Genomic DNA, 55570 nt, shown 5'->3' with positions numbered 1-55570 from the left:
TGGAAGGCGTCATGGCGCCGCCGTTCTGGCGTTCTGCATTGCGTGGTAACGGCCTGGCCGATGATGTACCTGTGGACCGTTGGCAGATCTGCCGTTTTACCCCCCCGAGCCATGTACTGATCGAGGTTGGCGTGGCGCATGCGGGCAATGGCGGTTATGACGCCGCGCCAGAGCATAAGGCCGGCAGTATCGTGGTCGATTTCATTACGCCGGAAACCGATACCTCAATCTGGTACTTCTGGGGCATGGCGCGCAATTTCAAACCGCAAGATGCCGAGTTGACCGAGACCATTCGTATCGGCCAGGGCAAGATTTTCTCTGAAGATCTAGACATGCTGGAACGCCAGCAGCGCAACCTGCTGGCGCATCCCGAGCGTGCTCTGCTCAAACTCAATATTGATGCCGGTGGTGTGCAGTCACGTCGCATCATTGAGCGCATTATTGCGGCTGAAAAACAGGCTGACGATTCGGTTATTGCCCGGAGTGCATCGTGATGGATGTGCTTATCACGGCCATGCGCCTTGTAGCCCAAGACATCGTAAGCGTTGAAATGGTCAACGCTTACGGTAGTGAGTTGCCGGCTTTCGCTGCCGGATCGCATATCGATGTGCATTTACCCAACGGGCTGATCCGTCAGTACTCGCTGTTTAATAACCCTGAAGAGCGCAGCCGTTACTGCATTGGTGTGCTCAAAGATGCTGCTTCGCGGGGCGGCTCAAAGGTTGTGCACGAAGCACTTCGCGTCGGTCAGATGTTGCGCATCAGCGAGCCACGCAACCTGTTTGCCTTGGATGAAGGTGCTCCACGTAGCCTACTGTTTGCCGGTGGTATTGGTATCACTCCGATTCTCAGCATGGCCCAACGGTTATCTCAGCTCGGCGCAGATTTCGAACTGCACTATTCCAGTCGTTCTTCGCTGCGAGCTGCCTTCGTCAGGCGCCTGCAGCAGGCTGATTTTGCCGCTAATGTGCATTTCCATTTTGATGATGCCGGCGAGCAGCAACGACTGGATATTGCTGCTGTGCTGACTCAGCAATGCGCCCACACCCACTTGTATGTGTGTGGGCCAACCGGCTACATGGACTTTGTACTCGAAAGTGCTCGTGCTCTGGGTTGGTCGGAGGAGCGGCTGCACCGCGAATACTTCAGTGCAGCTGCGACTACAAGAGCTGATGACGGAAGCTTTGAAGTCCGCTTAAACAGCAGTGGCCAAGTGTTCCAGATACCAGCGGATAAAACCGTGGTGCAAGTGCTAGATGAGGCCGGGGTAATCATTCCAGTGTCATGCGAGCAGGGCATATGCGGTACATGCCTTACGCGCGTAATCGATGGCGAGCCGGATCATCGTGACGCCTTTATGACTGCTGCAGAGCGCGCGAGTAACGATCAATTCACTCCGTGTTGTTCGCGTGCGAAGAGTGTTTGCTTGGTATTAGATCTTTAACGATTAGCTTCCACGGCGCTGGAAAGTAGCGGTGCCAGTGATACCTGGCCGCTTTCTGATACAGCGCACGCCGATTAGCTCTCCCACCGGTAAGGACTACGCAGGGGGGGGAGAGCTATAGCGTCGGACGTATAGTGGTGCGGATTATGACCAGCCACTTTCCGGCCGAGTTGACTTCACCTCTGGAGTTTTTCGGCGTAAGCCAGAGCGCATTGGTATCGCAGAAGCCACCACGGCGATTGCCATGCTGATAGGCATGACCCGTGAAGGTGAACTCAAACTGCATCTCAAGGCCGCCAAGAACAACGGCGTGACCTGTGAGGAAATCAAGGAGGTATTGATGCCGCGCGCGATCCACTGTGGCATTCCGGCCGCCAACGCTGCATTTCATTTGTACGAGCAGGTATGGGCCGAAATGGGCGCGGTGCCGCTAACTCTATTAATGACGCCTTTGTGCCAGCGACCGTGAGAAGTACCAACGACGGACTCGAGCTGGAGCGGGGCTATGGGTTATTTACTTTAAAGTCGCTCTCTGAGTTCAGTCACGCGTGCGCACATGCAGTAAGTTTGCAACGCAGAAGCCTCGCAGCTCGCAAGTTTATCTCTCAGTGCCTCTAGTTAAGCGTGCATTCCGTTAACAATTGGTATGACTCGCGCAATCCTTCTTGGCTATAGCTTGCGTCGGTATGACAAATGCGCCCCGATACATCCTAGGCAGGATTTTCATCTTCTGATTGGCAGATCAACAATTGCATAAGAATAAGAAAAAACCATCACCTAAAAGCGCTAAGCCGGTCGATGCTTCTGCTGCTGCAGAATCGAGTCGCTTGCGCCAGAACTTGTTCTTGTTGGTGACGTTAGGGCTCTTGTTTGCCACTGGCGTAGCCTATTTTAGCCTGGGCGGCGTGGTGCTTACGCCGACGGCTATCAGTAGCGTTGCTCCGTCCAATCCATCCAGTTCCCCGATAGCCGCAACCGATAAGCACGTCCTCGGCTATGTGGGTGGAGAAACCTGCGCCGTTTGTCACCGCCAGCAGCACGATTTGTGGAAAGGGTCGCACCATGACATGGCTATGCAGATAGCCACGGATAAAAGCGTGCTGGGCAGCTTCAATCATACGGCCTTCACCTACAACGGCATTACCAGCGTCTTCTTTACCCGGGATGGCAAATTCTTCATCAATACTGACGGCCCAGACGGCAAGCTAGCCGACTTCGAAGTCAAGTACACCTTCGGTTTTACTCCGCTACAGCAATACCTGATCGAACTTCCCGGCGGCCGCCTGCAAGCATTCGGTATTGCTTGGGACTCCCGGCCGATAGGGCAGGGAGGTCAACGTTGGTTCCACCTCTACCCGGATCAGAAGCTCAAGGCCGGCGACAACCTGCACTGGACCGGCATCGATCAGAACTGGAACTACCAGTGCGCCGATTGCCACTCCACCAATCTGCAAAAGAACTTTGACGCCGCCAGCAATACCTTTCACACCCAATGGTCGGAGATCAACGTTTCCTGCGAGGCGTGCCACGGCCCTGGCTCTAACCATGTGTCCTGGGCTAAGCAAGAACCTTACACGGAAGTTTTCAGCGGGCCAGGCAAGGGGTTACCACGAAGACTTGATGAGCGCCGCGGTATTAGCTGGTTGAGCCAGCTGAAAACTGGCAATGCCACTCGCAGTGAACCACGCAAAGGTACTGCCGAGATCGAAACCTGCGCCGCCTGCCACTCACGCCGAGGTCAGAATAGCGATACCTTTGTGCATGGTCAGCGCCTGTCCGATAATTATCGCCCCGTACTGCTCGATGATGGCTTGTATTGGCCTGATGGTCAGCAGCGTGACGAAGTGTTTACTCATGCGTCTTTCCTACAGAGCAAGATGCTCGCCAAGGGGGTGACCTGTAGCGACTGCCACGAGCCGCACTCGCTCAAATTGCGCGCTGAAGGTAACGGTGTCTGCGCCCAGTGCCACCTGCCGAGTAAATACGACGGCCCGCAACACAGCTTTCATGTCAGTAATTCAAAGGGCTCGCAATGCATCAGTTGCCACATGCCGACGACTACGTATATGCAGGTCGACCCGCGTAGCGATCACTCGTTGCGTATTCCACGTCCCGACCTGTCGGTCGCTCTAGGTACGCCCAACGCCTGTAATAGTTGCCACACCGACAAAAAGCCGCAATGGGCCGCCGAAAAAGTACAGCAGTGGTACCCACACCCCGCTACGGGCCATCAGCACTATGCCGAGGCCTTTGCGGCCGCGAGCCAGGGAGCGCCATCTGCTCACCAAGCGTTGGTGGCAGTTGCGGCTGATAAGAATCAGCCAGCTATTGCTCGCGCCACGGCACTGTCGCGCCTGACTGAACGTCGTGACCAGCAAACCTTCAATCTGCTGGTCGATGGTCTCTATTCGGACAATGATCAGGTTCGCCTAGCCGCGGTCGAAGCTGTCGCCCGTATCTTTCCCATGATGAGTTCGCAGGTCTTGCCTCCGCTGCTTAATGATCCGGTACGCGGCGTACGCATGGGTGCCGCTCGCGCCTTGGCTGGAGCAGCAGAGCAGCAGCTCAAACCAGAGCTCCGAGCATCATTTAATAAGGCTCTGGATGAGTACATTGCGGCGCAGCAGTTCAATGCCGACCGTCCAGAGTCGCTCACCAACCTTGGCTCGCTATATGCCGAAAGCGGTGATGTGTCCCAGGCTGAAGTCTACTTGCGCCGGGCCATAGCGCTCGCCCCGTTTCCTGCTGCAGTGCTCAATCTGGCTAGCCTCTACCAAAGCCAAGGTCAGGAGCTGAAATCGGAGAAAGTCCTGCGAGAGGGGCTGGCTCGTAGCCCGCAAGAAGCCACCTTGTACCATGCTCTCGGGCTGGCGTTGGCGCGCCAGAAGCGCTTGCCGGAAGCCGTCAGCGCGCTAGCCAAAGCCAGCCAGCTTGCGTCAACGAACCTGCGTTATCGTTATGTCTATGCGGTGGCGCTCAACAGTTCTGGGCAAGCCGAGACTGCCATCAACGTACTCGAGGCCACGTACAAAGACTTTCCGCTAGATCAGAACGTTCTTATCGGACTAATCACCTTCAACCGCGATATTGGTCGGCTCGCAGACGCCAAGCGCTGGGCCGAAATACTACTGGTGCTTAGGCCCAATGAGCGGGGGCTGCAGCAGTTGCGTGATGAGCTGGATTAGGGCACTGCCTCCTGTCAACGACAGCTTCCGGCCGAGGCTGTGTAAAAACGTTTTCAAGGGCAGTAAAAACCAAAAAACGTGCTGAAAAATGCGGTTCTACGCAAAATCCATATCTGCTGACCTACCGATAAATTTCAGATTTCTCTTAGACGAGCGCACTTCAATTTTGGCTCAGCGTTTTTACACACTCTGGGCTGATTATGTTGTAAAAGTTAGTCCTGGTGCCTAGCCGCAGCGTTGGGGCTTTAACTTGGAGTCCGAATAATGTGGCAGAGGTTTCAGTGCGCTCAGATTTGACCTGGCGCCGCAAATAAAAAGAGGCGTCAGTCATTATTTGGGCAGTTCACCATGGGCGCGACGCCAAGCGGCGGGAAGGATAAGGTGGGGCGTACAGGGGGCATTTGCTGGTTGATTGGCAGAGCCATGCCACGTACGTATTGGGAGCGATGCCTGGCAGTTTGCTACCTGTGAAGTATGGCGCTTTGTGAGTATTAAGTTGATGTGTTGCTGCATTTTTTGCGGATAGGTTGGGGTATGCACGATTTCATCGTTATGCTCTGCGCCACAAACAAGCCAGTGGGTGAGCAATGTTCCAGCCTGTACGCGCATTAAGATTTCTGCCGTTTGCCGTCTTATGTCTGCTTAGTGCTTGTTCAGGTGGGCCGCAGCTATTGCCCGAAACGGCGCGTTTACCTGAGCGCGTGGAGCTGGTTGATGTGCCGTTCTTCCAGCTCAGTGATGCTCCGGGCGGGCCTTCGGCGTTGGCGGCGTTGCTCAATCATCACCGGGTGATCACTAGCCCAGGGTTGGTGGATGAGCGTATGCAGCAGTTGGCAAAAGGGCAGAGCGCGCAAGCCGGGCTTGAGGCAGTGGCGCGCTCTTATGATTTGCTGGTTTATCCCTTGCCCGGTAATTTGGATGCGCTGATGCAGCAGGTATCCGCAGGACATCCGGTGCTGGTGATGCAGGATCGGTTGTTTGGTGGGCCGGGCTCGCAGTTTGCAGTGTTGGTGGGCTATGACCAGCGCGAACGCATACTGATATTGAGGTCGGGCAACTCCCGTCGTTGGCACACCAGTTTTGCTAGTTTCGACGACGCTTGGGGTGAGGCGGGGCGTTGGGCTGTACTGATTCAGCCGACTAATCAGCTGCCGGCGCAGCCTGTTGAGCGCGTCTGGTTACAGGCTGCCCGGAATCTGCAGGCGCAGGGTCAAACGCAAGCAGCGCAGCGTGCGTTGCGCACGGCACGCAAGGTTTGGCCGGATGCGGTGCTGTAAAGGGCAGTGGCAATGTACTTGAGCCAGAACGTAAAACGGCACCCATAGGGTGCCGTTTTGGTTTGCGGGTTCGGTTTTAGATGCCCAGCTTGTCGCGCAAGGTGTAGTACCAAGCTCCCAGGGCGCTGAATGGCACCTGAAACAAGCGGCCACCCGGGAAAGGGTAGTGCGGCAAGTCAGCAAATGCGTCAAAGCGTTCAGCCTGGCCGCGCAGCGCTTCTGCTAGGACCTTGCCCGCCAGGTGCGTATAGGTCACGCCGTGGCCGCTGCAGCCTTGCGAATAGTAGATGTTGTCGCCCAGTCGGCCGACTTGTGGTAGGCGCGACAAGGTCAGCAGGAAGTTACCCGTCCACGCATAATCAATTTTCACGTCTTTTAACTGTGGGAAGGCCTTGAGCATTTTCGGGCGAATGATTGCTTCGATGTTCGCTGGGTCACGGGCACCATAGACCACGCCACCACCAAAGATCAGGCGGTTATCGCCGCTGAGTCGGTAGTAATCGAGCAAGTAGTTGCAGTCTTCAACGCAGTAGTCCTGCGGTAGCAAGCTTTTCGCCAGCTCGGCGGACAACGGCTCAGTGGTAATGACCTGAGTACCGCATGGCATCGACTTGGCCGACAGTTCGGGAATCAGGTTACCCAGGTAGGCGTTACCAGCCACCACCACGAACTTGGCTTTGATTCGGCCATTGGGGGTGTGCACAACGGGATTGGCACCGCGCTCAATACGGATAGCCGGGGACTGCTCGTAAATTACCCCACCTAGCGATTCGACCGCAGCGGCCTCGCCCAGGGCTAGGTTGAGTGGGTGAATATGGCCTCCACTCATGTCCAGCATGCCACCCGCATAAATGTCGGTGCCGACAACTTCTTGTATACGCTTGGCATCCATCAGTTCCAGCTGGGTATGGCCGTAGCGCTCCCAGAGCTTTTTCTGCGATTCCAGGTGCTTCATGTGCTTAGGTGTATTGGCGGCAAATACACCACCATCTTTGAGGTCGCACTGAATGTTGTACTTGGCGATGCGCTCGCGAATGATCCGGCCACCTTCGAAGGCCATGTCGCCCAATAGTTGCGCTTGTTTGGGAGCAACGCTGCGCTCGATGACATCAATGTCACGGCTGTAACTATTGACGATCTGCCCGCCGTTGCGCCCGGATGCGCCGAAGCCGACTTTAGCCGCTTCAACAATGCTGACCTTGAAACCGTTTTCCAGGAGGGCAATAGCGGTAGATAGGCCGGTGTACCCTGCGCCGATGATGCACACGTCAGTTTCGACTTCGCCATTCAATTCTGGGCGGGCTGGCACCGGATTGGCGGAGGCCGCGTAATAGGATTGTGGATAAGCTGTGTGCGCCATTTTGCAACCTCTGTTCTTTATTTTTTACGATTGGTTGGATGCTACCTGAGTTGAAAATACTCGGCTAGTGGCCTGTGCGAAATATAAAACGCACGATAGAACAGTAAAAAATTCAGTTATTCAGGCAGTTAGCGAAAAAACCTATTGACACTTTTTTGCGTGGCCGTAGAATGCGCACCCATCGTAGGCACGTAGCTCAGTTGGTTAGAGCACCACCTTGACATGGTGGGGGTCGTTGGTTCGAGTCCAATCGTGCCTACCAGATTTGGTAGAAAAGGGTCGCTTAGGCGGCCCTTTTTTTTGGGGTTCTTGTCAGTAAGCCAGGCTTTCTGTAAGCATCCGTGCGGTTAGTTGTTGTTTAAACCTCCAGTGACTGCGGTTCGGTTTTGGTTTGGCTCACAAGCTTCTGCTTCTGTATGGCAGGTACACCGCCGAATCGCTTACTGGCTCATCCCAACCCATGTGGCCTTTGGTAGAGGTCACCACTAGGAGAGGAGGCGCCATGCCCATCATTACTCTTCCCGACGGCAGTCAGCGTTCGTTCGATCACCCAGTATCCGTACTTGAGGTGGCGCAATCTATTGGTGCAGGCCTGGCTAAGGCCACGGTAGCCGGTAAAGTTAATGGCATATTGGTTGATGCCTGCGACTTGATTGGTAGCGATGCAACGCTGCAAATCATTACGCCTAAAGACCAGGAAGGGCTCGAAATTATTCGCCACTCCTGTGCGCATTTGATTGGTCATGCGGTTAAGCAGTTGTTCCCTACTGCCAAGATGGTGATCGGTCCGGTCATTGATGAGGGTTTTTACTACGACATCGCTTCTGAGCGCCCCTTCACGCTAGAGGATGTGGCCGCTATCGAACAGCGCATGCAGCAGCTGATCGAGAAGGATTACGACGTCATCAAGAAGATGACGCCGCGCGCCGAGGTCATTGATGTGTTTGCTGCTCGTGGCGAGGACTACAAGCTACGTCTGGTTGAAGACATGCCAGATACGCAGGCTATGGGCCTGTACTACCACGAAGAATACGTCGACATGTGCCGTGGCCCGCACGTGCCGAATACCCGTTTCCTCAAGGCATTCAAGCTGACCAAGCTGTCTGGTGCCTACTGGCGCGGCGACGCGAAGAATGAGCAGCTGCAGCGTGTGTATGGCACTGCCTGGGCTGACAAGAAGCAGTTGGCGGCCTATATCCAGCGTATTGAAGAGGCCGAGAAGCGCGATCACCGCAAGATCGGTAAGCGCCTTGATCTGTTCCATACCCAGGAAGAAGCGCCAGGCATGGTGTTTTGGCACCCTAATGGCTGGACCATTTACCAGGTGCTCGAGCAGTACATGCGCGGCGTGCAGCGCGAGAATGGCTATCTGGAAATCAAGACGCCGCAGATTGTTGACCGTGTGCTCTGGGAGAAATCCGGGCACTGGGGTAACTACGCCGACAATATGTTCACCACAGAGTCGGAAAGCCGCGACTACGCCATCAAGCCGATGAACTGCCCGTGCCACGTGCAGGTTTTCAACCAGGGGCTGAAAAGCTACCGTGAGTTGCCGCTGCGTTTGGCGGAGTTTGGCTCCTGTCACCGCAATGAAGCCTCAGGCGCGTTGCATGGCATCATGCGTGTGCGTGGTTTCACTCAAGATGATGCGCACATCTTCTGTACCGAAGAGCAGGTCAAGAAGGAGGCGGCAGACTTCATCAAGCTGACGCTGCAGGTTTATGCTGATTTCGGTTTCAGTGACGTAAAGATGAAGCTCTCTACGCGCCCAGCTAAGCGTGTAGGTGATGATGCGTTCTGGGATCGTGCCGAGGAGGCCTTGGCCAATGCGCTGAACGAGGCGGGGCTGCCTTGGGAGTATCTCCCTGGCGAAGGCGCGTTTTACGGTCCTAAGATCGAATTCACCCTGCTTGATTGCCTGGGCCGTGCCTGGCAGTGCGGAACGCTGCAGTACGATCCGAACATGCCGCAGCGTTTGGACGCGAGCTACGTTTCCGAGGATAACAGCCGCAAAGTGCCGGTTATGTTGCACCGGGCAATTCTCGGTTCGTTCGAGCGCTTTATCGGTATTTTGATCGAGCACTACGAGGGTGCGTTCCCTGCGTGGCTGGCGCCGACCCAGGCTGTGGTGATGAATATCACTGATAAACAGGCTGATTTTTCCATTGAAGTGGAAAAAATGCTCAATCAAAGCGGTTTTCGTGCCAAGTCTGACTTGAGGAACGAGAAGATAGGCTTTAAAATCCGCGAGCATACTTTGCTCAAGGTTCCTTATCTCTTGGTTATTGGAGATCGGGAGGTTGAGACGAAAACTGTCGCTGTGCGCACTCGTGAAGGTGCTGATCTGGGCTCTATGTCCGTCACTCAATTCGCTGAACTTCTTGCGCAGGCGGTTTCCCGGCGTGGTCGCCAAGATTTGGAGTAATCATTATTAAGCGTGAAATGAGACAAGATAAACGAGCTGCACCGAAAGCACCGATCAACGAGAATATCTCGGCACGCGAGGTTCGGCTAATTGGCGCTGAAGGTGAGCAGCTTGGGATTGTGTCAATTGAAGACGCGCTTCTTAAGGCCGAAGAGGCCAAGCTGGATCTGGTAGAGATTTCTGCCGATGCAGTGCCTCCTGTTTGTAAGCTAATGGACTACGGCAAATCAATCTTCGAAAAGAAGAAACAGATTGCTGCTGCAAAGAAAAACCAGAAGCAGATTCAGGTTAAAGAAATCAAGTTTCGTCCAGGGACGGAGGAAGGGGATTACCAGGTAAAACTACGCAACCTGGTACGTTTCCTTAGTGATGGGGACAGGGCCAAGGTATCGCTTCGATTCCGCGGCCGTGAGATGGCGCATCAGGAGCTGGGCATGGAGTTGTTGAAGCGAGTTGAAGGTGACTTGCTTGAATACGGCACCGTTGAACAGCATCCAAAGATGGAAGGACGCCAGCTGATAATGGTCATCGCCCCCAAAAAGAAGAAGTAACCACCAGGGCACGGCAGGCCTTGCGGTTATGTTTATCAACTGAATGCGGAGTATCCGAACATGCCAAAGATGAAAACTAAGAGTGGTGCAGCCAAGCGTTTTCTCAAAACCGCTAACGGCTTCAAGCACAAGCACGCTTTCAAGAGCCACATCCTGACCAAGATGTCCACTAAGCGTAAGCGTCATCTGCGCGGTAGCACCATGGTGCACCCGTCTGACGTGGCAAAAGTGGCGCGCATGCTGCGCGTTCGTTAATCGGTCAAGATAGAGGAAATTACTCATGGCTCGTGTTAAGCGCGGCGTTATCGCTCGCAAGCGTCACAAAAAAATTCTGAAACTCGCTAAAGGCTACTACGGCGCACGCTCACGCGTATTCCGCGTTGCCAAGCAAGCGGTGATCAAGGCAGGCCAGTACGCCTACCGTGACCGTCGTCAGAAAAAACGTCAGTTCCGCGCTCTGTGGATCGCTCGTATCAACGCTGGTGCACGTGTTAACGGTCTGTCTTACAGCCGTTTCATTGCTGGCCTGAAAAAAGCGTCCATTGAGATCGACCGTAAGGTACTGGCTGATCTGGCAGTGAACGAAAAAGCGGCGTTTGCTGCGATTGTCGAGAAAGCGAAAGCCGTACTGGCTTAAGTCCCCGACAATCACCGGGCTCGCCCGGTGCTAAACGTCACCAATAGGGGAAGAGCCTTTAAGCTCTTCCCCTATTTCGTATCTGGAGTCTGTAAATGGAAAATCTGGATGTGCTGGTCTCGCAAGCGCTTGAGGCCGTTAGCCACACCGACGATGTGAATGCCCTGGAGCAACTGCGGGTTCACTATCTGGGCAAGAAAGGCGAATTGACTCAGGTAATGAAGACCCTGGGCAATCTATCGGCAGAAGAGCGCCCGCAAGCCGGTGCGTTGATCAATGCCGCCAAGGATCAGGTTCAGGATGCTCTGAACAGCCGTAAGGCAACTCTGGAACAGGCCGCGCTGAGCGCTAAGCTCGCCGCCGAAAAAATTGATGTGACCCTGCCAGGCCGCGGTCAGGCCTCGGGTGGTCTGCATCCGGTAACCCGCACTTTGGAGCGTGTTGAGCAATTTTTCACCCGTATTGGCTACGGCATTGCCGAAGGCCCGGAAGTGGAAAACGACTACCACAACTTCGAGGCGCTCAATATCCCCGGTCATCACCCGGCGCGGGCGATGCACGATACGTTCTATTTCAACGCGAACATGTTGCTGCGTACCCATACCTCGCCGGTACAGGTGCGCACCATGGAATCCCAGCAGCCGCCAATCCGCATCGTTTGCCCTGGTCGAGTCTATCGCTGCGATTCTGATATCACCCACTCACCAATGTTCCACCAGGTAGAAGGCCTGCTGGTCGATGAGGGTGTGAGCTTTGCTGACCTCAAAGGCACCATCGAGGAATTCCTCCGGGTGTTCTTTGAGAAGCCTCTGGGCGTTCGTTTCCGTCCTTCGTTTTTCCCGTTCACCGAGCCATCGGCCGAAGTCGATATGCAGTGCGTGATGTGCAGTGGCAAAGGCTGCCGCGTGTGCAAGCAGACGGGCTGGCTGGAGGTTATGGGCTGCGGCATGGTGCATCCGAATGTGCTGCGTATGTCTGGCATTGATCCGGAAAAATACTCCGGCTTCGCCTTCGGTATGGGTGTTGAGCGTCTGGCCATGCTGCGTTATGGCGTCAACGATCTACGGCTGTTCTTCGATAACGACCTGCGGTTCCTGGCGCAATTTCGCTAGCGCCCTCGCATTCAGTAATCGAATCGGTTCAGGAGAACAGACAACATGAAATTCAGTGAACAATGGCTGCGTAGCTGGGTAAGCCCGCAGGTATCCCGTGACGATCTGGTTGCTCGCCTGTCTATGGCTGGCCTGGAAGTCGACAGCGTATCGCTGGCTGCGGGTGTATTCAGTGGTGTAGTGGTGGGCGAGGTGCTGAGCACCGAACAGCACCCCGATGCTGATAAGTTGCGTGTGTGCCAGGTCAGCAGTGGTGCGGAAACTTTTCAAGTGGTGTGCGGCGCGCCGAATGTGCGTCCTGGCTTGAAAATTCCATTCGCTATGATCGGTGCCGAGCTGCCTGGCGATTTCAAAATCAAGAAGGCCAAGCTGCGTGGTGTCGAGTCAAACGGCATGCTTTGCTCGGCGTCCGAATTGCAGATCAGCGAAGATAATGACGGTCTGATGGAGCTGCCGGCTGACGCGCCTGTAGGCCAGGATATTCGTGTCTATCTGGACCTGGACGACGCCAGCATCGAAGTTGATCTGACCCCGAACCGTGGTGATTGCCTGTCCTTGGCTGGTCTGGCGCGTGAGGTGGGTGCGCTTTACGCCGCGCCGGTCACTCGCCCAGTAATCGAGGCAGTTGCGTCGAGCCATGATGAAGTGCGCCCGGTCGAAGTGCTCGCACCACAAGCCTGTCCACGTTACCTCGGTCGCGTTGTGCGTAATGTCGATCTGTCCAAGCCAACTCCGTTGTGGATGGTTGAGCGTCTGCGTCGCGCCGATGTGCGCAGTATTGATGCTGCTGTCGACATCACTAACTACGTGATGCTTGAGCTAGGCCAGCCGATGCACGCGTTCGATCTTGCCGAGATCAATGGCGGCATCCGTGTGCGTATGGCCGAGGAGGGCGAGAAGCTTGTCCTGCTTGATGGGCAGGAAGTCAGTTTGCGTAGCGATACGCTGGTGATTGCTGACCACGGTCGCGCCTTGGCCATTGCTGGCGTGATGGGCGGTGAGCACAGCGGTGTTAATGACAAAACACGCGACCTGTTCCTCGAAAGTGCGTTCTTCGACACCATTGCCATCGCTGGCAAGGCTCGCTCCTATGGGTTGCACACCGATGCCTCGCACCGCTTCGAGCGTGGTGTGGACTGGCAGCTGGCGCGTGAAGCCATGGAGCGCGCGACGGCGTTGCTGCTGGAGATTGTCGGTGGCGAAGCTGGGCCGATTATCGAAGTCGTCAATCAGGAGCAGTTGCCGAGTGTTGCGCCGGTCACGCTGCGCGCTGAGCGCATAGAGCAGATGCTCGGCATGAAGATGGATGATGCCGAAATTGTCCGCTTGCTTGCTGCTTTAGGTTTGGATATTCGAGCTGATGGCGAGGGGCAGTGGCAGGTTGGCGTGCCAAGTCATCGCTTCGATATCAGCTTGGAAGTCGACCTGATTGAAGAGCTTGCCCGTTTGTATGGTTACAACCGCTTGCCTGTGCGTTACCCGCAAGCGCGTTTGGCTCCGCAAACCAAGGCCGAAGCCGCTATCGAGCTACCGGCGCTACGTCGTTTGTTGGTTGCTCGCGGTTATCAGGAGGCAATCACCTACAGCTTTATCGATCCCAAATTGTTCGAGCTGTTCAATCCTGGGGTTGCTCCGCTGATGCTGGCTAACCCTATCTCCGCAGATATGGCGGCAATGCGTTCCTCCTTGTGGCCTGGCTTGATCAAGGCGCTTGAGCACAACCTTAATCGTCAGCAGTCGCGCGTGCGCCTGTTTGAAAGTGGTTTGCGCTTTGTTGGTCAGCTCGAAGGTTTGAAGCAAGAGCCGATGTTAGCGGGTGTGATTTGTGGTGGCCGCTTGCCAGAGGGCTGGGCACATGCTCGGGATGATGTCGACTTCTATGACGTGAAGGCCGATGTTGAGGCGCTGCTGGCCAGTGCCGGTGCAAGCGATAGCTTTAGCTTTGTGCCTGGCGAGCATCCCGCGTTGCATCCGGGGCAAACAGCGCGTATTGAGCGCGACGGGCGTCTTGTAGGGTTCCTTGGCGCAATTCATCCTGAATTGTCGAAAGCGCTGGGCTTGGATCAAGCTGTCTTCATGTTTGAGCTGGTGTTGGGCGAAATCACTCAGGGTGTTATGCCTAAGTTTCAGGAGCTGTCTAAGTTCCCTGAAGTGCGGCGTGACCTGGCTTTGCTGGTGGGTCGTGATGTGCCAGCGCAGGATTTGCTTGGTTCTATCCGGGAGATGGCAGGCGAGTGGCTGACTGACCTCAAGCTATTTGACGTGTATCACGGTAAAGGCATTGATCCTGATAGAAAAAGCCTCGCTGTCGGCTTGACCTGGCAGCATCCATCGCGCACTCTAAATGACGATGAGGTGAGTGCTACAACACAAAATATTCTCACCTTCCTGGAACAAAGGTTCAACGCCACGTTAAGGAAGTAGCGTATGGGGGCTCTGACGAAAGCTGAGATGGCGGAACGTCTGTATGAAGAGCTGGGCCTGAATAAACGGGAAGCCAAGGAGTTGGTGGAGCTGTTCTTTGAAGAGATCCGCCAAGCGCTGGAGCTCAACGAACAGGTCAAGCTCTCGGGGTTCGGTAATTTTGATCTGCGCGATAAGCGTCAGCGCCCCGGTCGCAATCCAAAAACAGGAGAGGAAATTCCCATCACGGCTCGCCGTGTGGTGACTTTCCGTCCAGGCCAGAAACTTAAAGCCAGGGTCGAAGCGTATGCTGGAACCAAGTCATAACGACGAATTACCTGCGATACCTGGTAAGCGCTATTTCACTATTGGTGAAGTGAGTGAGTTGTGTGCTGTAAAGCCGCATGTTCTGCGTTACTGGGAGCAAGAGTTTCCACAGCTCAATCCGGTAAAAAGGCGTGGTAACAGGCGCTATTACCAGCGCCAGGATGTGCTGATGATCCGGCAAATCCGCGCGCTGTTGTACGACCAAGGTTTTACCATCGGTGGCGCGCGTCAGCGGCTTTCTGGTGATGAGGCCAAGGACGACAATACGCAGTACAAACAGCTCATCAAGCAGATGATTGTGGAGCTTGAAGACGTGCTCTTGGTGCTTCGTAAATAGGCTAGGACTCGCAAAAAAAACTTCCACAATTCAGCAGGTTATTGTAGAGTCACGCCGCTTCCGCTAACACGGAAGTAGAGTCGGGGCGTAGCGCAGCCCGGTAGCGCACTTGCATGGGGTGCAAGGGGTCGAGTGTTCGAATCACTCCGTCCCGACCAAAAAATCCCTAGAAAATCCAGTCACTTAGCGGTGACTGGATTTTTTATGGACGCTTCACACATAGAAGCGTAGGGACTTTTGCGGGACTTTTTTCATCCTGCCATTCTCCTCAAAATTGTCAGGGCCGGGCCCGCGCGAGTTGGTGGCCGAAATCCTGTTGGCTTCGTCGATCAGTTTGCCCAACTCGGCGGCTGAGTAGTGACTGGTGATGCTGCCGTTCTTGTGGCCCAGCAGAGCCTTCCTGTCCTCCTCCGTTACCCCTGCTGCCCGAAGTCTTCGACCGAAGGTGTGCTTCAGATCGTGAACGCGGATCGAAGCAAATCCAGCTGGGGCAGGGCGCAGAAAACGCTCTTGGAACTTCTTCGCTGCTCTTACCCTGGCTTTCTTCCATGCCGAATCGTTCATCCGGTGAACTGGAGTGGCCTTGCCATTTCGATCGGGTTGTACGTAAGGAAATACCCGGACCGGATCAAGCCCACGCTGTCCCTCGATGACCGACCTGGCCACGTTGTTGAGCACCACGAGCCGCTCGTCGCCGTTCTTAACCCCGGAGCTCTCATGTCGGCCGCCAAAATACGCCGGTATGAGAAACACGCTGGTGTTGAGCTCTGGGATTGGTATCTCCCAATCCCAGCGAAGCTTCACGACCTCCTGCTCGCGTGAGCCGTTGTTGACCTTGTACAGGGCCATGCGGCGCAAATGATCAGGCAGTTCGGCGAAGAGAATCGACTGCTCTTCCCAGGACATCGGGTAAGGCATGCGTCTGGTTTTCTTCTCTTCCAGCTTGGTGATCATCGGTACTACGTCGAGCCAGGGACGCTTCTGCTCATCACGCCATTTTCGGGCGCATAGATTCAAGATGCGTATGACGCGTTCCAGGGCGATGTTCACCGTGCGGTGTGAGACGCCAGGCTTCAACTTGCAATCGCTGGTTCTGGTGCTCTTGAGTCGATCCCTTATGTAGGGAGCCAGAGTCTCGTCGTCTACATGAGTCAGAGGCTGGTCGCCAATATACGGATCCAACTGCTCCAGATAGAGGGCCGTGAGGCCTATCGACGGCTGATCCTTGAATTCGGTCAGGTAACGCGTAGCAGCTTCCCGCCACGTTCTGATCTTGCGGACGCCGTAGATCTTCTGTTCCCGGAGCTTTTCCAGCTTGTGTATTAGGTACTGCTCTGCCTCCTTCCTATCGCTTGATCCAGTGCTTTCCTGAATTCGCTGACCTCTGAAGACCTTGTCGATGTGCCAGGTCCCGTTCCTTTTGTAGAGGCCGCTAATGGTTTTTCGCGCCATGGCTTTTCTCCTTGGCGCTCGCTGCGGGAGTAATCATGTCCCTTGGCACCTTCCTTTTCAATGATGGCCCGGTCGATGTAGGCGTCTGCCCAGGCATCCAACTCTTCGCGATCAAAGCCGATGCCCTGCACACCAATGCGGAATTCCCGAACATAAGGCCGGACCGTTTTGTTGAGTTCTGTGCGGCACATGCCGAGGTAGGCGGGGGCCGCACTGGCTCGCAGGATTCGGGGTGGGCAGGTGATTGAGCGTGCGGCTATCTGTTCAGATGATGCAGGCATGAATGTCGCCTCCTTATCGGCCCTGATCCGTGCTGCAGATGCTGTCCGCTGATCGCTGGACGAACAACGTGGTAGAGGGGGCTGCGGAGGGTTTGGTACAGCAACCGTTTTGGCTCGGTTTGACCTGATGGATCGTGGGCGTATGGCCAGTCGTTGGCTTGGTCAGGTGATATCAGGCGTAAGGATTGATGCGTGTCTTTAGAATAGGTATCTCAGCAACCTAGTTCCAGCTCTGGTGGCCCAGTCAGTCGTGAGGATATGTACGCAGAAGTGTGGCGGCTTCCCATGACCAAGATTGCGGATCACCACCGTGTTTCCTCAAGTTTCTTGGCGCGCGCGTGTACCCGAATGAATGTCCCGCGGCCGCCGCGTGGGCACTGGGTAAAGCTGGAGAATGGAAAACCGAGTCCTCAGCCATCCTTACCTGAGGCTGGGCCTGGTGACCTTCAGGTTTGGCGCAAGGGAGATGCTCTTGGTGCTGCTTCTCAACCGGTTCCGAAGGCACCCGCACCGCGCAAAATCAGACCTGAACAGCTCCGCATATCGCGATCAAGGCAGCACCCTGTTGTCGTGGGGGCGTATGAGGTCTTTGCGCAGGGTCGCGTCATCGACCAGGGTTTCCTCAAGCCCGGGAAGCAGCGCCTTGTGGACGTTGTGGTGACCAAGCCGCAACTCGAGTCAGCGTTGAAACTGGCGAACCAGTTATTTCTCAAGCTGGAGGCTGCCGGTCATCGCGTGATGTTTGCCCCGAGTGACCGCACTTACGCCCGGGCTCCGTTTGATGAGCATGAGCATCCTCCCAAGAAGCCAAGGCGCCGGCATCCGGCGTTGTGGTCGCCATCCAAGCCCACGGTGGTTTTCGTGGGGACGGTTGCCATCGGACTGACGTTGTTTGAGATGACTGAGGAACTGGAGGCCCGGTATATCGATGGCGAGTACGTTCCCACCTCCAAGATAACGTCGCAGCAACTGCGCCGCTTGAGTTCATCTTGGAATTGGTCGACGCGTATGGACTTTGCGACCGGCCGGCTATGTATAAGGGCGTTCTCTCCATACCCAGGTGCTGATTGGTCTCAGAGTTGGAAAGAGGTCAAGCAGAGCCCGTTACGTGGCCAGTTGGATGACATCGTCCAGCAGCTCACAGACGCCGCGCCTGTAGTTGCTCGATTGGTTGAGGAGGCCGAGGAGCACGCCAGAGTTAGGCAGAAGGAGTGGGAGGAGCAGATTCGCCGGCTCGAGGAGAGGCAGCAAATTCAACGGCAGAATGAGGCAAGGGAACAGGCGAGGGCTGATTTGTTGAGTGTCATCAAACAATGGGATGACATCAGGCGGATCCAGGACTTTTTCAGGGATGTTGAGAATTCCACATCGAATCTGCCCGATGCAGCACGATGTATTGCTATGGATAAGCTTACCCAAGCACGTGAGCTTGTTGGCGAGCTGGATGCGCTCAAGGCACTCCTGCAATGGAAGGGGCCTAAAGATCGACTTTAAAGCTTCGTAGATCCATCGGCTTTCCTTCTCCCACAAAAAAGCCGCCTGAGATCGGCGGCTTCTTGCAGATCAGCAATTATTTCAGGCAAGCGCCTGAGTCTCTCTAATGTTCTTCGCTTCTTCGAGCACCTTGCGCTGGCTTTCGATGGCGCGAGCAGACGCAGCACCATAAGCGGCGCGCTTAGCAGCATCAGAATTGCTTCTGAAAAAGCTCGATAGGGGGCTTGGGTTGCCCGCATGAACTCTTTTCATCGATTAGGCCTCGGTTAAAATTCGATCAATCTCAGTGGCAGAGTATCCAAAGGTGACCAGAGCGTCAATTTCATCGGCACCGACGTTGAGCTCGACGGCTTGGTTACTCCCGTCAGTGTCTTTGACGATCAGGTCAACCTTGAGTTGCAGGCGAAAACTCTGTTTCAGCACCTTCACAACCTCCTTCGCTGAAAAAAGCTGTCTGATGAACTCGGCCTTCGGAATGTTTCTTCCCTCGGTAAGCTCCCGAGCTTTCACAAACTCCCAGGCCAGCAAGGGATCCTGATAGACATATACGATAGTGATGTCCCTGTTGCGTCTCAAGGAACGCTCAACGTTTCGTCGGGCTACCTGCTCGTTGGCAAGCGTTCCATCCAGCAAAAATGATTGGCGTTGTTCAAGGACAAGGTCATGCAAGCGCTCGACTATGCTGTTCACGGCTCGTTGGAACAGTCGAGAGTTGTTACCTGTGTACTCGGGAAAATAGGCGCGTAGGTCATCTGGGTCGATTCGCAGAGCTCTCGCCCCGATATCTTCGAAGCCTGCGATCAGGGCTTTGGAAACCTCCGTCTTACCCGCACCGGGGGAGCCTGCCATGAAAACCGAGACAGGCGTTTCTTCCCCAGGATACGCCCTGATATCTGCTATTTCCCTGGCGATGCGAGTCCTGTTTGCCTTTGCGAAGGCAATCGCCCGCTGCTCAATACCTACTTCTTCTTCCGTCATCGACCGTTACAGTGCTCTCGATTTTGGTGAAGAAGCCTAACAGCGTGGCGACAGTATGTCCTCAACTCGAAGTTGCCTTCCTGAACGTCCTATCCCTCGCCATAAAGACTTCTAGCATGTGCGGGATGAGCGTCAGGGCGTCGACTTCTTCGCCATAGGTTTGCGAGTGCAGCGCCGCGTAGCGCTCGAGGTCGGCTTTCAGGGTGGCGGGGCAGGTGAAGGTCAACTTCAGGTTCTCGGTTTTCGGCAGCGGGCCGAGGCGCAGCTTGGTCGTACTCATGGCAGGTTCCTCTGTTTATTGGAGAAAGGCTGGTAGGGGCGCAATACCAGGTCGCGATTGACGATCACGCGCAGGGGCAAGCCTGGGCGCTGGGTCAGCGTGGGCTGGATATCTAGGTTGCGGCGGGTGACCTCCTGGCCAACCTGGTTCACCGTGTCCTGCAGGCTGTCGCGCCCGGCGATGATGATGCGGTCGCCGTCAGTGCGGTTGGCCGGTGCCGCCAGTTCGGCGCCAATGCCCAGCAGGCTGGTCATGGCCGCGCCGGCGACGATCCGATCCCATTGCCAGTCGACGCCATCCTCGAGGCCGGCATAGCCGGCTGCATCGGTACCGACTAGATTGTCGAGCTGGAAGGACGAGGTGTCCGGCAAGATCACTCGCTGCCATACCACCTGCACGCGGCTCTGTCCGTAGCTCACCTGGCTGTTGTAGCGGCCTAGCAGGCGCGCACCCTGGGGGATCAGCACGTGCTCACCCGTTGCGCTGTCGTAGACTGGTTCGGTCACCGTGGCGATCACGTCGCCGGGTAGATCAGACTTGATACCGGTGACCAGTGCCGCCGCGATGACGGTGCCGGCCATCACCTGGGAAGGCGACTCAGGCATCTGTAGCAATCCGGAATTACGGATTTGCGCATTTACGGATTTACTGAGAAACGCCTCGTTCCGTTCCTGCTGGGTTGGTGTTCCTGATGTTCCGCCTAAAGTGCCTGGTGAGGCCGTACCCAAGGCCATGGGGTCAATATGAGCAGCTCCAGTGGATGCGACGCTCGATTTCCTCGCGCTGCCAGTCTGGAAAAACACCGAGGACAACGCCGCTTCCTCGGCCTCCTTGAGCCGGGCCAGGCGCTCCGCTTCGTCGGCATCTGGCCCATGCCCATAACCCTGCGCCTGCTGTTCGGCCCTGAGGATTGGCCCGCCCAGATCGCCGGGCAGCGGTGGCCCCAGTTGCGGTACCTCGGGCGCAGGTGGAGGGGACACCTGCGAGTAGTCTGCCGGCAACTGCTCCAGTCCCTCTGAGCGCGCCACGCGGTCGACGTTGTACAACTCGTTTGGCTCGGCGCTCTGACGGCGGTGCTGTGGTTGCAGCGACCACAGCATGGCACCGAGCACCGCAGCCGATAAGCCGCCGACCACTGCCGCCAGCATGCGCGGGTTGAGGCGAGTGACCGGGCGCGGCTTGGCGCGCAGCTCCAGCGACTCCGGCGCCTCCTTGGGCGGTAGCGAGGTTACCGCGGCTTGGTTGTTGTCCTTGGCCGTCATGTTCAGGGCCTCCCTACCACGCCATCGGTGCGCTCGATCCGCACCACGTCGCCCTTGTCGGCGCCCAGGCGCAGCTCGGCCGCGCCGAACAGGCGATCGACGATGTAGTAGGGCGAGCGGAAGCGGTAGTTGACCAACTGTCCATCGCCCTCCGGGCCGATCACGAACAATGGCGGCAACTCGCCCTGGGCGATACCGGCCGGGAACTGGATATACACCTTGCGGCCGTCATCGAAGGCGCGCAGCGGCTTCCAGGGTGGATTGCTGCCGCTGATCGAATAGCGAAAGCGCAGTTGCTCCAGCGTCAGGCCAACATCCACCGGTGCCGCGGCCTGGGCTGCGCCGGCGCGGCGTTTCAGGGCGAGCATGCGGTCCTTGGGATAGTCCCAGGACACCGACGCCATCCAGGTGTGTTCGGTGGCGCTCAGCTCGATCAGGTAGGTGCGACGCGTGGTGGTGATCACCAGATTGGTCTTGAGGTCGACCCGCGTCGGTTTAATCAGCACGCTGGTGCGCAACTCATCGCCGCTGCCACTGGTGGTATCGCCGACGATCCAGCGCACGGTGTCGCCGGCGGCCACGGTGATCAGCTCCTCACCGGGCTGCAGGTTGATCGTCGTGACCCGCCCCGGGCTGGCGTACACCTGATAGAGCGCGCCATCGGAGTAGGGCCAGACCTGGATGGCGTTGATATAGCCCTCGCGGCTCGGTGCGACCCTAGCCTCGCGATTGGCGCGCGAGACCCGCACGCGCTCATCGACCGGCTCCTTTGCCGGCTTGCTGGGTTGAATTTCCGGCAACGGCTTGAGCTGCGCTGGCAATGCCAAGGGCTTGGGTACCTCCACCACTTCGATGGGCTTGGGCGGCTCCGGCAGACGCTGCGCCTCGACCGGTTCGTCCAGAGCGATCACCGGTGGCTGCTGACTGGCGCAGCCGGCCAGCATGATCATTAGCAGAGGGCAGATAGAAAGGTTCAGTGAGCGTTTCATGGTTTCTTGGCTCCTTCCGTCGTGTCCAGCTCACGGCTCCAGGACAGGCCGTTGACGTAAATACCGAGCGGATTTCGGCGCAGTTTTTCCTCGGTGCGCGGAGGCTGCAGTACCAGCGAGATCACCGCTGTCCAGCGCTCCAGACCGGCTGCCGCACCATTCACGAAACGGCGTTCGATCCAGCGCACTTGGAACGAGCTGTCGCTGGCACGCACCACGCTGGTGACTTCCACCGATACCGTCTCCTTGCCGACCCGGGTGAAGGGATCGTTGGCGCGGGCATAATCATTGAGGGTGGCCGCGCCTCGGTCGGTGGTGGAGTGATAGGCCTCCAGCCAGTTTTGCCGCACCACCACCGGATCGATTGATAGCGAGCGCACCTGCTCGATAAAGCGCGCCAGGTGATGAGCGATTTGCGCATCCTGGGGCTGGTAGGGACTGGCGGCTTCGCCGACCGCGCGGACCTGGCCGAGGTTGTCGACCTCCACCACATAGGGCGTCACCGTCGACTGCGCTGAACGCCAGACCAGTCCCCCGGCCATCAGCAGCGCCAGGCTCAGGCAACCGAAGGCCATCAGCCGCCAGTTGCGCGCCTGCGCCAGGCTGTTGCCCATGCGCTGATCCCAGGCCTGCGCCGCTGCCTGATAAGGGGTAACAGGTTGTGGGGTGTCGCTGTAGCGCACCCGCGGACGTCTGAATCGCATCCTCTTCCTCCTTTACGAATTCGATGGGTCGCGGATCTGCGGCCCAAGGGATGAACCACCGCCATCGCCGCCACGAAGGGTGTGGGCGACTGTGCTGGTGGCCTGTGAAAGTTGTTGCAGGATCGGAAGCGGCGGGGGCGCCACCTGCTGCAGCGCCGGAAGAGGCTCCTGCCAGAGAGCGAGCGCCGCCCATTGCCAAGCGTGCCGCACCAGGCGCCATGCGTGCGCCGGCCAATACCGCGCCACCCACCCCTGTGGCTACTGCAGCAGCACCTGCTGCCATGCCCGCCGCGCCAAGCGCGGTACCGGCTGCTGCACCGGCACCCAGTTGCGGTGCGCCGGAGACCAACCCGGTGGCAATGCCCGGCCCGAAGATGCCCAGGCCGAGCAAGGCCAGCGAGGCGAGCATGACCACCAGTGCATGATCTATGGAGGGCTCGTCCGGCACAGCCTGAAACTCGGCGAACAGCCCTCTGCCAATGCCAACGATCACCGCCAGCAACAGCACTTTGATGCCGGACGCGACCACATTGCCCAGCACCTTCTCGGCGAGAAAGGCGGTCTTGTTCCACAGCGCAAAGGGCACCAGCACGAAGCCTGCGAGGGTGGTCAGCTTGAACTCGACCAAGGTCACGAACAGCTGAATGGCCAGGAAGAAGAAACTGACGATGACCACCAGCCAGGCCAGAAACAGCACCAGGATGCTATGCAGATTGCTGAAAACTTCGGGAAAACCGCTGAGGCTGCTGATCTGCTCAAGCAGCGGCCCTCCGGCATCAACGCCAATCGTGGCCAACCGCCCTGGCTGCAGAAACTCCGCGTGACTCAGCGCAGAACCTGAGGCCAGCAGACCCAACCCGGCGAAGGAGTTGAAGACGATCTTGGCCAGCACGTTGAAATTGACGATGATGAAGGCGAAGGCGCCGACATAGAGGGTTTTACGAATCAGCTTGGCGCTGACGTCCTCACCTCCCATGGCCCAGAACAGTCCAGCCAGGGTCATGTCGATCACCACCAGGGTCATGGTGAGAAAGGCCACCTCGCTGCCGAGCAGCCCGAAACCGGTGTCGATATACACCCCGAATACATCGAGGAAACGGTCGATCACGCTGACGTCGTTCATTGCACGTCCTCGTCGAAACTTGGCGGTATGGCGGGCAGCTCAGCAGGGCGGAGAAACTCGCCGGGGCGGGCGCGGCCGGAGTAGAAGCGCTCAGTCACATCGTCTTGCCGAGCTATGACGCCGTTGTCAGCCTGTCTGCAGGCGGCCATCACCAGCAGCGGCAGCACTATCAGGAATCTCATGGAGGCGCCTCCCTACCGATAGAACTGCACGGGGTGGGGGGTATAGGGCGTGCCGCTGCCCATAAAGCGTCGCCGCCGTTCGCGCGCCTCTTCGGCCGCTGCAGACTGACGGGCAAGCTCCAAGGCGACGGCGCGGTTCTGGGTGATCTGCAGTTGCTGCGCCTGGATCGACTGCTTGGCCTGCAGGGCCAGCAACTGGTTGGTGGCCTGGGCAGCCTGCAAGGCACCACCCGCGGATTGGCTCTGCTGCACCAGAGCAGCCAAGGCGCTTTCATCCTCGGCCAGGTTCTGCGTCACCTGCGCCTGCACGCGCAGGGCGGTATGCAGCCCGTCGAGGCCCTGCTGCCAGCGCTCGCGTGCTTCTTCTGACAGGCGCTGGCTGCTGACGTCGCCGGTGTACTCGTTCGGGTAGAGACGGCTGAATTCCTGATCCAGGCGCTGCACTTCGTAGGCCAGCCCTCGCGCCTCGGTGAGCAGCCGCTCGGTATTGACCAAGCTCGCGCGCAACTGGCTGACCACGTTGTAGTCCAGGCGCTGCAGATTACGGGCCTGGTTCAGCAGCATCTGGGTCTCGTTCTGTAACTGGCGAACCTGGTTGTTCGCCATCTCCAGGGTGCGCACCGCAGTCAGCGTGTTCTGCACCAGGTTGGTCGGATCGATTACGGTGAAAGCGCTGGCCGGCTTCACGGCCAGCAGACCCAGTACCAGCAGCGTGGCGCAGGGGAAACGGTGGGCAGGGGATCTCATGGCAGGCACTCCTTGCGTGACGAGGGATAAGCGGTGAGTAGGTCGGCGGCCCAGTCCAGGCGGCGATGGCGTAACCAGGCAGGGGCGAAATCGGCCGCGCCGGACGCCTGCAAAATGCGGTCGATCTCGCGCTGCTCGGCCGGGCTGGCCGAGGCAGCGAAGGCCAGCGCTACCGGCCCCAGGTCGAGGTCGAACAGGCGGTTGCCCAGGCGCGACTGGTAGTAGTAGTCACGCTTGGGCGTGGCCTGGGCGATGATCTCGATCTGTCGGTCGTTGAGGCCGAATCCTTGGTAGATGTCTCGGATCTGCGGCTCGCCCGCCTGCGGGTTGGGCAGGAAGATGCGGCTGGTACAGCTCTCGATGATCGCCGCGGCGATGCTGGAGTCCTGAATGTCGGCCAGCGATTGGGTGGCGAAGACGACGCTGACGTTCTTCTTGCGCAGGGTCTTGAGCCACTGGCGGATGCGCGCGGCGAACAGCGGGTCGTCGAGGAACAGCCAGGCCTCGTCGAGGATCAGCAGGGTCGGCGCGCCGTCAAAGCGCTCCTCGAAACGGGCGAACAGGTAGCTCAGCACGGCAGCCACCGCCGCCTTGCTGTGCATCAGTTCCTCCATCTCGAAACACTGCACGTCGGCGCTGCCCAGACGATCCTGATCGGCGTCCAGCAATGCGCCATGCGCGCCGCCCAGCACATAGGGTTGCAGCGCCTGGCGCAGGGCGTTGTCCTGCAGCAGCACGGACAAACCGGTCAGCGTGCGCTGCGTCTCCGGCGCACCGGCCAGGCTGTCGAGCGCCGTCCACAGCGCAGTCTTCTGCTCGGGGCTGACGGCCACGCCTTCCTGCAGCAGGCGAGCCTCCAGCCACTCGGCGGCCCAGGCTCGGTATCCCGGCTGATCGATGCGCGCCAGTGGCTGGAAGGCCAGGTCGCTGTCGCCGCCAAGGTCGTAGTGCTCGCCACCCAGGCCCAGCACTGTTGCGCGCAGCGAGCGCCCCATATCGAACAGAAAAAGGCGCGAGCCCGGGTAGCGGCGAAACTGCAGTGCCAGGGTCGCCAGCAACACCGACTTGCCCATGCCGGTGGGGCCAGCCACCAGGGTGTGGCCGACGTCGCCGACGTGGGTAACCAGGCGAAACGGCGTTGCGCCATCGGTGCGGGTGATCACCAATGGCGGGCCATCCAGATGTTCGTTGCGTGCCGGGCCAGCCCAGACTGCCGAGACCGGCATCAGGTGCGCCAGATTGAGCGTGGAGATCAGCGGCTGGCGGACGTTGGCGTAGGCGTTGCCGGGGATCGACGACAGCCAGGCCTCCACCGTGTTGAGGCTCTCGGCGATGGTGACGAAGCCGCGTCCCTGGGCCACCCGCTCGACCCGGCGCAGCTTCTCGTCGGCGATCTGGGGATCGACATCGCTCACCGTCACGGTGGCGGTCACATAGCCGAAGGCGACCTGATCAGCACCGAGTTCCTGCAGCGCTGCGTCGGCGTCGCTGGCCTTGTTTGCGGCGTCGCTGTCGAGCAGTGGGCTTTCCTGCTGGAAGATTGCTTCGCGCAGCAGCGCCAGGACACCCTTGCGCTTGGCGAACCACTGCCGGCGTAGGCGCGCCAGTTCCTTCTCGGCCTCGTCCTTGTCCAGGCAGATAAAACGGGTCGACCAGCGATAGGCGAAGCCCAGACGGTTAAGGTCGTCCAGCACACCTGGCCACGTCGAGGTGGGAAATCCATGTACCGACAGCGTGCGTAGATGCTGCTCACCGAGACGCGGCGCCAGGCCAGTGGTCAGCGGACTGTCGGCCAGCAGGGCATCGAGGTGGAAGGGCTCCTCGGGTACAGCCACCCGCTGGCGGTGGGTCGAAATCGTGGCATGCAGGTAAGTCAGCGTCTGGCTGTCATCGAGCCAGGCGAGTTCCGGCATCACTCCGTCCAGCAGGTCGAAAAAACGATCTGTCTCGGCGACAAAGGCAGTCAGCCGTTCGCGCCAGTCGACACCACGCTGCGCCCGGTGCTCGTAGAGCAGGCCGGCGGCGCGCGAGCGCGACTCCTCCGGCGGCAGATAGAGCAGCGTCAGGTGATAGCTGCTCTCGAAGTGGCTTCCGTGCGCCTCGAAGGCTGCGCGACGCTCCTCGTCCACCAGCCAGGACAAGGGTTCAGGAAAGTCGCTGTCACGGTAGTCCGCCGCCGCCAGGCGCTCGGCCTCGATAAACAGCGCCCAACCCGAGCCAAGGCGGCGCAGAGCATTGTTCAGGCGCGCCGAGGTGGCCACCAGCTCGCCCTGGGTGGCGCTGTCCAGGTCCGGCCCGCGAAAGCGCAGGCTGCGCTGGAACGAACCGTCCTTGTTCAGCACGACGCCGGGCGCGACCAGGCCGGCCCAGGGCAGCCAGTCGGCGAGTTGGGCGGGGCGACGCTGGTATTCGGTGAGGTTCAGCATGGCGGCCCCCTCACACATCCAGCAGCGACGGCTGCTTGATGTGCCGGGCAAACACCTGCAGGAACTGCGGGTCCAGACGGGCACCCCACACCGCCAGCGAGTGGCCGACCAGCCAGAGCGCCAAGCCAGGCAGCCAGAGTTGCAGGCCCAGGCCGACCACTGCCGCCAGGGTGCCGTTTAGGATCGCCACGTTGCGTGGTGCGCCACCGAGCAGAATCGGCTCGGCCAGCGATCGGTGCAGCGGCACCTCGAAGCCGGGTATGAGTTCGTGTTCGCCGTTCATGCGATCACCGCCCCGCCAGCAAAGCTGAAGAAACTGAGGAAGAACGAGGACGCGGCGAAGGCGATCGATAGGCCGAAGACGATCTGGATCAACTTGCGAAAGCCGACGCTGGTGTCGCCGAAGGCCAGCGTCAGGCCAGTGCTAATGATGATGATCACCGCGATGATGCGCGCTACTGGACCCTGTACCGAGTCAAGGATCGATTGCAGCGGCCCTTCCCAGGGCATGCCGGAACCAGCAGCGAGTACGGGAAGGGAGGTGCCCAGGCAGACGGCGCCGAGCATCAACGAACCGACGACGCGGTGACGAGAAAAATTGGAAAACTGAAGGACAGTCATGACTGAGTTCCTGAGGCAGAGGAGGAGCAAAGGAGGGTGTCGATGGAGGTGAGCTGGTATCCGCGCTCGTCATGGCCGATGACGCGGGCGATCTGCTGAACATGGCGGGCGCGACCGCGCCCGGCGAGGAACACCACCAGGTTGACCGCCTCGGCGATCAAAGCCCTTGGTGCGGCCAGGGCAACTTCCAAAATCAATTGCTCCAGGCGCAGTAGCGCGCCCTGTGCGGAGCCAGCATGAATGGTGGCTATACCGCCGGGATGGCCGGTGCCCCAGGCCTTGACCAGGTCCAACGCCTCGCCGCCGCGCACCTCGCCGACCACCACACGGTCGGGGCGCAGGCGCAGCGTGCTGCGTACCAGGTCAGCCATGGAGACCACGCCAGGCTTGGTACGCAGGGCGACGTGATCGAGGGCCGGGCACTGCAACTCGACCGTGTCCTCCAGTACCAGCACACGGTCACCACTGCCGGCAACCTCGGCCAGCAGTGCATTGGCCAGGGTGGTCTTGCCGCTGCTGGTGCCGCCGGCTACCAGAATGTTTTGCCGCTCAGCCACAGCTACACGCAGGTACTCGGCCTGCGCGGTGCTGAGGATGCCGTCGACGACGTACTGCTGCAGCGGGATGACACCGGCGGCGCGCTTGCGCAGGGCGAAGGTCGGCCCGGTCACCACGGGCGGCAGCACGCCCTCGAAGCGCTCGCCCGTTTCTGGCAACTCGGCGCTCAGCAGCGGCTTACTGCGATGTACCTCCTGGCCGACATGCGCTGCCACCAGGCGGATGATCCGTTCACCGTCGGCGGCTGCCAGCTTACCCAGATGGGCGCGGCCAACAGACAGGCGATCCAGCCAGAGCACCCCGTCGGGGTTGAGCATCACCTCGACCACGTCAGGGTCTTCTAGGGCGGCAGCGATCTGTGGTCCTAGCGCTGTGCGCAGCATGCGCGTGCGGCGATCCAGGGAAGTTGCCGCTGCGCTCACTGCAGTGGAGGAAGAGCAGGTCATTGTTGCTCTCCTTCAGCTTGAGTACCGGCTCGAACTTCTTCTTGCGCGTCCCTGACCAGGCTGTGCCCGCGCTGCAGGTGACGCCCTAGTTGCTCGACGAACTGGGTGAAGCGCAGCTTTCCCTGCGCGCGTGCTGCTTCTTGATGAGCCTCGGGCACCGGCGTGCTGACTGTGAGGTAGTAGCGCACGTAAAGCGCCACGGTCTCGATCAGGATGTTCTGGTCACGCTCTAGGCGCTCGAACTGACGTGACAGCCGGTCCAGGCGCTTGGTCATGGCCACCTCGCGATGCTCGCCTGACTCGGGCGACAGCCAGGAGGCCAGTGCCGCCGCGATGATCGAGGACTTCGACACGCCCTTAGTGATCGCCAGTTCGTTCAGGCGCTTGGCATGCTCGGGTTGGATAAACAGGTTCAGGCGGGCTCGGCTCATAGTGCTATTCCATCGTCAGGGTCGAGTGCGGCCAGCCGCGCCACGCGCTGCAAGCGAGGATCCGGCTGGGTGGGGAAGGGGGCGAGAACGTCGTCTTCGTCGAGCAGAAACAGGTCGTTTGCCAGCTCGTCGTGATCTGGCAACTGGGCGAGCTCCGCCAACTCCGGCTGACGACGTGGGCCGCCGTCCTCGACGGTCTCGTCATCGCTCAGGTCGGCCGGCGACGCGGCAACGGCCACAGGCACGGCCAGGCCGCTCCAGTCGTCCGCGCGCGGCGCCGGTGCGTCGGCATATCTGCCCGGCTGCAAGCGCGGTGCCGGCAGTACCCGGCTTTGGAAGTTGGCGTCGGTGAAGTAGCGCAGCTTCTTCGCGCGTATCGGTGCGAGGCCGGAGGCCATCACCACGGCCTCGTCGCTAGGCAGTTGCATCACCTCGCCCGGGGTCAGTAGAGGGCGGGCTGTTTCCTGGCGCGAGACCATCAGGTGACCCAGCCAGGGCGCCAGCCGGTGGCCGGCGTAGTTACGCTGCGCGCGCAATTCGGTGGCGGTGCCCAAGGTTTCGGAGATGCGTTTGGCGGTGCGTTCGTCGTTGGTCGCGAAGGTCACCCGCACGTGGCAGTTGTCGAGGATCGAGTGGTTCTGGCCGTAGGCCTTGTCGATCTGGTTCAGCGACTGCGAAATGAGAAAGGCGCGCAGCCCATAGCCGGCCATGAAGGCCAGCGCTGTCTCGAAGAAGTCCAGTCGTCCCAGCGCCGGAAACTCATCGAGCATGAGCAGCAGCTTGTGCCGGCGCTCGATGCCATCGGAGCCGTCGAGCGACTCGGTCAGGCGTCGGCCGACTTGGTTGAGGATCAGGCGGATCAGCGGCTTGGTACGGCTGATATCCGAAGGCGGCACCACCAGGTACAGCGACACCGGATGCTCGGCCGAGATCAGGTCGGCGATACGCCAATCGCAGCGCGAGGTGACCTCGGCCACGGTCGGGTCGCGGTACAGGCCGAGGAACGACATGGCCGTGGACAGCACGCCCGAGCGCTCGTTGTCGCTCTTGTTCAGCACTTCCCGCGCCGCCGAAGCCACCACCGGATGCGGCGCAGCGCCCAGGTGCAGCGTGGTCATCATCCGGTGCAGGGTGAGCTCGAAGGTGCAGGCCGGATCGGAAAGGAAGTTGGCGACGCCGCGCAGGGTCTTGTCTTGGCCGGCGTAGAGCACATGCAGGATGGCACCGACCAGCAGCGCATGGCTGGTTTTCTCCCAGTGGTTGCGCCGCTCCAGCGCACCCTCAGGGTCGACAAGAACGTCGGCGATGTTCTGCACGTCGCGTACCTCGTGGGCACCGCGACGCACTTCCAGCAGCGGGTTGTAGGCGGCCGAGGCTAGGTCGGTGGGGTTGAACAGCAGGCAGTGGGAAAAGCGCGAACGCCAACCCGCGGTCAGGCTCCAGTTCTCGCCCTTGATGTCGTGGATGACCGCCGAAGCCGGCCAGGAGAGTAGGGTGGGCACCACCAGGCCGACACCCTTGCCCGAGCGTGTCGGCGCGAAGGTCAGCACATGCTCAGGGCCTTCGTGGCGCAGGTACTGGTCGTCGAACTGGCCGAGGAACACACCTACCGGTTGGGTCAGGCCAGCTTTGCGTACCTCGTCGGCATCGGCCCAGCGCGCCGAACCGTAGGTGGTGACGCGTCGTGCCTGGCGCGCGCGCCAGATCGCCATACCGATGGCCACCACCAAGGCCAGTAAGCTGCTGCAAGCGGCGATGCTGCCGCCGACGTTGAATATATCCGGTGCGTAGGCGTCGAAGACGAACCACCACTCGAACAGACGCCAGGGGTAATACACTGGCGTGCCCAGCAACTCGAACCAAGGCGCTCCCAGGCGTGGCTGATAACCGAGAGCGGCAGCCGTCCACTGCGTGGCACCCCACACCCCGGATAGGGTAATGGCCAACACCACCAGCACCTGGCCGTATAGCACCGTCGTCGCTTGCATTTCTGAACCCAATCTCCCAGACACAACGCACGGCACGTGGATGTGCCGCGGGCGAGAGGTTCGGTGCTGGATGAGGAGGGGTCAAAGACCGTTTCGGTGGGTACTAAGAAGGTTGGGGCAACACAGAATACTGCGGCGTTTGGCGGTTAAGCTCAGCAAGGTATGGTGCGCACGGTCGGTAGGTGTCGACCCTCAGTGGTCAGTCAAATCAGGCAGAAACCGGTCAAAAGCTGCCTGTTGTTACCGCCCAAAACTGCCAGTGTACTGTGGCAGGCTAATGGTCAAGTAGGTTCGGTTACCATTAAACGCTTTCGAGCGGCATCTCTTTTACACGCTCTTGAGACTCGGCGCAGTTTTGGGTCTAGCCGTCCGTCGAATCTCTGATCACTGCAACATCACAGAAATGTTTGCCTGAATCGCCCCTAGTTTCGTAGTCACTACCTAATCTCATTACGGCCGAGCCACCGACCGCTTCATGCCGGTTTCTGCCTGTTTTCACAGGCTGCTATGAACCGATTTCAGCGTTCTGTGATTGCTTGCAGAGGAGGGTTAGGCTTTTCAACCCGCTCTCAGCTACCTGTCTAGAAGGGTTGTGATCTGATTGACACTAATAATTTGCCCGCTCCAGATCATTTCAAAATGAGCGCTCTGGATGACCGAGGTAACAGGTCGCGGTGTCATCAGCGCCCAACAGATACTGCCGGGAGAGCGAACCGAGTGGTACCGCAGGCCCGTGTTCCCCACTCGTTTCACTTCGCTTCCCAATCGATTCGAGTGTGCGTAGTCGTCAGGCGCATAGATGGAGTCTGAAAGTGGCAGTGCGGTGGCGTCCCTCATCCCGCTGTCGCTGAAGCTGGCGGTCAGCCCTCTGAAGACGAAACGCTCATAGTTGAGTTCTGGCACGTTCGACCAGTAGCGCTCCTGGTGATGACGCACCTCGGCAATCGCGGTGTCCATTCTGTCGGCCAGGTAAAGCACGCCGAAGCTGCCATTGCTGAAGCGCGAGCCGGCCGGGTTGATGTGAGTGAAGGGCGCTGTTGCATACGAGCATCCGGGAATGCCGAACGGAATCTGGTCGCGCGGGATCAGCTCCAGACGACCAATTTCGTTCTGCAGCCGTGGATTGGTCAGCGCCTGGATCTGATAGAGGGCTTCGAAGTCCTCAGCGTCGGCGACGTCATCGAACAGGGCAATGGGCGGAAACTTGGAGTTGACCAAACGGTATGCCTGCAGGCTTTCACCTTCTAATACGGGAAGGTCGCCGAGCATTACCACTGAGCGCCTCGCAGCGCATCGATCCGCCGGAACGTTTCGTACAGCGAGATCATGTCGCCCTGCGCCATGATCTCGAGCGGCGCGCGGCCGTTGAAGAACGCGTTGTGGTTCTCCATCGAGGGGAAGCCGTAGACGTTCTCGGGGTTGTCGAACACAACGCGCAGTGCAGCGTGGATGTTCAGCACAAAACTAATGCGCTGCATCTGGTCGGGGTCCAGGCTCACCGCCCAGTCCGAATCCTTCTGGCTGGCGCGGGTGTAGGTGCTGCGGGAAATCCGCAGCACCCGGCAGGCCTGTTCGCAGGAGGCCTTCCACTTGCCCAGGATGTTCAGCGCCGCACGCAGGCCTGCTGCGCACTGGCTTTTCGAGAAGTCCTGAGCTTGGATGGTGGCAGCTGTCATGGGGGGAACCCTCGATTTAATCTGTAGATCGAAAAGTAGCACATTTTAATCTACAGATTAATGCTCGCCGTTTCACTGTCACCGGTTCTAGCGTCCATCTTCAGTGTCAGAGTGGAAGAGTTTGACAGGGTGCGGAGTGTAGGGTGTGCCTTTGCCCATAAAGCGTATGCGCTGGGCGTCGCCAACAGCGTTGCATTGGGCCTCACCCAACTTTGCCCGATTGTCCCGGCACTGCAGTCGCAGTTCCTTGAGCCGCTCGGGATTCTCTGCAAGCGCTTCAGCCGATTCAAACGGCATCGGCTTTTCGCATGCGCTGAGCAGCACGGCAGTCAGCAAAAACGATATTTTCTTCATCAAGCGATCTCCTTCTGTGATGCGTGATCGGGCAGCAGCGCCTGGCTTTCCGCCGGGCTCACCCGCCCGATAAAACGGGCCATTTGCTCGGCCGGTTCGCCTTCGCGCCGTATTAGGTAAGTGGTCAGCATGGTTGCGCAGCCGTCTAGCGGACGGGCCACGACATCCGGGTTGTTGAGTTCGGTAATACGCGCCAGGCTGGAGAAACCCAACCCGTAGCCCGCCGCGACCAGAGCCATCATCAGGTCCAAAGTGGGGACGCGGTCTGCGATGGTGAGCCTTGTATCCACGGTGCTCAGCACCCGCTGTAGTTGCTGCCAGAATCCTTCGCAGACCTCCGGATCGCAGAGCACCAGCGGATAGCGCACCACCTCCTCAAGCGGCACACGCCGATAGCTCAGTAGCGGGTGGCGAGAGGGTACCGTCACAACCAACGGGTCGAACCAGACCGGTTCAGCCACCAGCCCATCACCCACCTCGTCGGACTGAGCCAGCCCGATGTCAAAGAGGTCGTCGTTAAGGCCCCTGACCTGTTCGCTGAAGGTGACCTCCGACAGGCAGATTTCGACCTCAGGCTCTTCCTCCCGGCACTTGGCGAGCAAAGAGGCCAGGCGGGTCTGGGGAATACCATCGGATAGCGCAACGCGGATTCGGCCGCGGTAGCCGGCAGCCGCACTCTTGACGCTGGCCTTGGCCTGATCGACCACGGCCAGCACCCGCCGAGCCTCTTCCAAGAGCACCTTGCCGGCCCATGTCAGGCGCGTACGCCGTGTGGTGCGCTCGAATAGCTGTACGCCCAGACGGTATTCCAGTTCCTTGATGATCCGGGACAGGGGCGACTGTTCGATATGCAGCCGTGCGGCAGCACGGGCGAAATGCAGTTCTTCCGCGACGGCGATGAAACAGCGAAGGTGGCGCAATTCCACGGCCTTTTCTCCGTCAGTTGTAGGGTTCGGCTTGCACGTCGCCGTTCTCGTTCGCTTGGCGACGCAAGTTGATGATCTGCAGCACGGCGCCCAGCGCGGCGACACCACCCGCACTGGCGGCTAGGGTCCAGGTGGGCATCTGCAACAACAGCACGAAGCCGCCAGCCGCGGCGCCGATGGCACTGCCCAGGTAGAGCGCCGACTCGTTCAACGCGATGGCCAGGTTGCCGTCGCCCTGAGCTTGGCGCGCCAGGATCAACTCGTTGTTCTGCGGCACCTGCAGTGCCCAGCCGACCGCACCCCACAGGGCTATGGGCAACATCACCAGCCAGGTGCTGATGGCGGCCGTCAGCGGTAGCACGAACAGCGATGCAGCGAGGATCAGCATGATGGCGAAGGTCAGCACCGGCCCCTTGATGCGATCCACCAGCGGGCCGATCAGGAAGCTGCCCAGCACGCCGCCGATGCCCCAGACCCATAGATAAGGCGTGACCGAACGCACCGCGCCATAGGACGGGTCAGCCAGCAGTGGGGCAATGAAGGTGTACATGCCCAGGCTGGCGATGGCGGCCAGCAGCGACACCAGCAGGATGACCAGCACATGGCCGTCGCCGAGAATCGCAAGCTTTTGGCTCAACGTGGTGGCGGTAGCCGCCGGCAGGGCCGGGAGCTTCAGCAGCAGGCCGAGGAAGGCCATCAGGCCGAGCAGGGATACCAGCCACAGGGCGGCCTGCCAACCCAGCTGTTCAGCGATCAGCAGGCTGAGCGGCACGCCCAGCACCACGCCGCTGGCCATGCCGCCCATGATGATGGCGATGGCCTTGCCGCGGCGCTCCGGCGTGGATACGGCGGCCGAGGCGCCGATGCCCATGGCCAGGTAGACGCCGGCACCGATGCCCGCGATGGCGCGCCAGACCATCAGAGCGGTGAAACTCTCAGCCAGCGCGCTGGCGGCGTTGGCGATAATGAATAAGCCCAAAGCCAGCAGCATGCCGGCGCGTTGGCGACGCGCCGGGGTCAGGGCGACGAAGATCGGTGAACCCAGGCCATAGGCCAGGGTGAAGGCGGTTACCAGTTGGGCGGCCACCGCAACGGAGACTGCGAACGAGGCCTCGATCATCGGGATCAACCCGGCGGTGACATAGGAGGCCATGCCAAGGGCAAAGGCCCCCAGCGCTATCAAGTAGATGGGGGATTGGTTGGGTGTGCGCATACTCGGACTCCTTTGCGTTGCAGGAACGCGTAGGTGTTACAGCGAATGGCTGTGGCCCCGCACCGGGGCCACAGCCGGTTGGGGACTAGAGCTCGAGGCTGACGTCGTATTTGCTCAGCCAGGTGTTGAGGCCGACCGCCAACTCCATGCCCATGCGTTCGTACATGGGTGAGACGCTGCCGAGCGGCTTGGCCAGGGTTTGCTGGATACGACCGTTGTCGAGCAGGGGCATAACTGGCGCGTTGCGGTCCGCCTGGATGGCGCTCAGGGCATCACGCAGCGCCTGCTCGTAGGCCGGGTCCTGGGTTGAGGGGTAGGGGCTCTTGATTCGCTCGCTGATCGACTCCGGCAACAGGTCGCGGGTCGCCGCACGCAGGATGCTTTTCTCCCGACCGTCGAAGGCCTTCATCGCCCAGGGGATGTTGAAGGCGTACTCGACCAGGCGGTGGTCGCAGAAGGGCACCCGCACCTCAAGGCCGACTGCCATGCTCATACGATCCTTGCGATCCAGCAGGGTCTGCACGAAGCGGGTGAGGTTGACGTAGCTCATCTGCCGCATGCGCTGGTCGACCGCGCTCTCACCTGGCAGTACTGGCGCCTCTGAGATGGCCTGGGCGTAGCTGTCGCGCAGGAAGCTCTGCATGTTCAGTTGGGCCAGCAGCCCTTGGTCGAACAGGGTCTTGCCGTCGAAGTACTTGCCGGTGACCGAGGTCAGCCAGGGGAAGGTATCCGCCTGGATCGCCTCCGGATCGTGGAACCAGCGGTATCCGCCGAATACCTCATCCGCACTCTCGCCGGACAGCGCCACGGTCGAGTGCTTGCGGACCTCTTGGAACAGCCGGTAGAGCGAGGGCCACATGTCGCCCCAGAAAGCCGGTGGCAGGTCGAGGGCGCGGACGACCTGCGCACGCAGCGCCGGGTCGGCCAGCTCGCGGCTGTCGAGGATGATCTCTTGGTGGCTGGAGCGGATCTTCTCCACCAGGTCGCGCACGAAGGGCGCATCCGGCGTGCCGCGCACAGCATCGCCGGTGAAGCCACTGCCGTCGAACACCGCATGGCCTGGTGTCTTCACCATCTCCAGGATCTCGCGCAGACCATCGGCACGCACCTTGCGCGGTACCAACGGGTTGGCCAGCAGTGCCTTGGGTTCGGAGCCGAACACCACGCCGTCTGAGGTGGGGAAGTAATACAGAGGCTTGACGCCCATACGGTCGCGTATCAACAGCAGCTCCTGCGAGCGCAGGTCCCAGATGGCGAAGGCATACATGCCGTTGAGCCGTTCGACAAAGGCCTCGCCCCATTCGAGATAGGCTCGAAGCACTACCTCGGTGTCGCTGCGGGTCTCGAAGCGGTGACCGAGTCGCTGCAGCTCGGTGCGCAGCTCGCGGAAGTTGTAGACCTCGCCGCTGTAGGTAATAGCGGCGGCCTCACGAGGGCCACCGTGCAGGGCGGTCATCGGCTGGCGACCGCCCTCCAGGTCGATGATCGACAGGCGCCTATGGCCCAGACCGACCGGGCCGTCAATCCACAGGCCGCCCGCATCCGGCCCGCGGAGGGCCATGGTGTCGGTCATGCGCTGCAGGGTGTCGCGTTGCGTTTCCAGGTTCTGGCTGTAGGACAGCCATCCAGCGATTCCACACATAGTCGTTCTCCTTGTGATTGGGTTACCCGAGGCTTTCCAGGTCGCTGTCCTCGGCCAGCAGCACGCGCGTCTCGCCATGGACGTAGCGCGCCGGTGCTGGGGTTTGGGCATGGGTTTCTAGGTCGTTGAGCAGGCGCTGCAGCGCCACGGCGGTGTCGAGGCCGGCGAAGGGCTGGCGGGGCGGCTCCTTGAGGGCCACGGCGCGCACCACCTGCCGGCACAGACGAAACAGCTTGTGCAGGGTGTCCAGGCCAGGCTCGTCGGGAGCGGTGGCAAACTCGTGCAACAGCTCCTCGACGCCGTTGGCGCCGCGCGTCCAGATCCGCAACTGGTCGTGATCCCAGCGTGGCGTGTCGAACACCAGGCGCGCATGGATCAGCCGGGCGTCGCGGTCGACGAAGCTGAAGTCCACGGTGCGCTGGCGCACGATGTTGACGAAGCTGGCGTAACCGGTGACCCGCGCCTCGCCCAGGCTGGCGGTGAGTTGCACGGTGTCGAGTACCTCTGCGCCGGAGATGGAGAAATCCGAGCGCACGCCGAGCGCGCCATCGAGCTGGAGCTCGCCGGCGCGCGGGCAGATCCAGCCCACCAGATCCAGGGCATGGATCACCTCGCTGGTCACGCCGCAGGTGGGGCGGTAGTCATTGATGCGATCCTTGCCCCAGTGGAAGCAGGCGCGCACCAACTGCCAGTCGCGACGCTCGACCCACTCCCGCAACTGCTGGGTTGCGTCCGAGTAGCGCTCCACCAGATCCAGAGCAAAGCCGTCGACCTGATCCAGTGCGCCGAGCAACTCGCCCAGATCGTCGCCCGGCGTGGTCAATGGCTTCTCGCAGAGTACGAAGCCGCGGTAGCCGGCCAACTGCTTGAGCACGGGCGCATGGCTGTGGTCGTTGGCGCTGACTACCACGATGTTCGGCGCAAAGGCATCCAGCGCCTGTTCAACACTGTCGAAGTAGGGGATATCGGTCACTTTTTGCCGGCGCCCGACATAAGCCAGCGACAACGGTAGTCCGGTGCTCGTGGCGATATGCTCGAAGGCGCGGCGGTAACGGTTGCCGGCGTAGCCCAAACCGATGATCAGGATCTTCATGCCGAGGCCTCCTGACGGATCAGCAGGCGCTCGTCGCTGACGACGAAGCCAAGGGCTTGATACAACGTGCCGGCGCCCTCAGTGCTTTGCAGCACCACACAGCCGACGCCGCGGTTGGTGAACCAGCGCAGCAGGTGCTGCATCAACTGCTTGGCGATGCCACGGCCGCGCCACTGCGGTTCAACCACCACTGATTGCACCCAGCCAGACAGGCCGTTGAGGCAGCCTGGTGCCGGGGCGCGCTGGTCGATGATGGCGGTCGCGCAGCCCAGCACCTGGCCGGATTCCTTGTGCTCGGCGGTGAGGATCTGCACACAGTCGCTCTCGCTCAGGCGGCTGCTCAGCCAGGGGCGGTAGGCCGCCCGCCAGCGTGCCGCGTCTTCCGGCGTCTTGCTCGAATAGCTGGCGGCGGTGCCGTCCAGCAGATAGGCGCGCAGTTCCACCAGACTGGCCAGGTCAGCCTGAGTCGCCGGGCGCACGTTGAAGAAGGAATGGTCCATTTCAGGCCACCTCCGCAGCGAACACCTCGGAGGCCAGCGGGATGCTGAAGTGGTCGAATGTCTCGCGTAGCGATACCGCCAGGTGCTCGATCTGCTCGTCGCTGTGATTCGGCGTAGCGTTGACGCGAAAGCGCTCGGTCCCTACCGGCACGGATGGATAGTTGATCGGCTGCAGGTACACGCCATGGTTATGCAGCAGGCGTTCGGCAGCTGCCTTGCACCGCTTGGCCTCACCTACCAGCACCGGCAGCACATGGGTTTGTGAGCAGGGCATCACCGGCACGTCCTAGTGCTTGAGGCGCTCGCGCAGCTTGACCGTCTGGCGTTGCAGGGCGTCGCGCTCGTTGCTGCCTGCCTTGAGATGCTCGACGCTGGCCAGGCAGCCTGCGGTAATTGCCGGCGGCAGCGAGGTGGTGAAGATGAAACCGGTGGCGAAGGAGCGCACTGCATCGACGATCACCTGTGTCGAGGCGATGTAGCCGCCGATCACGCCGATGGCCTTGGCCATGGTGCCCTGGATGATATCCACCTGTTCGGCAACGCCCAGTTCGGCGGCGATGCCTGCGCCGCGCGGACCGTACATGCCCACTGCATGTACCTCGTCGAGGTAGGTGAGGGCGTTGTAGCGCTTGGCGACCGCGACGATTTCGGCGATGGGGGCGATATCGCCGTCCATCGAGTAAATGGATTCAAACACCACGATCTTCGGCTGCCCCTGCGGGTAGCTGGCGAGAATCTGCTCCAAATCCTCGACGTCGTTGTGGCGGAAGATCTTGCGCTCGTTGGGTGTAGAGCGAATGCCGTTGACGATAGAGGCGTGGTTCAGTTCGTCGCTGATCACCACGCAGTCAGGGATACGCCGAAGCAGGCACTGGAGGGTGGCATCGTTGGAGCCAAAACCAGTGGGGAAGACCAGCGCTGCTTCCTTGCCATGCCAGTCGGCGAGGCTTGCTTCCAAGCCTGCATACACTTCGTGTGAGCCGCCGATATTGCGTGATCCGCCGGAGCCCGCACCGTAGGCATCCAGCGCCTTGTGCATCTGTTCGCGCACTGCGGGATGTTGTGACATTCCGAGGTAGTCATTGCTGCACCAGACCACCACCGGTTCTTGCTCACGGCCGTCCAGTTTGGCCAGCGGGTACTGGCCACAGATGCGGCTGAGGGTGGTGAAGGTGCGGTACTGGTTGGAGGACTTCAATGTCTCCAGTTGTTCCCGAAGAAGTGCTTGGTACATCCGTTTATCTCCTTAGCGAGTTGATGACACGTCTCTGTGTGGTTCCTCATCAAGCGAGAGCCCTGGCACGAGTAATTGCGGCCAGGTCGGGATATTCTTCTTGAGATTTATAGGGGTTACAATTTGACTGTTTATCCTAGTACTGGAGGTAATCGGATGAGCGCGCCTCGCACAGCAGAACGCACTCGGGTAGAGCTGGCCGAATTCCTGCGTAGTCGCCGCGAACGTCTTTCACCGGAGGAGCTGGGGCTGCCCGCCGGCAGTCGGCGGCGCACGCCGGGGCTGCGCCGCGAGGAGGTCGCGGCCTTGGCCGGGGTGGGTTTGTCTTGGTACACCTGGCTGGAACAAGGGCGGGACATCAGCGTGTCTGCGACCTTCCTCGACAACCTCTCGCGCACGCTCAAGCTGGACGCCACTGAGCGTCGTCACCTGTTCCTGCTCGCGCACCAGCGCCTTCCGCCAGAGCCGGGCAGAACCTGGTGCACGGTGCCGGCGCTGGTTCATCGACTGATGGCCGATCTGCCTTTACGTCCGGCTTATGTGCTTAACCTGCGGTGGGATGTACTGGCCTGGAACGCCGCAGCGGACCGGGTGTTTGGCTTCTCTGCGTTGTCGGCGGATCGCCGCAACCTGCTGTGGATGCTGTTCACCAGCCCGGCCATGCGTGAGCTGTTTAACCCCTGGGATGAGCAGGCGCTGCAGATCCTCTCCAGCTTCCGCCGCGACTTCGTACGGGCGACCCAGGATCCAGATATCGCCGCGTTGGTGAAGGACCTGGAGAAGGCCTCGCCGGACTTCAGGGACTGGTGGCGGCAGCAAGACATCCACGGCCTCTGCCAGGGGATACGCCACTTACACGTCGAAGCAGTTGGCCACGTGGTGTTCGAGCACACCACGCTGACCATCGACGAGGATCGCCACCTTCGATTGGTCTACTACGCGGCTAAGGAGGGCTTATCGCAGGGGGCGGCCTTTGAACACTGGTTACAGCAGGAGCCGGCGCTGGTATAGGCCCCGACGCCTATCGCTCAACCAACCGACGGCCCGCGCTGGCGACCCAGTTGCCAGGACACGCTATTGCCCTGAATCACCGCCGACACGCTCTGTCCGAGCTTCTGCTCGATCACCGGCTTCCACGGCACCAGGCTGAAGCCGATGCCATCGTCGAGCAGGGCATAACGGCCGCTGGCCAACTGCATGCTGCGCCGGTAGGTTCCGCTGACTCGCTGGCCTTCGACCGCAGGATGGTACCGCAAGCCCGTCTCTGTCGAGTTCTTGTTCGTAGCAGTAGCCAGTTCGTTCCGGAGATATTTACACGCTCTCGGCCGGTCTTAGTTACTGCATGTTCCGTCAGGTTAATCGCATCAGAGATTACCGTACGTTTTAACTACGAAGGGGTTGGGGCGACCTTCCAGCTCGCTGAAGAGCCAGTCCTGGAAACTTCGGATCTTGGGGAGCTCCACTCGTGACCTCAGAAGATTGAACGTATAGCCCTGTACCTTGGGCCCTACCAGGCCCAGCGGTGCCACCAGTTGTCCACTGGCCAGCTCACGCTGCGCCAGTAGCAGGCTTTCGAGGCATATTCCCAAGCCATCCACGGCTGCGCTGATGGCCATGAACGAGCGATCGAAGCGTGGTCCGCGTGAGATATCCAGCGGCACTTTGCGGTGCTGGCGCATCCAATCGCGCCAGCTGATCAGGCATACCTCGCTGTGGATCAGGGGGTGATGTCGCAGATCTTCAGGCGCCCGGATTGCGTGTTCCCCATCCGCAAGTGATGGTGCGCAGAGCGGCACGATGGTCTCTGCAGGGAAGGGCAGTACCATGGTGCCGGCGGGCTGCAGCCGTTTCATGCCATAGCGGATATCGATGTCCACGCCCTGAGTGAGCAGGTCGGCAGGTGCTGGATACGAAGAATTCAGCCGCACGTCTATGTCCGGCTCCAAAGCGCTGAACCGTGCCAGTCGGGGCATCAGCCACTGGGTGGCGAAACTGGGTGTCGAGTGCACAGTGAGGACGTCGCTTTTGGCGGTGCGCCCCAGCTCGCGGGTCGCCATATCGATTCTGGCAAATGCCGCCGAGATTTCTTCTGCGTACACACGGCCGGCATCGGTCAGCACCACCGCGCGATGCACGCGATGGAACAAGCGAACACCAAATTGCTCCTCCAGCAGCTTTATCTGATGGCTGACCGCTGAGGGGGTGACGAAGAGCTCCTCCGCTGCCAACGCAAAGGAAGACAGGCGTGCCGCTGCCTCGAAGGCCTGAATTGCCTTGAACGAAACTCGGTTTTGCATGGTGTTTTCACATTAGCTCAATTCATCTATCTGCCTTAACTATTCGTTTGAGCTCAAAAAATCAAGGGAATAGGCTTTCTCCCACTCGCCAAGCGGACCGTTGAGGCGCTTGGCAGGCCTGGAGATTCAAGCTCCAACCGAGACGAATGAAGTTACGGCTGCATCATGCGCCGGGCTATATCAAGGAGAACTGCGTGCAGAACAATAATTCTTCCGTCCACACCAGGGTTGCCGAAGGCGCCTACCGCATCCGCCGCTTTGCGCTGCAGATGGGCGAGGTGCAGGGGCAGGGATATGTCGGCCAGGCACTGGGTTACGCCGATGTGCTGGCGACCGCCTACTGCCATGCGCTGAACCTGCGCCCCGAAGACCCAAAATGGGAGGGCCGCGACCGCTTCCTGCTGTCCCACGGTCACTACGCCATCGCCTTCTACGCGGCACTGATAGAAGCGAAGGTCATACCCGAGGAAGAACTCGAGACCTACGGCAGCGATGACAGTCGCCTGCCGATGTCGGGCATGGCGACCTACACGCCAGGCATGGAAATGTCCGGCGGCTCGCTGGGTCAGGGCCTGCCGATTGCTGTGGGCATGGCGCTCGGCCTGCGCCTGAAGGGCAACCCGGCTTTCGTCTACAACTCGATGTCCGATGGTGAGCTGGACGAAGGCTCGACCTGGGAAGCAGCGATGAGCGCGGCTCACCATGGCCTGGGTAATCTGATCTGCCTGGTCGACATCAATAACCAGCAGGCCGATGGTCCTTCGACCAAAGTCATGGGCTTCGAGCCGCTCGCTGACAAGTGGGCTGCGTTTGGCTGGCATGTGCAGCGTGTGAACGGCAACGACCTCGCCGCTGTGATCGCGGCCTTCGACACCGCACGCAACCTCAGCGAAGACAAACCCCGCGTGATCCTTTGCGACACCCTGATGGGCAAGGGCGTGCCGTTCCTAGAAGCTCGTGAGAAGAACCACTTCATTCGTGTCGACCAGGCCGAGTGGCAGCAAGCCCTCGACATTCTTGATCAAGCCCAGGAAACTGCCCAATGAGCACCACCGCCAAGAAACCACGCTTGACTACCTCGGCGATGATCGCGTCGATTGCCTCCGAAGGGCAGCGCGTGCAGGCAGCCCCCTTCGGCAAAGCTCTTGTCGAGCTGGCCGCCAACCGCCCCGAGATCGTTGGCCTGACCGCCGATCTGGCCAAGTACACCGACCTGCACCTGTTCGGCCAGGCCTATCCGGATCGCTTCTTCCAGATGGGCATGGCCGAGCAATTATTGATGGCTGCGGCAGGCGGAATGGCCAAGGAAGGTTTCGTGCCGTTCGCCACCACCTACGCGGTGTTCGGCACACGTCGCGCCTACGACTTCGTGCATCAGGTGATTGCCGAGGAAAACCTCAACGTCAAACTGTGCTGCGCCTTGCCTGGTCTCACCACCGGTTACGGTCCCAGCCACCAGGCCACCGAAGATATCGCGCTGATGCGTGGTATTCCGGGCATGACCATCGTCGACCCCTGCGATGCCCTCGACACCGAACAGGCCGTATCGCAGATCGCCAACCACAAAGGCCCGGTTTACATGCGCCTGCTGCGCGGCAACGTGCCGTTGGTGCTCGACGAGTACGGCTACAGCTTCGAACTGGGTAAGGCCAAGATGCTGCGAGACGGCCGTGATGTGCTGGTGATCTCGTCCGGCATCCTGACCATGCGCGCTCTGGAAGTGGCCAAGGCATTGGAAGCGGACAAGGTCGACGTCGGCGTGCTGCACGTACCGACCATCAAGCCGCTCGACGTGGCGACCATCCTGCGTGAAGCAGGTCGCGCCGGGCGTCTGGTCGTGGTGGCAGAAAACCACAGTGCTATCGGCGGGCTCGGCGAAGCCGTCGCGACGGCACTGCTGACTGCCGGCGTGACCCCGCAATTTCGTCAGATTGCGCTGCCCGATGCCTTCCTCGATGCCGGTGCGCTACCGACTCTGCATGACCGCTACGGAATTTCTACCGAAACCATGACGGCCACCATCAAAGGCTGGCTCGGCTGAACGCAGCGCCAGGCTAACCCATTTTCCAAGCGCCGGTTGCCGGCGCTACTGCGAGGATCTTTTGTATGAACAACGCTCTTCTTCTCGACGGCAAAGTCGCTATGATCTCGGGTGCGGCTTCGGCTCGTGGCATCGGCCTGGCCACCGCTCGCCTGTTCGCCAGCCACGGCGCCAAGGTGGCGATTCTCGATCTGGATGAAGGCGCCGCCATCGAAGCGGCTGCTGCCATCGGCCCCGAGCACCGTGGTTATGCCTGCAACGTGGCGGACAAGGACGCTTGCCTCAAGGCCACCGAGCGCGCCATCGCCGACTTCGGTCGCATTGATGTGCTGATCAACAACGCTGGCATCACCCAGCCTGTGAAAACCCTCGAGATCGACCCGGCGAGCTGGGACCGCATCCTCGACGTCAACCTGCGCGGTGTGCTGTACCTGTCTCAGGCCGTCATTCCGCACATGCAGGCGCTGGGCAGTGGTTCGATCGCCTGCATGTCCTCGGTATCGGCCCAGCGCGGCGGCGGTATCCTCGGCGGCCCGCATTACTCTGCGGCCAAGGCCGGTGTGCTGGGCCTGGCCAAGGCCATGGCGCGCGAGTTCGGCCCGAGCAACATCCGCGTCAACTGCGTGACTCCCGGCCTGATCCAGACCGACATCAGCTCTGGCAAGCTCAGCGATCAGCAGAAGGCCGAGATCGCCGCCAGCATCCCGCTCAATCGTCTGGGTAATGCCGAGGAGGTGGCGGGTGTCTACCTGTTCCTCGCATCGAATCTGTCGGCTTACATCACCGGTGCGGTGATCGACGTCAACGGAGGCATGCTCATCCACGGTTGAGTAGCGCCGGGTTCGACACGTGCGAGTACTGCTACAGGGCTCGCGCGGACGATCTGAAACAAGCAAGACATGCAGACAATATCAATAAGAAACGCAAGGTAAAGCTCATGAAAAAGACACTGATTGCTGTCGCCGCAACCTTTGCATTGGCTACTGCCTCCACCAGTTGGGCGCAGCAGGTTTTGCGCCTCTCCCATAACGCCGCGCCGGGCAACCCGAAAGCGGTGGCATCCCTGAAGTTTGCCGAGTTGGTTGAGCAGAAGACCGAAGGTCGGGTCAAGGTCGAGGTAGGTGGCAGCGCGCAGTTCGGCGATGACGTCGAGTCGCTGACCAACATGCGCCTGGGCTCGTTGGCTTTCAGCACCAACTCCCAAGGCAGCACGGCAGGCGTGGTGCCTGAGTTCAACGTGGTCGGCCTACCGTTCCTGTTCCGCGATCTTGAGCATGCTTACAAAGTGGTCGATGGCCCGGTAGGTGCCAAGCTCGACGAGGCTGCCAACAAGAAAGGTTTGGTGGTGCTGGCGCTGTGGGATAACGGCATCCGTCACACCAGCAACAACAAGCGTCCCATCGTCAAACCGGAGGATCTGCAGGGCATCAAGGTGCGTACACCGCCGGATGCCATGACCCTCGACATCTTCAAGGCGCTCGGCGCCAACCCAGGCCCGCTGGCCTTCTCCGAACTGTACATCGCCCTTCAGCAGGGTGTGTTCGATGGCCAGGAGAATCCACTGATGAACATCTATTCGTCCAAGCTCTTCGAGGTGCAGAAATACATCTCACTGACCGGGCACAAGTACGAGACCACACCACTACTGGCCAGCAAGATGATCTGGGCCGGTCTGTCCAAGGCCGATCAGGTGGCGATCAAGGAAGCGGCGGTGGAGGCCGGCAAACTCAACCGCGAGATGTCGCTGGCGGCCGATATTGAACTGCGTACCAAGCTGACCGAGGCCGGTGTGGCGATCAACGAGATCGACCAGGTTGCATTCGCTGCCAAGACCCAGTCGGTCTACGACAAATGGTCGAAGCAATACCCCGAGCTGGTTGAGCTGATCGTCTCAGAAGCAGGTAAGCAATGATGACCGTCCAAACCTCCAGCAACGACTCGTTGCAGTCCGGCGCTTTGGCGCAGATGGCGAGGTGGTTGGATAACGTGATCGTGGTGCTCAGCGTAGTCGTCGTGATCACGGCGCTAGTGGCTATGTTCGTATCGTTGATGGCCGAGGTTGTGGTGCGCTACCTGACCAATCAGGGCATGGGCTGGCCCACCGAGATGCCCAATATCCTGTTCCCCTGGCTGGTGATGGGCGGCATCGTTCTCGCTGCCCAACGTGGTCAGCACATCGCTGTCACCGCCATCCAGAGCTGGATTGGTCGAGGTGGCAATCGGGTGTTGCTGATCGGCCATCAGGTGTTGATCTGCGCCACTTTTTTCTACCTGGCCTGGGTTGGTCTCGATGTGATTGAGATCACCGGTGGTGAGATCTATCCAGTCACCGGAATCTCGGCCAAGTGGGCGTATCTGGCCATGATCGCTGGCTTCGTTGGCCTTGCCTTCACCGCATTCACCACGTTGGTTCACCTGCTGTACGCCGGTGATCCCCTGGCTGTTCGCGCACATCAAATCGAGGACGACGTATGACGCTCATGATGCTTCTGGTCTTCGCCGTGCTGCTGGCGCTGGCGTTGCCGGTCGGCTACGCGTTGCTGATCAGCTCGGGAATTGCGGCTGTCACCGTCGGCGGCATCCCCAGCGTAGCGGCGATCGTGAAGATCTTTCAGCCCACGCAGAGTTTTCCGCTGCTGGCGATTCCGTTCTTCATGCTCTCGGGCAGCCTGATGATGGGTGGCACGCTGGGCAAGCGCCTGATCGATTTCGCCACCATGCTGGTCGGCCGTTTTCATGGCGGGCTTGGCCAGGTCACGGTGGTCGGATCGACCGTATTCGGCGGGGTTTCCGGCTCGGCGGTGGCAGAGGCGTCGGCGCTGGGTTCGATGTTGATTCCTTGGCAGAAACGCGAGGGCTATCCAGGCGCTTTTGCAGCTGCCGCCACGGCCTCGTCGGCGACCATCGCCGGGCTGATTCCGCCGTCGATTCCACTGATTCTCTATGCTGCTGTGTCCAACCAATCGATTGCTGCGCTGTTTCTCGCTGGCTTGGTTCCAGGGCTACTGCTGTGTGTCGGTTTCATGCTGACTTGCTATCTGTCGGGCCGCATGCGTGGTTTCAAACGTCTGGCCAGTGAAGTCACCTTGAAGGGCGTTCTGCGCGTGACCGTTGCGGCAGCGCCGGCACTGGCTATGCCAGCCTTCATCGTGATCCTGCTGCGCGCCGGTATCGCCACGCCGACCGAGGTCAGTGTGCTGGCCGTGTTCTACGGTTTGATGGTGAGCATGTTGGTCTATCGCGACCTGACCCTGCGTCGACTCTACGACGCGCTGGTACACACAGCGATCACCACCGGTGTGGTGATGCTGGTGATCGCCGCCTCGAACCTGGTGGGCTATGTGCTTACCGTCGAATCGGTACCGACCGCCGTGGCCGAATGGACCGAGCGAACCCTGAGTTCGCCGTGGATGGTCATCCTCATGCTCAACCTGATCATGGTTGTTGTGGGCATGTTCCTCGACCTGCCGGCGGCGATCCTGCTGCTGGGGCCGACCTTCGTCGCCATCGGCAACGCCATCGGTCTCGACCTGACCCAGCTCGGCATCATGATGGTGGTCAACCTGAGCATTGGCCTGTTTACCCCACCGGTGGGCACCACGCTGTTCATCGCCTCGGCGATTTCGCACGAGAAGGTTGGGGCAGTGGTGCGCGAGCTTTGGCCGTTCTATCTAGTGGCGATCATCGTGCTTGGTCTGGTCTCCTTCGTGCCTGCTTTCACTCTCGATTGATCGGTGCGCCCCGGTTCATGCCGGGGCGCGTCCTGCAAGGAATTCCCATGACTACGATTGCATTTGCCGGGCTTGGTTCGATGGGGCTGCCCATGGCCAAGAACCTACTCGCCGCCGGCCACGTTGTGCGCGGTATCGATCTCAACCCTGTGGCGCTGGCCACGCTTGCCGAGGCGGGCGCGGAGCCAGCAACTGACGCAGCCTCTGCTGTCAGCGGTGCCGATGTGCTGATCCTGATGGTGGTCAACGCCGCCCAGGCCGAGCAGGTACTGTTCGATAACGGCGCGCTGGATGCGCTGACCGACAATGGCATCGTCTGCCTGATGGCCACCTGCCCTCCTGCTGCGGTCGAGCGCATTGCCGAGCGGGTGAGGACTGCGGGGCGCCGTTTCGTCGATGCCCCTGTGTCGGGCGGCAGCGCTGGCGCCATCGCCGGTTCGCTGACCATCATGGCTGCTTGTGAGCGCGCCACCTTTGAAACGGTGCAGCCGGTGTTCCAGGGCATTGGCCAGCGTATCTTTCACGTCGGCGAGCGAGCCGGGCAGGGGGCTACGGTTAAGGCCGTCAACCAACTGCTGTGCGGCGTGCACATAGCCGTGGTCGCCGAAGCCTTTGCGCTTGCGGCCAAGGTCGGTGTCGATCTGCAGGTGCTGCTGGAAATTATGGGCGGTTCGGCGGCATCAAGCTGGATGCTCAAGGATCGCGGCCCGCGCATGCTGCAGGCCGAACCCGAGGTCAGCAGCGCGGTGGACATCTTCGTCAAGGACCTGGGCATCGTCCTCGAAGCCGGGCGCGACGCGCAGGCCGCGCTGCCGATTGCCGCCGTGGCACACCAACTGTTCCTCGCCACCTCCGGGCGTGGCGAGGGGCGGGTTGATGACAGCCAGGTCATTCGCAGTTACTACGCCCTCAACGGCACACCCACGCAGGGCTGAGTCGCCCAGCACCACCCACTCGCCAGCGGCTAAGGTTGCCCCATGCTCGTGCAGATCGTGAGCATCGTATTCCCTGTATTCACGGTCATCGCGGTTGGCTACCTGTATGGTCGCAAGCATCGTCCTGACATGCTTGCGACCAACCAGGTCAACATGGGCATCTTCGTGCCCGCATTGATCTTTTCGGCGCTGGCGGGCAAGAGCGTCGATCTGGCCGAGGTGCAGATTATCGCTCTCGGTGGTCTGGTCATCGTGCTGGGTTCCGGATTGCTCGGTTGGCCCATCGCCCGCCGACTGGGCTATGAACCGAAGACCCTGCTGCCGCCAATGATGTTCAAAAATGCAGGCAACATGGGCCTTCCGCTGCTGTTGTTCGCTTTTGGCGAGCAGGTTCTGCCGGCGGCGGTGGTGCTGTTTCTGGTGGAAAACGTCCTGCATTTCGCAATCGCCAGTTGGTGGCTCGGGCGTAATGCCAAGGTGTGGGGGCTGTTCCGTGAACCGGTGATCATCGCCGGTATTGCCGGTGTTCTTGTGAGCATGACAGGTATCGCGCTGTGGCCGCCTTTTCTGGCCTCGATAAAGATCATTGCTGATGTGTCCACGGGGTTGATGCTGTTTTCCCTTGGTGTGCGCCTGAACACTGCGCCCTTCGCGCAATGGCGCATCGGCATTGTTGGAGCGGTGGCTACACCACTGACCGGCATGCTGATTGCCTACCTGTTCTGCCTTGTCTTCGGGCTGTCGGATCGTGAGACGGACATCCTGCTGATCTTTGGCGCGCTGCCGCCAGCGGTACTCAACTTCATGTTCGCCGAGCGATATGCTCAGGAGCCGGAGAAAGTGGCGTCGATCGTGATCCTGGGCAATCTGGTTGCTCTGTTTTCCATTTCGCTGGCGCTGGCCTTGCGGCTGGCATAAATTTATCGACTATGAACCTAAATTTTACGCAAGGCAGCCGGGGTTCTACTCCTTTCATAGGCCGAGTGCTTCTGACCCAAGTCGCGTAGTATTGCCGCAAGCGATGGCAATCAACTGCCAGCCGACTTTCTTCCTGTCCAGCAGGTAGCAAGAAGCCCTGTCAGGCTCGTTCGACTGCTGCGGATTGAGTGTTCGGCTTCCCCGCTTTGTCGGCAGACCGCAGCAACCTGCTGTGGATGCTGTTCACCAGTCCGGCCATGCGCGAGCTGTTCAACCCCTGGGATGTGCAGGCCCTGCAGATCCTCTCCAGCTTCCGCTGAGACTTCGTACGGGCGACCCAGGATCCCGATATCGCCGCGTTGGTGAAGGACCTCGAGAAGGCTTCGCCGGATTTTAGGGACTGGTGGCGGCAGCAAGACATCCACGGTCCCTGCCAGGGGATACGCCATTTGCACATCGACGCAGTTGGCCACGTGGTGTTCGAGCACACCACGCTGACCATCGACGAGGATCGCCACCTTCGATTGGTGTACTACGCGGCTAAGGAAGGCTCATCGCAGGCGGCAGCCTTTGAACAGTGGTTACAGCAGGAGCCAGTGCTGGTGTAGCACAGGCGTCCTTTGCTCAACCGATTGATGGTCCGTGCTGGCGACCCAGTTGCCAGGAAACGCTATTGCCCTGAATCACCGCCGACACGCTCTGTCCGAGCTTCTGCTCGATCACCGGCTTCCATGGCACCAGGCTGAAGCCGACGCCATCGTCGAGCAGGGCATAACGGCCGCTGGCAAGCTGCATGCTGCGCCGGTAGACCCCGCTGACTCGCTGTCCCTCGACCGCAGGGCGATAATACATGCCCGTCTCGGTCGAGATGTCTTGCGCCGCCGCTGTCAGTTCCCGCCCACGCAATGTGGCCAGTAGGTTGCGCGCAAGCATCACGCGCTTGTCCCGGCGCTCTGCAAAGCCCTGTTCCACGAGGAAGTCGGTACGCTGCCTTAGCGCCTCGCGTACCTCCCTGCCGAAACCTTGGTCAGCGAGCTCACGATTACCGCCAATCAGTTGCTGATCCAGCCAGGTCGCACCAACGGCACGGACCTGCTGTTCGATGGGTAGCGGTGTGCGTAGCTCAACGGCAACATCGCCCAGGCGGCGAGCATCATGCTGCTGGCCTCTTTGCGGAAGGTCGGCCGGCACCTGCCATATTCCCTCGGACAGCCGCTCGACGATACCGGCTCGGCGCAGGGCTTCTAGGCGCCGTTCATGGCGCTCGACCAAAGCCTCAGGATCTGTCCCTTGTACTGCCTGTGACCGTGCCAAGGCCAGGTGATGATCGGTGCGATACAGGCCGCCCGCAGTCAGCGATGCAATCGACCGATCCACTGCGCGCGGCTCGCACAAACTGTGTGTTTCCACCAGGCCACCAATGGGGTAGTCGGCCAGCTCCGCGCGGGCAGGTAGGGCCAGGTAATGCGCCTTGCCGTCGAGGCCATCGACCACCAGATAGCCGCGGTCGTTGAGCTCGTCGGCCAGCCCCTTGGCCACAATCCGACCGACCACCTCTGGGCTACCCTTGCCCGGTTCGAAGACTGCCAGCTCCTGTCTCACGCCACCCATCGCGCGCTGCATCGTGCGCACGATATCGCCACGCTCGCCCATGGCACGCAGAGTGGCCTCGACGTCGTCACGCAGGATCCATTGTCCGGGCCGGACTTCATGCGCCAGCTCAAGCTTCTGCAACTGCTGGAGCCGGCCGATCAGCAGTTGCCGGCGTGGATGGTTGGCGAGCCCCTTCAGGCTGAGTGCGCCGGCCTGGCGTTCGCGCAACAGGGTGCGATCCAAACTGGTGAAGCGCTCCTGCTGCACCTCGCGTTGCAGGCTCTGCTGTATCTCCAATTCAGTACGCGGGCCGAGCCATTCGGTAGCCAGCTCTGAGGCACGGTTGCGCATGCCCTCGGCGATGTAGCCGCGGGCGATTACCAGATCCTTACCGGTGTCGTCCTTGCCGCGCAGGACGATGTGGGTGTGCGGGTTGTCGGTGTTCCAGTGGTCGACCGCGACCCAGTCGAGGCGGGTGCCGAGGTCGGCTTCCATCCGGCTCATCAGGTGGCGGGTGTAAGTGCGCAGGTCGTCCAGTTGCTCGGCATCCTCGGGCGAGACGATGAAGCGAAACTGATGGCGGTCATCCCGGCCGCGCTCCTCGAATGCGTTGAGGTCGGCTTGGTCGGTTAGGGGGCCGTAGCCCTGGCCCGGCTCACCCTCGCGGCTGACACCGTCCCGCTCGATATAGCGCAGGTGGCTGAGCGTCGAGCGTTTGCCCGCCTGGCGCAGGTTCACCAAGCGCGTCTTGATGGTGACGCGGCGGGCGTTGGTCGGCAGTTGCTGCGCGCTGAAGCGAGCGACGACATGCCCGCGGCCGAGGCGAGCGCCGGGCTGGTGGCCTGCCTTGCGTGGCTTGCCGGTGCCCGCCTTGTTGGCCTGGCGTAGCACCTGGTTGACGAAGGGTTGTCCGCGTTGTTGCGGCTTGCCCGGCTGCGGGCGAAAGCGCAATTCATCGTCCTGACGACTGCCCTTGCTCATGTTTAGACTCCTCCAAGTTGATCGTGGTACGGCGTATCAGGCACGCTTCATCGCCAGTACAACTGCTGGGCGAACACGATTTAGGCACCTGGCTAACCCGGCGCTGTGTCGCCGCCAACCCCCGTGCAGACAGCTTTTCGGGCCAACGAAGTGCCGCCCCCTTTTATCTTGCCCTCTGCTTTTTCCGTGCCTTTGTGCTCTTGGGCTGGGTAATCAGGTGAGACGGATCAGCGATTTCCAAAGCGTCTGATCGGTAGGCAAGGGCAGACGTATATGCAGCTAGGCGGCCCGCGACCGAGCGCGCCTAGCACACGCAGTCGGCAGGCGGATCGACACGGAGAAGGCCTGTTCATCGGCGCGACTCCAGCCACAAGGGCTGCGCCCGACCGATCACCGCGTCGATAGACATCGGGCCGAAGTAGCGACTGTCGAACGACGCTGGGTTGCTGCTGAGCAGGAACAGTTCATCGCCAACCAGGCGCCGACAGGTCTGCCAGGTTGGTAGCGGGCGACCTTGTCGATCCCACCTCAAGCGGCTGGCAACAACGAGGCCGTCTATACGCACCTGGCTGCCTTGCACGCACACCCGTTGCGGCGCCATCGCCGCCACAGTCTTCAGCAGTGGCACGTTCGTCGGCAGGTAGCCACGCTGCGCCGCCAGCGACCTTGCCTCTGGCGGCAGGCGAACCAGCACCAAGTCGCCAGGCGCCAACGTGTTAGCCGGCGAAATGCGGTACCAGCCGACGGGCACGCTGTCGGAGCCGTTGTAGACCAGCCGTAGTGTCGAAGTTGTGAACGCCGCCCAACCCAGAGCAATCAGGCTGCCAGCGAGCAGCGCCAGCGGCCACCGCTCGCTGCGAGCACCCCGCATCATGGCGTGGCCTCCGGGAACTGCCGCTCCAGCACATCGCGCAGCATCTCCGCCATCGTCACGCCGCGGTCGAAGGCTGCCAGCTTGATGCGCGTGCGCAGCGCGGGCGTCACGTCCAACGTCAGCCGGGCGCTGTAGCGCTCGACCTTGCCGTTGTCGATTCCAGCGCCTTGGCGTATCCAGGCATCGGCCTGCGGGTCGGCCGAGGGGCGTGCACCGATACCGATGCGCTTGCTGCTCATGGCAACCACCTCAGCAACTCATCCACCAGGCTGCTGATCTCGCGCGCAGCGGGGCTGTCCGGTGCCAGCTCGCGGGCCAGGCGACCGGCCGCCACGCTCTCGGCGAAGACGATACGCTGGCGTACTTCCGCCTGCAGCGCCGGTAGTGGTTGGTCGGCCAATGCGCCGCGCGCTTCTCGGCCAATTACCGTGGTGCTGACGCGGCGGTTGATGGCGAACGCCGCGCGCAGCGTGGGCCTGAATACCTGTGCCTCGCGGATCAGGCTGACCATCTCCGCGCTGGCCCACAGGTCGTAGGGGCTGGGCTGCACCGGGATCAACACGCGATCCGCCGCCAGCAACGCCGAGCGGGCGAGGGCGGCGATGCGCGGTGGCCCATCGATGATCACGTGATCGGCGCGACGAGCCAGCTCCGGGGCTTCCTGGTGCAGGGTCTCGCGCGCCAGGCCAACGGCGCTGAACAACCTGGGTAAACCCTGCTGGCTGCGCCGTTGTGTCCAGTCCAATGCCGAGCCCTGTGGGTCGGCATCGAGCAGGATGACGTTCTGCCCGCGCAAGGCCAGTTCGCCAGCGATATGGGTGGCGAGGGTCGTCTTTCCCACCCCGCCTTTCTGGTTGAGCAGGGCGACGATCATGGCCGGTTCCTCCCGGCCAAACCGCTCCAATCAGCACCTGTCCACAAACGCGCGTCTGCCCAATAACAAGTTAGAGCTTTTAAGTTAGTTAAGTTAAGGGCGACTGAAAGCCCCGCCAACCGTGGCCTGCAGAGGCGTTCGTGCGCCTGATAGCACGAGGGTGATGCGCCTGATAGCACGTGACCGGTTGCGCCTGATAGCACGACTGCATTCACAGCTTTTCCGCACGTTATCCCCGTGCCGTCTACGGCACGGGCCGAAAGGCGAGCAGTTCGGTCGATGGGGGCAGATGAACGACCTCCAGGCGATACCCAGGTAACGATTGCCGGGCGACCAGTGCACGCAAGTCCAGGGCAAAGTCCGAATAGCGCGCCGAGCTGCCGGATTTGCGGTACAGATGGCGAAAGTCGAACTGCCAGCCGTCCTCCTGCTTGCCGCCGTGCTTGCGCACCAGGCGATACAGCCAGCGCTCGATGCCGCCGGTGAGGCGGAAGTAGGCCGGGTCGATGGTCCCAGAGGCGCATGCGTTATGAGCGCGGAGCAGAGGAGTGAGAGGATGCATGGCATGACACGAGACGAACTACTTTCGGCCGCTGAGTCCGACTACATGAACGAGGCTCAGTTGGCTTTTTTCAAAGCGCTGCTGCTCGCCCAGTTGGAGGAGTGCAGCGAACGCATCGAGAGCGGCAAGGCGCGTCTGGCTGAGCTGGAGCGGCCGATCGATGTGGCAGATGTCGCCTCTATAGAAGAGGAGCGCATGACGCTGCTGCACCTGATCGATCGCGACCGCAGGATGCTTCCCACATTCCAGCAAGCTCTGGCGAGGATCGACGACGGCAGTTATGGCTGGTGTGACGAGACCGGCGAACCGATCGGCTTGCAGCGGCTGTTGCTGAGCCCGACCACTGCCTTGTCTGTCGAGGCCAAGCAACGCCGAGAGTTGCTGGAGCGGCATATGAGTCACGCCTGAGTGGCTTGCAGTACATGCAAAAAGGGCCTGAATTCAGGCCCTTTTGTCGTTCTGCGACGCGCTCAGTTCACCGCGTCTTTCAGCGTCTTGCCTGCTTTGAAACCTGGCAGCTTGGCCGCTGCAATCTTGATCGTGGCACCGGTTTGCGGGTTGCGGCCATCGCGCGCAGCGCGTGCCTTTACCGCGAAGGTGCCGAACCCCACGAGGCTGACGCTTTCGCCATTTTGCAGAGCAGAAGAGATTGCGCCGGTGATGGCATCCAGGGCGCGGCCAGCAGTGGCCTTGGGCAGGTCAGCCGAGGCGGCGATGGCTTCAATCAGTTCAGCTTTGTTCATGGCGATTCCTTCTGGCGGTCTCAAAGGGGCGGATTATAGCCAGGCTTTATTCGGTGGTCTGGTGAATATCCAGCAAGGCCCAAACCTCATACCCTTTGTCTCGCGCAGCTTTTTCGGCCTCAAGCTGGGCTGTCAGCGTGCTAATGGAGTTTGATCTGTGCTCGAAGCGGAAAGGTTTTCCACCATTCTCGCGCACACTCAGCTCAACGATCGTGTAGATAGAAAAGGGATTTGGATTTTTAGCGGGTTGTTTCTCATGTATCTGATTAAGGCCGAATGCGCGGCGCATTTCGGCTTCCGAGACAGTTGTATAGGTCACACGGGATACCTGCAGAAAATGCATTGGGTGAGTTAGCGGGGTAG

Annotated in this window: 53 protein-coding genes, 2 tRNA genes and 7 pseudogenes (1 of these 62 cut by a window edge); 28 read left to right on the top strand and 34 right to left on the bottom strand. The window is 60.3% G+C overall.

The genetic code is table 11. The features are described from left to right. The 5 genes and pseudogenes from VCA57_RS22455 to VCA57_RS22435 all read left to right on the top strand — a co-directional run. A protein-coding gene (locus VCA57_RS22455) for a Rieske 2Fe-2S domain-containing protein (protein WP_411187788.1) crosses the window boundary here: on the top strand, positions 1 to 494 show its final stretch. It extends 568 nt beyond the left edge of the window; only the last 494 of its 1062 coding nucleotides appear in the window; its start codon lies off the left edge, out of view; its stop codon occupies positions 492 to 494. Continuing rightward, a complete protein-coding gene (locus VCA57_RS22450; RefSeq protein ID WP_411187786.1) occupies positions 491 to 1444 on the top strand; it encodes a PDR/VanB family oxidoreductase in 954 nt (317 codons plus the stop codon). Before VCA57_RS22455 ends, VCA57_RS22450 begins: the two co-directional genes overlap by 4 nt. Before the next feature lie 238 nt (positions 1445 to 1682). Next, a pseudogene (locus VCA57_RS22445) lies at positions 1683 to 1913 on the top strand (carboxymuconolactone decarboxylase family protein); the annotation flags it as partial. Between the two features lie 598 nt (positions 1914 to 2511). Further along, the gene (locus VCA57_RS22440; protein WP_411187784.1) at positions 2512 to 4629 is read left to right on the top strand and encodes an ammonia-forming cytochrome c nitrite reductase subunit c552; all 2118 of its coding nucleotides are present in this window, start codon (positions 2512 to 2514) and stop codon (positions 4627 to 4629) included. A gap of 671 nt (positions 4630 to 5300) precedes the next feature. Further along, positions 5301 to 5906, top strand: a complete 606-nt coding sequence (locus VCA57_RS22435) for a PA2778 family cysteine peptidase (RefSeq protein WP_411187782.1) — start codon at positions 5301 to 5303, stop codon at positions 5904 to 5906. Positions 5907 to 5982: 76 nt separating this feature from the next. Here the strand turns inward: VCA57_RS22435 and VCA57_RS22430 are convergent, their stop codons facing one another. Then, positions 5983 to 7266 carry an NAD(P)/FAD-dependent oxidoreductase gene (locus VCA57_RS22430; protein ID WP_411187780.1) on the bottom strand — a complete coding sequence of 428 codons (1284 nt, stop codon included), beginning with the start codon at positions 7264 to 7266 and terminating at the stop codon, positions 5983 to 5985. Positions 7267 to 7451: 185 nt separating this feature from the next. Here VCA57_RS22430 and VCA57_RS22425 point away from each other — a divergent pair. From VCA57_RS22425 to VCA57_RS22380, 10 genes are all read left to right on the top strand, one after another. Continuing rightward, positions 7452 to 7528: transfer RNA gene (locus VCA57_RS22425), tRNA-Val, on the top strand. Positions 7529 to 7768: 240 nt separating this feature from the next. Further along, positions 7769 to 9691 (top strand): threonine--tRNA ligase, encoded by a 1923-nt coding sequence (gene thrS, locus VCA57_RS22420; RefSeq protein WP_411187778.1) that lies wholly within the window; start codon positions 7769 to 7771, stop codon positions 9689 to 9691. Continuing rightward, positions 9691 to 10242, top strand: coding sequence for a translation initiation factor IF-3 (gene infC / locus VCA57_RS22415; protein WP_296218155.1), 552 nt, complete (start codon positions 9691 to 9693; stop codon positions 10240 to 10242). Before thrS ends, infC begins: the two co-directional genes overlap by 1 nt. A 60-nt stretch (positions 10243 to 10302) precedes the next feature. Next, positions 10303 to 10497 (top strand): 50S ribosomal protein L35, encoded by a 195-nt coding sequence (gene rpmI, locus VCA57_RS22410; protein ID WP_090241698.1) that lies wholly within the window; start codon positions 10303 to 10305, stop codon positions 10495 to 10497. Between the two features lie 25 nt (positions 10498 to 10522). After that, positions 10523 to 10879, top strand: coding sequence for a 50S ribosomal protein L20 (gene rplT, locus VCA57_RS22405; RefSeq protein ID WP_040069108.1), 357 nt, complete (start codon positions 10523 to 10525; stop codon positions 10877 to 10879). A gap of 95 nt (positions 10880 to 10974) precedes the next feature. Beyond that, positions 10975 to 11991, top strand: coding sequence for a phenylalanine--tRNA ligase subunit alpha (gene pheS, locus VCA57_RS22400; protein ID WP_411187776.1), 1017 nt, complete (start codon positions 10975 to 10977; stop codon positions 11989 to 11991). 45 nt (positions 11992 to 12036) lie between these two features. Further along, positions 12037 to 14415 (top strand): phenylalanine--tRNA ligase subunit beta, encoded by a 2379-nt coding sequence (gene pheT, locus VCA57_RS22395; protein ID WP_411187774.1) that lies wholly within the window; start codon positions 12037 to 12039, stop codon positions 14413 to 14415. Positions 14416 to 14418: 3 nt separating this feature from the next. Further along, on the top strand, positions 14419 to 14721 hold the full coding sequence (gene ihfA / locus VCA57_RS22390) for an integration host factor subunit alpha (RefSeq protein WP_003243414.1): 303 nt from the start codon (positions 14419 to 14421) through the stop codon (positions 14719 to 14721). Further along, complete coding sequence (locus VCA57_RS22385) at positions 14702 to 15058, top strand: MerR family transcriptional regulator (protein ID WP_411187772.1); 357 nt, start codon at positions 14702 to 14704, stop codon at positions 15056 to 15058. The genes ihfA and VCA57_RS22385 overlap by 20 nt, the downstream gene beginning before the upstream one ends. 81 nt (positions 15059 to 15139) lie before the next feature. After that, positions 15140 to 15216 (top strand) — tRNA-Pro (locus VCA57_RS22380). 93 nt (positions 15217 to 15309) lie between these two features. Here VCA57_RS22380 and VCA57_RS22375 read toward each other — a convergent pair. Beyond that, positions 15310 to 16510 (bottom strand): annotated as a pseudogene (locus tag VCA57_RS22375) (tyrosine-type recombinase/integrase). 35 nt (positions 16511 to 16545) lie between these two features. On the opposite strand from VCA57_RS22375, the gene VCA57_RS22370 reads away from it, so the two are divergent. Further along, positions 16546 to 16758 carry a hypothetical protein gene (locus VCA57_RS22370; RefSeq protein WP_411187770.1) on the top strand — a complete coding sequence of 71 codons (213 nt, stop codon included), beginning with the start codon at positions 16546 to 16548 and terminating at the stop codon, positions 16756 to 16758. A gap of 318 nt (positions 16759 to 17076) precedes the next feature. Further along, the gene (locus tag VCA57_RS22365; protein WP_411187768.1) at positions 17077 to 18285 is read left to right on the top strand and encodes a hypothetical protein; all 1209 of its coding nucleotides are present in this window, start codon (positions 17077 to 17079) and stop codon (positions 18283 to 18285) included. Positions 18286 to 18540: 255 nt separating this feature from the next. Here VCA57_RS22365 and VCA57_RS22360 read toward each other — a convergent pair whose 3' ends face one another. From VCA57_RS22360 to hemA, 23 genes and pseudogenes are all read right to left on the bottom strand, one after another. Continuing rightward, entirely contained in the window at positions 18541 to 19263 is a 723-nt protein-coding gene (locus tag VCA57_RS22360) for a zeta toxin family protein (RefSeq protein WP_411187767.1), read from the bottom strand. Between the two features lie 61 nt (positions 19264 to 19324). Next, a complete protein-coding gene (locus VCA57_RS22355) occupies positions 19325 to 19543 on the bottom strand; it encodes a DUF2274 domain-containing protein (protein ID WP_411187765.1) in 219 nt (72 codons plus the stop codon). After that, positions 19540 to 20805 carry a TrbI/VirB10 family protein gene (locus VCA57_RS22350; RefSeq protein ID WP_411187763.1) on the bottom strand — a complete coding sequence of 422 codons (1266 nt, stop codon included), beginning with the start codon at positions 20803 to 20805 and terminating at the stop codon, positions 19540 to 19542. The genes VCA57_RS22355 and VCA57_RS22350 overlap by 4 nt, the downstream gene beginning before the upstream one ends. Positions 20806 to 20807: 2 nt before the next feature. Beyond that, positions 20808 to 21794, bottom strand: coding sequence for a P-type conjugative transfer protein TrbG (trbG, locus tag VCA57_RS22345; RefSeq protein ID WP_411187761.1), 987 nt, complete (start codon positions 21792 to 21794; stop codon positions 20808 to 20810). Beyond that, entirely contained in the window at positions 21791 to 22498 is a 708-nt protein-coding gene (trbF, locus tag VCA57_RS22340) for a conjugal transfer protein TrbF (RefSeq protein WP_411187759.1), read from the bottom strand. Before trbF ends, trbG begins: the two co-directional genes overlap by 4 nt. 12 nt (positions 22499 to 22510) lie before the next feature. Then, positions 22511 to 23621, bottom strand: a pseudogene (gene trbL, locus VCA57_RS22335) (P-type conjugative transfer protein TrbL). Next, positions 23618 to 23803 (bottom strand): hypothetical protein, encoded by a 186-nt coding sequence (locus VCA57_RS22330; protein ID WP_411187757.1) that lies wholly within the window; start codon positions 23801 to 23803, stop codon positions 23618 to 23620. The pseudogene trbL and the gene VCA57_RS22330 overlap by 4 nt, the downstream one beginning before the upstream one ends. Before the next feature lie 12 nt (positions 23804 to 23815). Beyond that, the gene (trbJ, locus tag VCA57_RS22325; protein ID WP_411187755.1) at positions 23816 to 24550 is read right to left on the bottom strand and encodes a P-type conjugative transfer protein TrbJ; all 735 of its coding nucleotides are present in this window, start codon (positions 24548 to 24550) and stop codon (positions 23816 to 23818) included. Next, positions 24547 to 26976 carry a conjugal transfer protein TrbE gene (gene trbE, locus VCA57_RS22320; RefSeq protein ID WP_411187813.1) on the bottom strand — a complete coding sequence of 810 codons (2430 nt, stop codon included), beginning with the start codon at positions 26974 to 26976 and terminating at the stop codon, positions 24547 to 24549. The genes trbJ and trbE overlap by 4 nt, the downstream gene beginning before the upstream one ends. Before the next feature lie 10 nt (positions 26977 to 26986). Then, on the bottom strand, positions 26987 to 27259 hold the full coding sequence (locus VCA57_RS22315; RefSeq protein ID WP_003108505.1) for a VirB3 family type IV secretion system protein: 273 nt from the start codon (positions 27257 to 27259) through the stop codon (positions 26987 to 26989). Beyond that, positions 27256 to 27597: a TrbC/VirB2 family protein gene (locus VCA57_RS22310; protein ID WP_411187753.1), complete on the bottom strand. Its 342-nt coding sequence runs from the start codon at positions 27595 to 27597 to the stop codon at positions 27256 to 27258. Before VCA57_RS22310 ends, VCA57_RS22315 begins: the two co-directional genes overlap by 4 nt. After that, positions 27594 to 28601, bottom strand: a complete 1008-nt coding sequence (trbB, locus tag VCA57_RS22305; RefSeq protein ID WP_411187751.1) for a P-type conjugative transfer ATPase TrbB — start codon at positions 28599 to 28601, stop codon at positions 27594 to 27596. The genes VCA57_RS22310 and trbB overlap by 4 nt, the downstream gene beginning before the upstream one ends. Continuing rightward, on the bottom strand, positions 28598 to 29032 hold the full coding sequence (locus VCA57_RS22300) for a CopG family transcriptional regulator (protein ID WP_411187750.1): 435 nt from the start codon (positions 29030 to 29032) through the stop codon (positions 28598 to 28600). The genes trbB and VCA57_RS22300 overlap by 4 nt, the downstream gene beginning before the upstream one ends. Further along, entirely contained in the window at positions 29029 to 31020 is a 1992-nt protein-coding gene (locus VCA57_RS22295; protein WP_411187749.1) for a conjugal transfer protein TraG, read from the bottom strand. The genes VCA57_RS22300 and VCA57_RS22295 overlap by 4 nt, the downstream gene beginning before the upstream one ends. A 573-nt stretch (positions 31021 to 31593) precedes the next feature. Then, a complete protein-coding gene (locus VCA57_RS22290; protein WP_411187747.1) occupies positions 31594 to 32289 on the bottom strand; it encodes an RES family NAD+ phosphorylase in 696 nt (231 codons plus the stop codon). Next, the gene (locus VCA57_RS22285; RefSeq protein ID WP_411187745.1) at positions 32289 to 32696 is read right to left on the bottom strand and encodes an antitoxin Xre-like helix-turn-helix domain-containing protein; all 408 of its coding nucleotides are present in this window, start codon (positions 32694 to 32696) and stop codon (positions 32289 to 32291) included. The genes VCA57_RS22290 and VCA57_RS22285 overlap by 1 nt, the downstream gene beginning before the upstream one ends. An 87-nt stretch (positions 32697 to 32783) precedes the next feature. Beyond that, positions 32784 to 33050 (bottom strand): EexN family lipoprotein, encoded by a 267-nt coding sequence (locus VCA57_RS22280; RefSeq protein WP_411187743.1) that lies wholly within the window; start codon positions 33048 to 33050, stop codon positions 32784 to 32786. Continuing rightward, on the bottom strand, positions 33050 to 33976 hold the full coding sequence (locus tag VCA57_RS22275; protein ID WP_411187741.1) for a LysR family transcriptional regulator: 927 nt from the start codon (positions 33974 to 33976) through the stop codon (positions 33050 to 33052). The genes VCA57_RS22280 and VCA57_RS22275 overlap by 1 nt, the downstream gene beginning before the upstream one ends. Positions 33977 to 33989: 13 nt before the next feature. Further along, on the bottom strand, positions 33990 to 35189 hold the full coding sequence (locus tag VCA57_RS22270; RefSeq protein ID WP_411187739.1) for an MFS transporter: 1200 nt from the start codon (positions 35187 to 35189) through the stop codon (positions 33990 to 33992). Between the two features lie 85 nt (positions 35190 to 35274). Further along, positions 35275 to 36831: an asparagine synthetase B family protein gene (locus VCA57_RS22265; protein WP_411187737.1), complete on the bottom strand. Its 1557-nt coding sequence runs from the start codon at positions 36829 to 36831 to the stop codon at positions 35275 to 35277. A gap of 22 nt (positions 36832 to 36853) precedes the next feature. Next, positions 36854 to 37924, bottom strand: coding sequence for a Gfo/Idh/MocA family oxidoreductase (locus tag VCA57_RS22260; RefSeq protein ID WP_411187735.1), 1071 nt, complete (start codon positions 37922 to 37924; stop codon positions 36854 to 36856). After that, the gene (locus VCA57_RS22255) at positions 37921 to 38424 is read right to left on the bottom strand and encodes a GNAT family N-acetyltransferase (protein ID WP_411187733.1); all 504 of its coding nucleotides are present in this window, start codon (positions 38422 to 38424) and stop codon (positions 37921 to 37923) included. The genes VCA57_RS22260 and VCA57_RS22255 overlap by 4 nt, the downstream gene beginning before the upstream one ends. Before the next feature lies 1 nt (position 38425). After that, positions 38426 to 39658 (bottom strand): annotated as a pseudogene (gene hemA, locus VCA57_RS22250) (5-aminolevulinate synthase). 156 nt (positions 39659 to 39814) lie between these two features. Between hemA and VCA57_RS22245 the strand changes: the two are divergent. Further along, positions 39815 to 40669, top strand: a complete 855-nt coding sequence (locus VCA57_RS22245) for a helix-turn-helix transcriptional regulator (protein ID WP_411187731.1) — start codon at positions 39815 to 39817, stop codon at positions 40667 to 40669. A gap of 17 nt (positions 40670 to 40686) precedes the next feature. On the opposite strand, the pseudogene VCA57_RS22240 reads toward VCA57_RS22245, so the two are convergent. Together VCA57_RS22240 and gcvA are read right to left on the bottom strand one after the other, a co-directional pair. Then, positions 40687 to 40956, bottom strand: a pseudogene (locus VCA57_RS22240) (DUF3363 domain-containing protein); the annotation flags it as partial. Between the two features lie 66 nt (positions 40957 to 41022). Then, positions 41023 to 41955, bottom strand: a complete 933-nt coding sequence (gene gcvA, locus VCA57_RS22235) for a transcriptional regulator GcvA (protein WP_411187729.1) — start codon at positions 41953 to 41955, stop codon at positions 41023 to 41025. A gap of 194 nt (positions 41956 to 42149) precedes the next feature. On the opposite strand from gcvA, the gene VCA57_RS22230 reads away from it, so the two are divergent. From VCA57_RS22230 to VCA57_RS22190, 9 genes and pseudogenes are all read left to right on the top strand, one after another. Continuing rightward, positions 42150 to 43001 (top strand): transketolase, encoded by an 852-nt coding sequence (locus tag VCA57_RS22230; protein ID WP_411187727.1) that lies wholly within the window; start codon positions 42150 to 42152, stop codon positions 42999 to 43001. Then, a complete protein-coding gene (locus VCA57_RS22225; protein WP_411187725.1) occupies positions 42998 to 43996 on the top strand; it encodes a transketolase family protein in 999 nt (332 codons plus the stop codon). The genes VCA57_RS22230 and VCA57_RS22225 overlap by 4 nt, the downstream gene beginning before the upstream one ends. A 65-nt stretch (positions 43997 to 44061) precedes the next feature. Next, complete coding sequence (locus VCA57_RS22220) at positions 44062 to 44826, top strand: SDR family NAD(P)-dependent oxidoreductase (protein WP_411187723.1); 765 nt, start codon at positions 44062 to 44064, stop codon at positions 44824 to 44826. A gap of 107 nt (positions 44827 to 44933) precedes the next feature. Continuing rightward, complete coding sequence (locus tag VCA57_RS22215; RefSeq protein ID WP_411187721.1) at positions 44934 to 45908, top strand: TRAP transporter substrate-binding protein; 975 nt, start codon at positions 44934 to 44936, stop codon at positions 45906 to 45908. Next, positions 45908 to 46471 carry a TRAP transporter small permease gene (locus tag VCA57_RS22210; RefSeq protein WP_411187719.1) on the top strand — a complete coding sequence of 188 codons (564 nt, stop codon included), beginning with the start codon at positions 45908 to 45910 and terminating at the stop codon, positions 46469 to 46471. The genes VCA57_RS22215 and VCA57_RS22210 overlap by 1 nt, the downstream gene beginning before the upstream one ends. Then, the gene (locus VCA57_RS22205) at positions 46468 to 47727 is read left to right on the top strand and encodes a TRAP transporter large permease (RefSeq protein WP_411187717.1); all 1260 of its coding nucleotides are present in this window, start codon (positions 46468 to 46470) and stop codon (positions 47725 to 47727) included. Before VCA57_RS22210 ends, VCA57_RS22205 begins: the two co-directional genes overlap by 4 nt. A gap of 47 nt (positions 47728 to 47774) precedes the next feature. After that, a complete protein-coding gene (locus VCA57_RS22200; protein ID WP_411187715.1) occupies positions 47775 to 48662 on the top strand; it encodes an NAD(P)-dependent oxidoreductase in 888 nt (295 codons plus the stop codon). A 42-nt stretch (positions 48663 to 48704) separates the two neighbouring features. Continuing rightward, a complete protein-coding gene (locus VCA57_RS22195) occupies positions 48705 to 49580 on the top strand; it encodes an AEC family transporter (RefSeq protein ID WP_411187713.1) in 876 nt (291 codons plus the stop codon). A gap of 188 nt (positions 49581 to 49768) precedes the next feature. After that, positions 49769 to 50188 (top strand): annotated as a pseudogene (locus tag VCA57_RS22190) (transcriptional regulator); the annotation flags it as partial. Between the two features lie 16 nt (positions 50189 to 50204). Here the strand turns inward: VCA57_RS22190 and VCA57_RS22185 are convergent. From VCA57_RS22185 to VCA57_RS22165, 5 genes and pseudogenes are all read right to left on the bottom strand, one after another. Next, complete coding sequence (locus VCA57_RS22185; protein WP_411187711.1) at positions 50205 to 52154, bottom strand: DUF3363 domain-containing protein; 1950 nt, start codon at positions 52152 to 52154, stop codon at positions 50205 to 50207. A gap of 349 nt (positions 52155 to 52503) precedes the next feature. Continuing rightward, a complete protein-coding gene (locus VCA57_RS22180; protein ID WP_411187709.1) occupies positions 52504 to 53028 on the bottom strand; it encodes a S26 family signal peptidase in 525 nt (174 codons plus the stop codon). After that, positions 53025 to 53267, bottom strand: coding sequence for a hypothetical protein (locus VCA57_RS22175; RefSeq protein ID WP_411187707.1), 243 nt, complete (start codon positions 53265 to 53267; stop codon positions 53025 to 53027). The genes VCA57_RS22180 and VCA57_RS22175 overlap by 4 nt, the downstream gene beginning before the upstream one ends. After that, entirely contained in the window at positions 53264 to 53902 is a 639-nt protein-coding gene (parA, locus tag VCA57_RS22170; protein WP_411187705.1) for a ParA family partition ATPase, read from the bottom strand. The genes VCA57_RS22175 and parA overlap by 4 nt, the downstream gene beginning before the upstream one ends. A 244-nt stretch (positions 53903 to 54146) precedes the next feature. After that, a pseudogene (locus tag VCA57_RS22165) lies at positions 54147 to 54413 on the bottom strand (replication initiator protein A); the annotation flags it as partial. A gap of 54 nt (positions 54414 to 54467) precedes the next feature. Between VCA57_RS22165 and VCA57_RS22160 the strand changes: the two are divergent. Further along, on the top strand, positions 54468 to 54872 hold the full coding sequence (locus VCA57_RS22160; protein WP_411187703.1) for a TraR/DksA family transcriptional regulator: 405 nt from the start codon (positions 54468 to 54470) through the stop codon (positions 54870 to 54872). 62 nt (positions 54873 to 54934) lie between these two features. Here the strand turns inward: VCA57_RS22160 and VCA57_RS22155 are convergent, their stop codons facing one another. Together VCA57_RS22155 and VCA57_RS22150 are read right to left on the bottom strand one after the other, a co-directional pair. Then, on the bottom strand, positions 54935 to 55207 hold the full coding sequence (locus VCA57_RS22155) for an HU family DNA-binding protein (protein ID WP_411187701.1): 273 nt from the start codon (positions 55205 to 55207) through the stop codon (positions 54935 to 54937). A 46-nt stretch (positions 55208 to 55253) separates the two neighbouring features. Continuing rightward, positions 55254 to 55526 carry a hypothetical protein gene (locus VCA57_RS22150; protein ID WP_411187699.1) on the bottom strand — a complete coding sequence of 91 codons (273 nt, stop codon included), beginning with the start codon at positions 55524 to 55526 and terminating at the stop codon, positions 55254 to 55256. Between the last annotated feature and the right edge of the window lie 44 nt (positions 55527 to 55570).

Source organism: Pseudomonas sp. (assembly GCF_046581935.1).
Classification (GTDB): Bacteria; Pseudomonadota; Gammaproteobacteria; order Pseudomonadales; family Pseudomonadaceae; genus Aquipseudomonas.
The sequence above is the reverse complement of the archived record's forward strand: the minus strand, read 5'-3'. Positions and strand labels throughout refer to the sequence as shown.

Coding starts and splice junctions, on each gene's coding strand:
- VCA57_RS22440 (WP_411187784.1), top strand. CDS start 2,512: ATGGCTATGCAGATAGCCACGGATAAAAGCGTGCTGGGCAGCTTCAAT.
- VCA57_RS22430 (WP_411187780.1), bottom strand. CDS start 7,266: ATGGCGCACACAGCTTATCCACAATCCTATTACGCGGCCTCCGCCAAT.
- thrS (WP_411187778.1), top strand. CDS start 7,769: ATGCCCATCATTACTCTTCCCGACGGCAGTCAGCGTTCGTTCGATCAC.
- rpmI (WP_090241698.1), top strand. CDS start 10,303: ATGCCAAAGATGAAAACTAAGAGTGGTGCAGCCAAGCGTTTTCTCAAA.
- rplT (WP_040069108.1), top strand. CDS start 10,523: ATGGCTCGTGTTAAGCGCGGCGTTATCGCTCGCAAGCGTCACAAAAAA.
- pheS (WP_411187776.1), top strand. CDS start 10,975: ATGGAAAATCTGGATGTGCTGGTCTCGCAAGCGCTTGAGGCCGTTAGC.
- pheT (WP_411187774.1), top strand. CDS start 12,037: ATGAAATTCAGTGAACAATGGCTGCGTAGCTGGGTAAGCCCGCAGGTA.
- ihfA (WP_003243414.1), top strand. CDS start 14,419: ATGGGGGCTCTGACGAAAGCTGAGATGGCGGAACGTCTGTATGAAGAG.
- VCA57_RS22385 (WP_411187772.1), top strand. CDS start 14,702: ATGCTGGAACCAAGTCATAACGACGAATTACCTGCGATACCTGGTAAG.
- VCA57_RS22370 (WP_411187770.1), top strand. CDS start 16,546: ATGTCCCTTGGCACCTTCCTTTTCAATGATGGCCCGGTCGATGTAGGC.
- VCA57_RS22365 (WP_411187768.1), top strand. CDS start 17,077: ATGACCAAGATTGCGGATCACCACCGTGTTTCCTCAAGTTTCTTGGCG.
- VCA57_RS22360 (WP_411187767.1), bottom strand. CDS start 19,263: ATGACGGAAGAAGAAGTAGGTATTGAGCAGCGGGCGATTGCCTTCGCA.
- VCA57_RS22355 (WP_411187765.1), bottom strand. CDS start 19,543: ATGAGTACGACCAAGCTGCGCCTCGGCCCGCTGCCGAAAACCGAGAAC.
- VCA57_RS22350 (WP_411187763.1), bottom strand. CDS start 20,805: ATGACGGCCAAGGACAACAACCAAGCCGCGGTAACCTCGCTACCGCCC.
- trbG (WP_411187761.1), bottom strand. CDS start 21,794: ATGAAACGCTCACTGAACCTTTCTATCTGCCCTCTGCTAATGATCATG.
- trbF (WP_411187759.1), bottom strand. CDS start 22,498: ATGCGATTCAGACGTCCGCGGGTGCGCTACAGCGACACCCCACAACCT.
- VCA57_RS22330 (WP_411187757.1), bottom strand. CDS start 23,803: ATGAGATTCCTGATAGTGCTGCCGCTGCTGGTGATGGCCGCCTGCAGA.
- trbJ (WP_411187755.1), bottom strand. CDS start 24,550: ATGAGATCCCCTGCCCACCGTTTCCCCTGCGCCACGCTGCTGGTACTG.
- trbE (WP_411187813.1), bottom strand. CDS start 26,976: ATGCTGAACCTCACCGAATACCAGCGTCGCCCCGCCCAACTCGCCGAC.
- VCA57_RS22315 (WP_003108505.1), bottom strand. CDS start 27,259: ATGAACGGCGAACACGAACTCATACCCGGCTTCGAGGTGCCGCTGCAC.
- VCA57_RS22310 (WP_411187753.1), bottom strand. CDS start 27,597: ATGACTGTCCTTCAGTTTTCCAATTTTTCTCGTCACCGCGTCGTCGGT.
- trbB (WP_411187751.1), bottom strand. CDS start 28,601: ATGACCTGCTCTTCCTCCACTGCAGTGAGCGCAGCGGCAACTTCCCTG.
- VCA57_RS22300 (WP_411187750.1), bottom strand. CDS start 29,032: ATGAGCCGAGCCCGCCTGAACCTGTTTATCCAACCCGAGCATGCCAAG.
- VCA57_RS22295 (WP_411187749.1), bottom strand. CDS start 31,020: ATGCAAGCGACGACGGTGCTATACGGCCAGGTGCTGGTGGTGTTGGCC.
- VCA57_RS22290 (WP_411187747.1), bottom strand. CDS start 32,289: ATGCTCGGCGACCTTCCCGTATTAGAAGGTGAAAGCCTGCAGGCATAC.
- VCA57_RS22285 (WP_411187745.1), bottom strand. CDS start 32,696: ATGACAGCTGCCACCATCCAAGCTCAGGACTTCTCGAAAAGCCAGTGC.
- VCA57_RS22280 (WP_411187743.1), bottom strand. CDS start 33,050: ATGAAGAAAATATCGTTTTTGCTGACTGCCGTGCTGCTCAGCGCATGC.
- VCA57_RS22270 (WP_411187739.1), bottom strand. CDS start 35,189: ATGCGCACACCCAACCAATCCCCCATCTACTTGATAGCGCTGGGGGCC.
- VCA57_RS22265 (WP_411187737.1), bottom strand. CDS start 36,831: ATGTGTGGAATCGCTGGATGGCTGTCCTACAGCCAGAACCTGGAAACG.
- VCA57_RS22260 (WP_411187735.1), bottom strand. CDS start 37,924: ATGAAGATCCTGATCATCGGTTTGGGCTACGCCGGCAACCGTTACCGC.
- VCA57_RS22255 (WP_411187733.1), bottom strand. CDS start 38,424: ATGGACCATTCCTTCTTCAACGTGCGCCCGGCGACTCAGGCTGACCTG.
- VCA57_RS22245 (WP_411187731.1), top strand. CDS start 39,815: ATGAGCGCGCCTCGCACAGCAGAACGCACTCGGGTAGAGCTGGCCGAA.
- gcvA (WP_411187729.1), bottom strand. CDS start 41,955: ATGCAAAACCGAGTTTCGTTCAAGGCAATTCAGGCCTTCGAGGCAGCG.
- VCA57_RS22225 (WP_411187725.1), top strand. CDS start 42,998: ATGAGCACCACCGCCAAGAAACCACGCTTGACTACCTCGGCGATGATC.
- VCA57_RS22220 (WP_411187723.1), top strand. CDS start 44,062: ATGAACAACGCTCTTCTTCTCGACGGCAAAGTCGCTATGATCTCGGGT.
- VCA57_RS22215 (WP_411187721.1), top strand. CDS start 44,934: ATGAAAAAGACACTGATTGCTGTCGCCGCAACCTTTGCATTGGCTACT.
- VCA57_RS22210 (WP_411187719.1), top strand. CDS start 45,908: ATGACCGTCCAAACCTCCAGCAACGACTCGTTGCAGTCCGGCGCTTTG.
- VCA57_RS22205 (WP_411187717.1), top strand. CDS start 46,468: ATGACGCTCATGATGCTTCTGGTCTTCGCCGTGCTGCTGGCGCTGGCG.
- VCA57_RS22200 (WP_411187715.1), top strand. CDS start 47,775: ATGACTACGATTGCATTTGCCGGGCTTGGTTCGATGGGGCTGCCCATG.
- VCA57_RS22195 (WP_411187713.1), top strand. CDS start 48,705: ATGCTCGTGCAGATCGTGAGCATCGTATTCCCTGTATTCACGGTCATC.
- VCA57_RS22185 (WP_411187711.1), bottom strand. CDS start 52,154: ATGAGCAAGGGCAGTCGTCAGGACGATGAATTGCGCTTTCGCCCGCAG.
- VCA57_RS22180 (WP_411187709.1), bottom strand. CDS start 53,028: ATGATGCGGGGTGCTCGCAGCGAGCGGTGGCCGCTGGCGCTGCTCGCT.
- VCA57_RS22175 (WP_411187707.1), bottom strand. CDS start 53,267: ATGAGCAGCAAGCGCATCGGTATCGGTGCACGCCCCTCGGCCGACCCG.
- parA (WP_411187705.1), bottom strand. CDS start 53,902: ATGATCGTCGCCCTGCTCAACCAGAAAGGCGGGGTGGGAAAGACGACC.
- VCA57_RS22160 (WP_411187703.1), top strand. CDS start 54,468: ATGACACGAGACGAACTACTTTCGGCCGCTGAGTCCGACTACATGAAC.
- VCA57_RS22155 (WP_411187701.1), bottom strand. CDS start 55,207: ATGAACAAAGCTGAACTGATTGAAGCCATCGCCGCCTCGGCTGACCTG.